The sequence below is a fragment of the Brevundimonas abyssalis TAR-001 genome, assembly GCF_000466985.1.
Lineage (GTDB): Bacteria > Pseudomonadota > Alphaproteobacteria > Caulobacterales > Caulobacteraceae > Brevundimonas > Brevundimonas abyssalis.
The window spans coordinates 1-55,659 of record NZ_BATC01000010.1; the positions used below are offsets into that span (position 1 = coordinate 1).

53 protein-coding genes and 1 pseudogene are annotated in these 55,659 nt (G+C 66.8%); 31 read left to right on the forward strand and 23 right to left on the reverse strand.

Annotated features, from left to right (window positions below):
- The coding region (locus MBEBAB_RS04440; RefSeq protein ID WP_045318862.1) for a helix-turn-helix domain-containing protein at window positions 1-191 on the reverse strand (191 nt) is incomplete at its 3' end.
- Between the two features lie 157 nt (window positions 192-348).
- Between MBEBAB_RS04440 and aceA the strand changes: the two genes are divergently transcribed.
- The 3 genes from aceA to aceB all read left to right on the forward strand — a co-directional run bounded on the left by aceA (window position 349) and on the right by aceB (window position 3,454).
- Window positions 349-1,632, forward strand: a complete 1,284-nt coding sequence (aceA, locus tag MBEBAB_RS04445) for an isocitrate lyase (protein ID WP_021696736.1) — start codon at window positions 349-351, stop codon at window positions 1,630-1,632.
- Between the two features lie 11 nt (window positions 1,633-1,643).
- On the forward strand, window positions 1,644-1,853 hold the full coding sequence (locus MBEBAB_RS04450) for a hypothetical protein (protein WP_021696737.1): 210 nt from the start codon (window positions 1,644-1,646) through the stop codon (window positions 1,851-1,853).
- A gap of 98 nt (window positions 1,854-1,951) precedes the next feature.
- Window positions 1,952-3,454 carry a malate synthase A gene (gene aceB / locus MBEBAB_RS04455; protein WP_021696738.1) on the forward strand — a complete coding sequence of 501 codons (1,503 nt, stop codon included), beginning with the start codon at window positions 1,952-1,954 and terminating at the stop codon, window positions 3,452-3,454.
- Between the two features lie 742 nt (window positions 3,455-4,196).
- On the opposite strand, the gene MBEBAB_RS15585 is transcribed toward aceB, so the two are convergent.
- The 3 genes from MBEBAB_RS15585 to MBEBAB_RS17210 all read right to left on the reverse strand — a co-directional run bounded on the left by MBEBAB_RS15585 (window position 4,197) and on the right by MBEBAB_RS17210 (window position 7,224).
- Complete coding sequence (locus tag MBEBAB_RS15585) at window positions 4,197-4,526, reverse strand: hypothetical protein (RefSeq protein ID WP_081703420.1); 330 nt, start codon at window positions 4,524-4,526, stop codon at window positions 4,197-4,199.
- Between the two features lie 389 nt (window positions 4,527-4,915).
- Entirely contained in the window at window positions 4,916-6,634 is a 1,719-nt protein-coding gene (locus MBEBAB_RS14995; protein ID WP_306301989.1) for an ATP-binding protein, read from the reverse strand.
- Window positions 6,592-7,224, reverse strand: a complete 633-nt coding sequence (locus MBEBAB_RS17210) for an MHYT domain-containing protein (protein WP_045318864.1) — start codon at window positions 7,222-7,224, stop codon at window positions 6,592-6,594. The genes MBEBAB_RS14995 and MBEBAB_RS17210 overlap by 43 nt, the downstream gene beginning before the upstream one ends.
- Window positions 7,225-7,325: 101 nt before the next feature.
- Between MBEBAB_RS17210 and MBEBAB_RS04475 the strand changes: the two genes are divergently transcribed.
- The 7 genes and pseudogenes from MBEBAB_RS04475 to MBEBAB_RS04505 all read left to right on the forward strand — a co-directional run bounded on the left by MBEBAB_RS04475 (window position 7,326) and on the right by MBEBAB_RS04505 (window position 14,217).
- Window positions 7,326-8,699, forward strand: coding sequence for a sensor histidine kinase (locus MBEBAB_RS04475; protein WP_021696740.1), 1,374 nt, complete (start codon window positions 7,326-7,328; stop codon window positions 8,697-8,699).
- A gap of 132 nt (window positions 8,700-8,831) precedes the next feature.
- Window positions 8,832-10,262: a phosphate ABC transporter permease subunit PstC gene (pstC, locus tag MBEBAB_RS04480; protein WP_021696741.1), complete on the forward strand. Its 1,431-nt coding sequence runs from the start codon at window positions 8,832-8,834 to the stop codon at window positions 10,260-10,262.
- Entirely contained in the window at window positions 10,255-11,553 is a 1,299-nt protein-coding gene (gene pstA / locus MBEBAB_RS04485) for a phosphate ABC transporter permease PstA (RefSeq protein ID WP_021696742.1), read from the forward strand. The genes pstC and pstA overlap by 8 nt, the downstream gene beginning before the upstream one ends.
- A 5-nt stretch (window positions 11,554-11,558) precedes the next feature.
- A complete protein-coding gene (gene pstB, locus MBEBAB_RS04490; protein ID WP_021696743.1) occupies window positions 11,559-12,422 on the forward strand; it encodes a phosphate ABC transporter ATP-binding protein PstB in 864 nt (287 codons plus the stop codon).
- A gap of 17 nt (window positions 12,423-12,439) precedes the next feature.
- On the forward strand, window positions 12,440-13,165 hold the full coding sequence (phoU, locus tag MBEBAB_RS04495) for a phosphate signaling complex protein PhoU (protein WP_045318871.1): 726 nt from the start codon (window positions 12,440-12,442) through the stop codon (window positions 13,163-13,165).
- Window positions 13,162-13,853 (forward strand): annotated as a pseudogene (phoB, locus tag MBEBAB_RS04500) (phosphate regulon transcriptional regulator PhoB). The gene phoU and the pseudogene phoB overlap by 4 nt, the downstream one beginning before the upstream one ends.
- Before the next feature lie 4 nt (window positions 13,854-13,857).
- On the forward strand, window positions 13,858-14,217 hold the full coding sequence (locus MBEBAB_RS04505; RefSeq protein WP_021696746.1) for a bleomycin resistance protein: 360 nt from the start codon (window positions 13,858-13,860) through the stop codon (window positions 14,215-14,217).
- Window positions 14,218-14,221: 4 nt separating this feature from the next.
- Here MBEBAB_RS04505 and MBEBAB_RS04510 read toward each other — a convergent pair whose 3' ends face one another.
- Window positions 14,222-14,968, reverse strand: coding sequence for a glutaredoxin family protein (locus tag MBEBAB_RS04510; protein WP_021696747.1), 747 nt, complete (start codon window positions 14,966-14,968; stop codon window positions 14,222-14,224).
- Between the two features lie 68 nt (window positions 14,969-15,036).
- On the opposite strand from MBEBAB_RS04510, the gene MBEBAB_RS04515 reads away from it, so the two are divergent.
- A complete protein-coding gene (locus tag MBEBAB_RS04515; RefSeq protein WP_021696748.1) occupies window positions 15,037-15,444 on the forward strand; it encodes a MerR family transcriptional regulator in 408 nt (135 codons plus the stop codon).
- 26 nt (window positions 15,445-15,470) lie between these two features.
- On the opposite strand, the gene MBEBAB_RS15000 is transcribed toward MBEBAB_RS04515, so the two are convergent.
- The 5 genes from MBEBAB_RS15000 to thiE all read right to left on the reverse strand — a co-directional run bounded on the left by MBEBAB_RS15000 (window position 15,471) and on the right by thiE (window position 21,414).
- Window positions 15,471-15,926, reverse strand: coding sequence for a hypothetical protein (locus MBEBAB_RS15000; protein ID WP_052516739.1), 456 nt, complete (start codon window positions 15,924-15,926; stop codon window positions 15,471-15,473).
- A gap of 536 nt (window positions 15,927-16,462) precedes the next feature.
- Entirely contained in the window at window positions 16,463-17,497 is a 1,035-nt protein-coding gene (cydB, locus tag MBEBAB_RS04525) for a cytochrome d ubiquinol oxidase subunit II (RefSeq protein ID WP_021696751.1), read from the reverse strand.
- The gene (locus MBEBAB_RS04530; protein ID WP_021696752.1) at window positions 17,494-18,927 is read right to left on the reverse strand and encodes a cytochrome ubiquinol oxidase subunit I; all 1,434 of its coding nucleotides are present in this window, start codon (window positions 18,925-18,927) and stop codon (window positions 17,494-17,496) included. The genes cydB and MBEBAB_RS04530 overlap by 4 nt, the downstream gene beginning before the upstream one ends.
- A 98-nt stretch (window positions 18,928-19,025) precedes the next feature.
- Window positions 19,026-20,711, reverse strand: a complete 1,686-nt coding sequence (locus MBEBAB_RS04535; RefSeq protein ID WP_021696753.1) for a sensor histidine kinase — start codon at window positions 20,709-20,711, stop codon at window positions 19,026-19,028.
- A 70-nt stretch (window positions 20,712-20,781) separates the two neighbouring features.
- Window positions 20,782-21,414: a thiamine phosphate synthase gene (gene thiE / locus MBEBAB_RS04540; RefSeq protein ID WP_021696754.1), complete on the reverse strand. Its 633-nt coding sequence runs from the start codon at window positions 21,412-21,414 to the stop codon at window positions 20,782-20,784.
- A 124-nt stretch (window positions 21,415-21,538) separates the two neighbouring features.
- Between thiE and MBEBAB_RS04545 the strand changes: the two genes are divergently transcribed.
- The 3 genes from MBEBAB_RS04545 to MBEBAB_RS04555 all read left to right on the forward strand — a co-directional run bounded on the left by MBEBAB_RS04545 (window position 21,539) and on the right by MBEBAB_RS04555 (window position 23,000).
- The gene (locus MBEBAB_RS04545; protein ID WP_021696755.1) at window positions 21,539-21,724 is read left to right on the forward strand and encodes a (2Fe-2S)-binding protein; all 186 of its coding nucleotides are present in this window, start codon (window positions 21,539-21,541) and stop codon (window positions 21,722-21,724) included.
- A 141-nt stretch (window positions 21,725-21,865) separates the two neighbouring features.
- Entirely contained in the window at window positions 21,866-22,366 is a 501-nt protein-coding gene (gene bfr, locus MBEBAB_RS04550) for a bacterioferritin (protein ID WP_021696756.1), read from the forward strand.
- A gap of 97 nt (window positions 22,367-22,463) precedes the next feature.
- Window positions 22,464-23,000 (forward strand): tryptophan-rich sensory protein, encoded by a 537-nt coding sequence (locus MBEBAB_RS04555; protein WP_021696757.1) that lies wholly within the window; start codon window positions 22,464-22,466, stop codon window positions 22,998-23,000.
- On the opposite strand, the gene MBEBAB_RS04560 is transcribed toward MBEBAB_RS04555, so the two are convergent.
- Complete coding sequence (locus MBEBAB_RS04560; RefSeq protein ID WP_021696758.1) at window positions 23,001-23,456, reverse strand: CxxCxxCC domain-containing protein; 456 nt, start codon at window positions 23,454-23,456, stop codon at window positions 23,001-23,003. It lies immediately after the preceding gene.
- Between the two features lie 351 nt (window positions 23,457-23,807).
- On the opposite strand from MBEBAB_RS04560, the gene MBEBAB_RS04565 reads away from it, so the two are divergent.
- Complete coding sequence (locus MBEBAB_RS04565) at window positions 23,808-24,326, forward strand: hypothetical protein (protein WP_021696759.1); 519 nt, start codon at window positions 23,808-23,810, stop codon at window positions 24,324-24,326.
- On the opposite strand, the gene MBEBAB_RS15010 is transcribed toward MBEBAB_RS04565, so the two are convergent.
- Window positions 24,323-25,975 carry an IS1595 family transposase gene (locus tag MBEBAB_RS15010; protein ID WP_021696760.1) on the reverse strand — a complete coding sequence of 551 codons (1,653 nt, stop codon included), beginning with the start codon at window positions 25,973-25,975 and terminating at the stop codon, window positions 24,323-24,325. The two genes, MBEBAB_RS04565 and MBEBAB_RS15010, sit on opposite strands and share 4 nt — an antisense overlap.
- A gap of 227 nt (window positions 25,976-26,202) precedes the next feature.
- On the opposite strand from MBEBAB_RS15010, the gene MBEBAB_RS16825 reads away from it, so the two are divergent.
- The 8 genes from MBEBAB_RS16825 (at window position 26,203) to MBEBAB_RS17220 (ending at window position 34,277) form a co-directional block, all read left to right on the forward strand.
- Complete coding sequence (locus MBEBAB_RS16825) at window positions 26,203-26,568, forward strand: DUF6471 domain-containing protein (RefSeq protein WP_081703422.1); 366 nt, start codon at window positions 26,203-26,205, stop codon at window positions 26,566-26,568.
- Window positions 26,569-26,832: 264 nt separating this feature from the next.
- Window positions 26,833-26,997 (forward strand): hypothetical protein, encoded by a 165-nt coding sequence (locus tag MBEBAB_RS16450; RefSeq protein ID WP_021696762.1) that lies wholly within the window; start codon window positions 26,833-26,835, stop codon window positions 26,995-26,997.
- A 166-nt stretch (window positions 26,998-27,163) separates the two neighbouring features.
- Window positions 27,164-28,477 carry a TolC family protein gene (locus MBEBAB_RS04580; RefSeq protein ID WP_231378733.1) on the forward strand — a complete coding sequence of 438 codons (1,314 nt, stop codon included), beginning with the start codon at window positions 27,164-27,166 and terminating at the stop codon, window positions 28,475-28,477.
- Entirely contained in the window at window positions 28,474-29,727 is a 1,254-nt protein-coding gene (locus tag MBEBAB_RS04585; protein WP_021696764.1) for an efflux RND transporter periplasmic adaptor subunit, read from the forward strand. The genes MBEBAB_RS04580 and MBEBAB_RS04585 overlap by 4 nt, the downstream gene beginning before the upstream one ends.
- Before the next feature lie 11 nt (window positions 29,728-29,738).
- Complete coding sequence (locus MBEBAB_RS04590) at window positions 29,739-32,882, forward strand: efflux RND transporter permease subunit (RefSeq protein WP_021696765.1); 3,144 nt, start codon at window positions 29,739-29,741, stop codon at window positions 32,880-32,882.
- Window positions 32,883-32,910: 28 nt separating this feature from the next.
- A complete protein-coding gene (locus MBEBAB_RS04595; RefSeq protein WP_021696766.1) occupies window positions 32,911-33,639 on the forward strand; it encodes a HupE/UreJ family protein in 729 nt (242 codons plus the stop codon).
- Window positions 33,640-33,654: 15 nt separating this feature from the next.
- Window positions 33,655-34,026 (forward strand): hypothetical protein, encoded by a 372-nt coding sequence (locus MBEBAB_RS17215; RefSeq protein ID WP_021696767.1) that lies wholly within the window; start codon window positions 33,655-33,657, stop codon window positions 34,024-34,026.
- A complete protein-coding gene (locus MBEBAB_RS17220) occupies window positions 34,026-34,277 on the forward strand; it encodes a hypothetical protein (protein ID WP_242397066.1) in 252 nt (83 codons plus the stop codon). Before MBEBAB_RS17215 ends, MBEBAB_RS17220 begins: the two co-directional genes overlap by 1 nt.
- Before the next feature lie 10 nt (window positions 34,278-34,287).
- On the opposite strand, the gene MBEBAB_RS04605 is transcribed toward MBEBAB_RS17220, so the two are convergent.
- The 6 genes from MBEBAB_RS04605 to uvrB form a co-directional block, all read right to left on the reverse strand.
- A complete protein-coding gene (locus MBEBAB_RS04605) occupies window positions 34,288-35,610 on the reverse strand; it encodes an MFS transporter (protein WP_021696769.1) in 1,323 nt (440 codons plus the stop codon).
- Between the two features lie 395 nt (window positions 35,611-36,005).
- A complete protein-coding gene (locus MBEBAB_RS04610; RefSeq protein ID WP_148291440.1) occupies window positions 36,006-36,350 on the reverse strand; it encodes a hypothetical protein in 345 nt (114 codons plus the stop codon).
- 450 nt (window positions 36,351-36,800) lie between these two features.
- Window positions 36,801-37,049, reverse strand: a complete 249-nt coding sequence (locus MBEBAB_RS04615) for a DpnI domain-containing protein (RefSeq protein ID WP_021696772.1) — start codon at window positions 37,047-37,049, stop codon at window positions 36,801-36,803.
- Between the two features lie 116 nt (window positions 37,050-37,165).
- Complete coding sequence (locus tag MBEBAB_RS16070) at window positions 37,166-38,515, reverse strand: tetratricopeptide repeat protein (RefSeq protein WP_148291441.1); 1,350 nt, start codon at window positions 38,513-38,515, stop codon at window positions 37,166-37,168.
- Window positions 38,516-38,690: 175 nt separating this feature from the next.
- Window positions 38,691-39,794 carry a protein kinase domain-containing protein gene (locus MBEBAB_RS15590; protein ID WP_158332117.1) on the reverse strand — a complete coding sequence of 368 codons (1,104 nt, stop codon included), beginning with the start codon at window positions 39,792-39,794 and terminating at the stop codon, window positions 38,691-38,693.
- A gap of 110 nt (window positions 39,795-39,904) precedes the next feature.
- Window positions 39,905-42,235, reverse strand: coding sequence for an excinuclease ABC subunit UvrB (gene uvrB, locus MBEBAB_RS04620; RefSeq protein WP_045318877.1), 2,331 nt, complete (start codon window positions 42,233-42,235; stop codon window positions 39,905-39,907).
- Window positions 42,236-42,311: 76 nt separating this feature from the next.
- On the opposite strand from uvrB, the gene MBEBAB_RS04625 reads away from it, so the two are divergent.
- Window positions 42,312-43,046, forward strand: a complete 735-nt coding sequence (locus MBEBAB_RS04625; protein ID WP_021696776.1) for an extensin family protein — start codon at window positions 42,312-42,314, stop codon at window positions 43,044-43,046.
- A gap of 697 nt (window positions 43,047-43,743) precedes the next feature.
- Here the strand turns inward: MBEBAB_RS04625 and MBEBAB_RS04630 are convergent.
- Genes MBEBAB_RS04630 through MBEBAB_RS17225 form a run of 4 tightly spaced genes read right to left on the reverse strand, consistent with a single transcriptional unit; the run spans window position 43,744 to window position 47,863 of the window.
- On the reverse strand, window positions 43,744-44,613 hold the full coding sequence (locus tag MBEBAB_RS04630; protein ID WP_021696777.1) for a restriction endonuclease: 870 nt from the start codon (window positions 44,611-44,613) through the stop codon (window positions 43,744-43,746).
- Window positions 44,614-45,042, reverse strand: a complete 429-nt coding sequence (locus MBEBAB_RS04635) for a hypothetical protein (protein ID WP_148291442.1) — start codon at window positions 45,040-45,042, stop codon at window positions 44,614-44,616. It lies immediately after the preceding gene.
- The gene (locus tag MBEBAB_RS04640; protein ID WP_242397069.1) at window positions 45,042-47,018 is read right to left on the reverse strand and encodes a class I SAM-dependent DNA methyltransferase; all 1,977 of its coding nucleotides are present in this window, start codon (window positions 47,016-47,018) and stop codon (window positions 45,042-45,044) included. The genes MBEBAB_RS04635 and MBEBAB_RS04640 overlap by 1 nt, the downstream gene beginning before the upstream one ends.
- Window positions 46,910-47,863, reverse strand: a complete 954-nt coding sequence (locus MBEBAB_RS17225) for a type IIL restriction-modification enzyme MmeI (RefSeq protein WP_021696780.1) — start codon at window positions 47,861-47,863, stop codon at window positions 46,910-46,912. The genes MBEBAB_RS04640 and MBEBAB_RS17225 overlap by 109 nt, the downstream gene beginning before the upstream one ends.
- Before the next feature lie 313 nt (window positions 47,864-48,176).
- Here MBEBAB_RS17225 and MBEBAB_RS04645 point away from each other — a divergent pair, with 313 nt between their 5' ends.
- The 7 genes from MBEBAB_RS04645 (at window position 48,177) to MBEBAB_RS04675 (ending at window position 54,854) form a co-directional block, all read left to right on the forward strand.
- Window positions 48,177-48,476 (forward strand): PadR family transcriptional regulator, encoded by a 300-nt coding sequence (locus MBEBAB_RS04645; RefSeq protein WP_045318879.1) that lies wholly within the window; start codon window positions 48,177-48,179, stop codon window positions 48,474-48,476.
- A 53-nt stretch (window positions 48,477-48,529) separates the two neighbouring features.
- Window positions 48,530-49,642 carry an HAAS signaling domain-containing protein gene (locus MBEBAB_RS04650; RefSeq protein WP_045318867.1) on the forward strand — a complete coding sequence of 371 codons (1,113 nt, stop codon included), beginning with the start codon at window positions 48,530-48,532 and terminating at the stop codon, window positions 49,640-49,642.
- A gap of 66 nt (window positions 49,643-49,708) precedes the next feature.
- Window positions 49,709-50,113, forward strand: a complete 405-nt coding sequence (locus MBEBAB_RS04655) for an SPFH domain-containing protein (RefSeq protein WP_021696782.1) — start codon at window positions 49,709-49,711, stop codon at window positions 50,111-50,113.
- A 40-nt stretch (window positions 50,114-50,153) separates the two neighbouring features.
- Window positions 50,154-51,296: a StlD/DarB family beta-ketosynthase gene (locus tag MBEBAB_RS04660; protein ID WP_021696783.1), complete on the forward strand. Its 1,143-nt coding sequence runs from the start codon at window positions 50,154-50,156 to the stop codon at window positions 51,294-51,296.
- Window positions 51,296-51,976, forward strand: a complete 681-nt coding sequence (locus tag MBEBAB_RS04665; RefSeq protein WP_021696784.1) for an iron-containing redox enzyme family protein — start codon at window positions 51,296-51,298, stop codon at window positions 51,974-51,976. Before MBEBAB_RS04660 ends, MBEBAB_RS04665 begins: the two co-directional genes overlap by 1 nt.
- Window positions 51,973-52,923 (forward strand): DUF6999 family protein, encoded by a 951-nt coding sequence (locus MBEBAB_RS04670; protein WP_021696785.1) that lies wholly within the window; start codon window positions 51,973-51,975, stop codon window positions 52,921-52,923. The genes MBEBAB_RS04665 and MBEBAB_RS04670 overlap by 4 nt, the downstream gene beginning before the upstream one ends.
- A gap of 80 nt (window positions 52,924-53,003) precedes the next feature.
- Complete coding sequence (locus MBEBAB_RS04675) at window positions 53,004-54,854, forward strand: ATP-binding protein (RefSeq protein WP_021696786.1); 1,851 nt, start codon at window positions 53,004-53,006, stop codon at window positions 54,852-54,854.
- A gap of 30 nt (window positions 54,855-54,884) precedes the next feature.
- On the opposite strand, the gene MBEBAB_RS04680 is transcribed toward MBEBAB_RS04675, so the two are convergent.
- Window positions 54,885-55,574 carry a VIT1/CCC1 transporter family protein gene (locus MBEBAB_RS04680; protein ID WP_045318882.1) on the reverse strand — a complete coding sequence of 230 codons (690 nt, stop codon included), beginning with the start codon at window positions 55,572-55,574 and terminating at the stop codon, window positions 54,885-54,887.
- Window positions 55,575-55,659 lie beyond the last annotated feature (85 nt).

Genomic DNA, 55,659 nt, shown 5'->3' on the forward strand with positions numbered 1-55,659 from the left:
ACGTCATAGGTCTCGGCCAGCCGCAGCAGCAGCTGGGCCGAGACGGGGCGCTGGTTGCGCTCGATATGGTTCAGATAGCTGGGCGAGACGCCCAGATCCGCGGCCATGGCGGTCTGGGACAGGGCGAGCTCGCGCCGCAGCCGCTTGAGGCGTCCGCCCAGAAACAGTTTGCGGTCGGCGTCGTCGCTCATTCAGTCATGATGTCATGAAGTGACTGACAAAAGATAGTCACGATGTGACCAATAAGCGCGAAAGACGGGCGTGCAGCCGTTACAATCCGGGCGCTCGCATGTTTTCTGAGCAGCGACGCGGCGACGAGGCCGCAAGATCTGTTGTCGGAGACACATCATGACCACTTTCGCGGAACTGGTTCCGGGCGCCCCCGCGGGGCGGTTCGACGGGATCGAGCGTCCCTATGGCCCCGAGGAGGTGGAGCGCCTGCGCGGCTCGTTCCCCATCCAGCACACCCTGGCCGAGCGGGGCGCCAACCGCCTGTGGGAGTTGCTGCACACCGAGCCCTTCATCAACGCCCTGGGCGCCGTGACCGGCAATCAGGCCATGCAGATGGTCCGCGCGGGCCTGAAGGCCATCTATCTGTCCGGCTGGCAGGTGGCGGCGGACGCCAATACGGCCTCGGCCATGTATCCGGACCAGTCGCTGTATCCGGCCAATGCGGCGCCGGAGCTGTGCCGCCGCATCAACCGCACCCTGCAGCGCGCCGACCAGATCGAGCACGGCGAGGGCGGGGCGAAGCGCGACTGGTTCGCCCCCATCGTGGCGGACGCCGAGGCCGGCTTCGGCGGGCCGCTGAACAGCTTCGAGATCATGAAGGCCTTCATCGAGGCGGGCGCCGCGGGCGTGCACTTCGAAGACCAGCTGGCCTCGGAGAAGAAGTGCGGCCATCTGGGCGGCAAGGTGCTGATCCCCACCCAGGCCCATGAGCGCAACCTGATCGCCGCGCGGCTGGCCGCCGACGTCATGGGGGTTCCGACCCTGACCGTGGCGCGCACCGATGCGGAGAGCGCCCAGCTGATCACGTCCGATGTGGACGAGCGGGACCACCCGTTCATCGACCGCGAGAACCGCACGCCGGAGGGCTTCTATCGCCTGAAGGCCGGCACGGGTCTGGACCACTGCATCGCGCGCGGTCTGGCCTATGCGAAATACGCCGACCTGCTGTGGTGGGAGACCTCGCACCCGGATCTGGACGATGCGCGCCGGTTCGCCGAGGCGATCCAGAAGGAACACCCCGGCAAGCTGATGGCCTACAACTGCTCGCCCTCGTTCAACTGGGAAGCCAAGCTGGACAAGGCGACCATTGCGAAGTTCCAGCGCGAGCTGGGGGCCATGGGCTACAAGTTCCAGTTCGTGACCCTGGCCGGGTTCCACAGCCTGAACAACGGCATGTTCGAGCTGGCCCAGGGCTACCGCGACCGGGGCATGGCGGCCTATTCCGAGCTGCAGCAGCGCGAGTTCGCCAACGAGGCCTCGGGCTACACCGCCACCCGGCACCAGCGTGAGGTGGGCACCGGCTATTTCGACCAGGTGGCCATGACCATCTCGTCGGGCGCCTCGTCCACCACCGCCTTGAAGGATTCCACCGAGACCGCCCAGTTCGTGGCGGCGGAATAAGGAGCACCATCATGACCGAGATCAGAAGCGCCGACGCCATCATCGACTTCTGCCTGGCCCCGCTGGGGCTGGACGGGGGCGGGGCGGCCGAGCGGGAGGTGCGCCACCGCATGGCCCATGTCATCAAGACCTATCAGGCGCGCATCCCCCAGCCGGTGGCCGTGGACTTCAACGCCATGCCGCCGCTGGTCATCAATGAAGCCGCGCACGGGTATGAGTAGGCCATGCCCCTGGACACCCTGACCGACACCGCCATCCGCGTCACCGGCCCCGTGGAGGGCCGTGCGGGCGAGATCCTGCGCCCGAGGCGCTGGCCTTCGTGGCCGATCTGCACCGGCGTTTTGACGCCCGGCGGCTGGCGCTGCTGGCCGAGCGCACCAAGCGGCAGGCGCGGTTCGACGCGGGCGAGACGCCGGACTTCCGGGCCGACACGGCCCACATCCGGGACGGCGACTGGCGCGTCGGATCGATCCCCGCCGAGCTGCAGGACCGCCGCGTGGAGATCACCGGCCCGGTGGACCGCAAGATGGTCATCAACGCCCTGAACTCCGGGGCGAAGGTGTTCATGGCCGACTTCGAGGACGCCACCAGCCCCACCTGGACCAACCAGGTGGAGGGGCAGGTCAATCTGAAGGACCTGTGGGCGGGGACCCTGTCGTTCGATGATCCGAAAAGCGGCAAGGCCTATCGCCTGAAGGACCGGCGCGCCGTGCTGAAGGTGCGTCCGCGCGGCTGGCACCTGCCCGAGAACCACCTGACCGTGGACGGCAAGCCGGTGTCGGGAGCCCTGTTCGACTTCGGCCTGTACGCCTTCCACAACGCCCGGGCGGCGACAGAGGCCGGGTCGGGCCTGTGGTTCTACCTGCCCAAGCTGGAGACCATGGAGGAGGCGGCCCTGTGGGACGAGGTGTTCCGCCGCGCCCAGGACGCGCTGGGCCTGCCGGCGGGCAGCTTCAAGGCCACCATCCTGATCGAGACCATCACCGCCGCCTTCGAGATGGACGAGATCCTGCACGCCCTGAAGGACCACATCGTCGGCCTGAACTGCGGGCGGTGGGACTACATCTTCTCGACCATCAAGCGGCTGGGCGGAAACCCGGACTTCCTGACGCCGGACCGGTCGGCGATGGTCATGGGCGACGCGTTCCTGAACGCCTATTCCCTCAAGCTGATCGATGCGTGCCACCGGCGCGGGGCGTTCGCCATGGGTGGGATGGCCGCGCAGATTCCCGTCAAGAACGACGAGGCCGCCAACGCCGCCGCCTTCGCCAAGGTCCGGGCGGACAAGGAGCGCGAGGCGTCCAACGGCCACGACGGCACCTGGGTGGCGCACCCGGATCTGGTGCCCGTGGCCATGGAGGTGTTCGACCGCCTGATGCCCGGCCCGAACCAGCTGGACCGGCCCCTGTCGGGTCAGGACATCGGCCGTGAGCGCCTGCTGGAGATCCATCAGGGTCCGCGCACCGAGGCGGGCCTGCGCGAGAACATCCGCGTGGGCATTCTCTATACGGAAGCATGGCTGGGCGGCCGCGGGGCCGTGCCCCTGTTCAACCTGATGGAGGACGCCGCCACCGCCGAGATCAGCCGCACCCAGGTGTGGCAGTGGCGCGCGCTGTCGGCCCATCTGGACGACGGCCGGGTGGTGGATGAGGCGCTGGTGCGGGCCCTGATCGAGGACGAGATCCGGCGCATGCCGAAGGAACTGCCGCATCTGGAGGAGGCGGTGCGCCTGTTCACCGACCTGTGCCTGGCCGAGACCTGCGAGGAATTCCTGACCCTGCCGGCCTATGCGCGGCTGGAGGCCCAGGGCGTGTCATCATGAAATCGCGGGTCCGCTTTCAGGCGGCAGGCTAAGGGCTGCTCCCGACCCGGAGCGGGCCTTGGCGGGCATGACCGATATGGCTTCGGCTGCTATCGTCAGTTCATGCGCTTGATGAGGTCTGTAATCTCACTTGTGGCCTTGACGTCCGGCTCCACGGCCAGCGCCGAGGCTGCGCTCATGCGCAGCGACAGGCTGGTCACGATCACAGTCGCCGAAGACCGTCACTACACACTCGCCCACGAGATCGTCATCGAACCCGACGAACCGTTTGCTGTGCGAACCGAAGCGCAGCTGGAGGGCCGGCTCTGGCGGGCCACACGCACATCAGAACGGGGGGTTGAGGAGGTCCGGTCCGATATGTGCCCTGCGCTGCGGCGTCTCGCCTTGTCCTTCGCCGACCTGCCCGACATACCGGTCAGTCCGAGGCCGTCCCGCGTTCATGCCGAGCTGAACCAATCCCGCCTACCCGCAAGGACGGCTTCCAGACCCGCTTGAGGTTTGCGACGCGGACGGATGACGGTTCCTACGCAACAGTCGAGATCGCAGGCGGCAATGCTTACGCCCAATGGGGGCACGACGCCGTTTCGGCCTTGATCGGCTGCTGGGGACCGCTGACACCCTGACGCAGAGTGGTCGCGATCAATGTCCGCTTCCGACCCCCTGCTGACGTTTCTCGCGTCGGCTCTTAAGGGGTCGCCGGAGGTCCGCTTCCCGGCGTCTGGCGTTTGACCGCTCCCGGCCCCTAGCGGACCTTGAGTGGTCCCGCTGGAAGATCGGCGAGATAGTGAGCAATCGCGGCAACCGTCGCTTCAGCCCGAGTGCGCGTCGTGGCGAGTCGACCGCCGCCCATGTGAACCATTTCGATTTTTTCCAGATAGGCGACAATGTTTCCGCGTGCCTCACCGCGCCGCAGTCGTCCCGCCACCTGAAGCAGGTAGCTGTCATATTCGTCGGCGCACGGGCCGCCGTCTTTCCAGTCATCGCTCCCCATCTGACTAAGACCGATAGGGTCCCACTCGGACCACCCAATCTCGCGAAGGCGTGAGAGCTTTATCTTCGGCTGCTCGACCATTTCGGCAGACTGCCTCCCTGCGCGTCCGTTATCCACCCATCTTCGACGGTCGGCTCACGCCCCATAGCGGACGCCGGGTGGCGCGATTAGGCTATCGGTCGATAAAAGGTGCCCCATGCGATTTGAGCCCAGCGACGACCCTTCGGTTGGCTATCTTTACCTGTCGAACCATCCCGGCCCCGGAGCGGTAGGATGCGTGAAGGGCATGGTGCGAGTCAGCGCGCTCATTCCCAACTACGTTGGTCCGGAGATACAACTCGATCTAAACGAGGCAGGCGAGATTATTGGGATCGAAGTGATGGAGTAGATGTCCACTCCCCACCCGTTGCCCCGCTTCGGGACGTCGGGTGTTCGGCAGGTCGACCTCGGTTGCTTATGAGGACATGACCTCAGGCCGCCGCTTCTTCCATCCTGGCGGGCGAGCGGCCGAGGGTGGTGACCAGGTCGATCAGGGCTTCGGCGCCGAAGGGCTTGGACAGGTGATGGTCCGCGCCCGCCTCCCGGGTGGCGGTCACGTGTTCGGGCAGGGCGTTGGCGGTCAGCATGACCACCGGGGTGCGGGCGGCGCCCATGGCCGCCTCATGCAGCCGGATCTCGCGGGTGGCCGTCAGACCGTCCATGACCGGCATCTGCATGTCCATCAGCACCACGTCGAAGGCGCCGTCGCGGAAGGCGGCCAGGGCCTGGGCGCCGTCCTCGGTGATGACCAGGTCCACATCGATCTGGGACAGGATCAGCTCCACCACCTTGCGGTTGGTGGGGTGGTCGTCGGCCAGCAGAACCCGCAAGGGGCGATCCTTGGCGGTTTCGTCGCTCACCGCGACCGCCGCTGTCTGCTGAACCGGGGCGGCGACCTCGCGCAGCGGGACGGTCAGGATGAAGGTGGAGCCGCCGTCGGGCTCGCTTTCGCAGTCCAGACCGCCATCCATCATGGCGGCCAGCTCGCGGCAGATGGCCAGCCCCAGACCGGTGCCGCCGAAGCGGCGCGTGATGGCGCCGTCCGCTTGTTCGAACCGGCTGAACAGACGCGCCCGGGCGGCGGAGTCGAAGCCGATGCCGGTGTCCTCGACCATGAACCGGAACACCGGCCCGCCGTCCGCGTCCTGCCCGCGCGAGATGGACAGGCTGACGAAGCCCTGGCTGGTGAACTTGACCGCGTTGGAGACCAGATTGGTCAGAATCTGCTTGAGGCGCACCACGTCGCCGTCGATCCACACGTGGGTGTCTTCGGGCGCGTCGACGAAAAAGCGCAGCCCCTTCTCTTCGGCCTGGGCGGAATAGAGCTGGGCCGCTTCATTGACGGCCTTGAGCAGGTCGAAGGGTTCGGGCCGCAGCTCCAGCCGTCCCGATTCCACCCGGGCCAGGTCCAGGATGTCGGACAGCAGATGCTGCAGCGTCACGCCTGAGGAGCGGATCAGCTCCAGCATCTCCTGCTGCCGGTCATTCATCGGCGTGCCGGACAGGGCCTGGGCCACGCCGATGACGCCGTTCAGGGGCGTGCGGATCTCGTGGCTCATGTTGGCCAGGAATTCCGACTTGGCGCGGTTGGCCGCCTCGGCCGCATCGCGGGCGGCCGCCAGGGTCTCGGCGTCGCGCTTCAGGTCGGTGATGTCGTTGACCAGGGTGACCACGCCGCCGTCGGCGGTGCGGCGGTCCTGGACCTTCAGCCAGCGGTCGTCCGAGGTCTTCTGCTCCATGGCGCAGGACAGGCGTGCGCGCGCCGTCAGTCGTTCCTCCAGCCACTCGGCTTCCCGGCCCTCGGCCTCGGGATAGTGCCCCTTGTCGATCCCGATCTGGACGATCTCGCGGAAGGTGGCGCCCTGCTTCAGGATCTCGGAGATCTCGGGATTGATTTCGGCGTAGCGGGCGTTCCAGATCACCAGCCGGTCATGGGAGTCATAAAAGGCCAGGCCGTCGGGCATGGCGTCGATGGCCTCGCGCAGCTGGGTCAGCATGCTCGCCCGCGACCAGAAGCTCAGCGCCTCCACCACCGCGGCGGCGGTCACCAGAAAGGCGGCGAGGGCGGCCGCGCTGACGGCCATGCGGGCGCCCGCGCCCGCCTCGATCACCGGCAGGGTGGGGTCGAAGGTGATCTCCGCCGCGGCCATGCCGCTGAAATGCAGACTGCAGATGCCCAGCACCGCCAGCAGGGTCGCCGCCGACGTGCGTCGCCAGCCGCCCTGATCGAGCACCACCAGGCGGCCGCCCAGAGTACGCTCGAAACGATCACCCCGCCGATCACCAGACTCGTCTCCCAGGCGATGACTCCCTGGAGCTTCACGGCCGCCATGCCGGTGTAGTGCATGGCCGAGACCGTGGCGCCGACCAGAACCCCGCCCAGCACGCGCCCGGCTGTGGAGCGCAGATGGCTGGCGATCAGCAGGCCCGCCGCAACGCCGGAGGCGGCGATGATGAGCGAGCCCAGGGTGGCGAACAGGTCGTAGTCAAACCGCGTGACCGGCTGGAAGGCCATCATGGCGATGAAGTGGGTGGTCCAGACCGCCACGCCGCCCACGAGGCCCGCGACGAGAAGCATCAGATCCCGGTCGCTGCGCTTGCGGTTATGGGACTGGTTGAACAGGCGCATGCACGTGACCGTGCCCAGCACGCACACGAAGACGGCTGCAATCAGCAGCCGCCAGTCATGTTCTGTCGCCAGACAAGTGAGCGTTTCGAGCACGGTGCCCCCGGATTTCACGCTCTTCCTACGGCCAAGGTGTGAAAAAGGGCTGAAACCGTCACGCGAAGCCGTCAGACTGTCGGGCAGGGCCAACAGGATGGCGCCCCTCTGGAAGACATATGACCGACACTCGCGCCGCAGCCCGCATCGATCTGGACCCTCTGAGGCGCTGGGTGGTCATCCTGCCGGCCCTGGCGGCGATGGGGCTGGCCGCCGTTCTCCAGCCCGGCGTCGCCCCGGTCCTGGCCGCGGGCGCAGTCGTGACCGTGATGGCCCTGGTTCTGCTGAGGCGGCCGTCACTCGCGCTCCCGATTTCCGAACAGGACGAGCCGGACGTGTCCGCCGCCGGCGCCGCGCTCGCCGCCGAGGCGCTGGAGGCGTTGCCCGATCCTCTTCTGGTCATCGCGGGCGATGACGCCGAGGACGTGGGCGACCGGGCCATCGTGCGCGCGAACGCCGCCGCCGCCGCGCTGCTGCGCCTGCCGTCCGGCGGGCAGGATCACCCGCTGCACGCCGCGATTCGGGATCCGAACCTGCTCGAGGCCATCGACGAGGCCCTGTTCGGCAGGCGCACCCAGTCCATCGACTATGAGCCGGGCGGCGCCCAGGACCGGCACTGGAGCGCCTGGGTCGCGCCCTTGCCCGGCCACGGCGAGGCGGAGGGCCGTCTGGCCGTTCTGCGCCTTCGCGACGAGACCGATTCCAAGCGGGCCGAAATGATGCGGGTCGATTTCCTGGCCAACGCCAGCCACGAACTTCGCACGCCCCTGGCGTCATTGTCGGGGTTCATCGAGACCCTGCGCGGTCACGCGCGCGACGACCCGGCGGCGCGGGAGAAATTCCTCAGCATCATGGCGGTGCAGGCCGAGCGCATGACGCGGTTGGTGGCCGACCTGCTGTCGCTCAGCCGCATCGAGCTGAACGAACATATTCCCCCGTCGGGCAAGGTGGATCTGGCCGGCGCCGTCTCCGATGTGGTGGACGCCACCGGCCCCCTGGCCGCGCGGCGCGGCATCAGGCTGAAGGTCACACGAGAGGGTGAGGGCTCCGCCAGTGTGACCGGTGACCGCGATCAGCTGATCCAGGTGATCCAGAACCTGACCGACAACGCCATCAAATACTCGCCCGACGACACGGAGGTCGAGATCGACCTCAGGGTGGGGGTCGGCGCCGACGACGCCGCCCGGGTGCGCACGCCGAACGCGGCGGGCCTGCCGCTGCTGACGCCGGACCGGGATTCCCAGGCCCGCTATGTCCTGATCACGGTCCGCGATCACGGCCCGGGGCTGGCCCGCGAGACCATGCCGCGCCTGACCGAGCGCTTCTACAGGGTCGAGGGCCAGAAGAGCGGCGAGCGGCTGGGCACCGGCCTGGGCCTCGCCATCGTCAAGCATATCGTCAACCGCCATCGGGGCGGCATGACGGTCGAGAGCATCGTGGGCGAGGGCGCCGCCTTCGGCGTCTACCTCCCCCTGAGGGTCGCCGCTCCGTGACAATCCGTCCGGGATCGGACGATGTTATAAAACTGTCACGGAACCGTCGTAATGCGGCGGCGGGTCGTGGGCATACGGGCCCGGCGAACGGTCATCCGAGCCGATTCGTCCCCTCGTGCGTGCGGACGGTGAATGCTTCTTATTTATCTTCTGGTTCTGGCCGTGTTCTCGACGGCGGTGTTCGTCCTGGCCCGGCGCGCCGCCCGCCGTCGTGCGACCGTCGTCAAGGCGCATAGCGCCGCCGGTTATCACGGCGCCTGGGCGCTGATCTGGGCCGCGGTCCCCGCCCTGATCATCCTGATTCTCGCCTCGACCTTCGACGCCCGCATCGAGCGGACGGTGCTCATCGCCTCGGCGCCCGAGGCCGTGCAGGCCCTGGACGCACCGCGCCGCGCCGCCTTCATCGAGGACGCCCGCATCGTCGGCGCCGGCGGCATGCCGCGCCAGATCTGGACCGGCGACCTGTCGACGGCGCTGCAGGAAGAGGCCGCACGCGCGTCCCGCGTCGACGGCGCCCTGGCCTGGGGCGGTCTGATCGCCGCGATTCTCGCCGCCCTGATCGGCGCGGGCCTGGCCTGGCGTCAGACCCGGCCTGAGTTCCGGGCGCGCAACCGGGTCGAGGCCTTCGTCAGCGTGGCCCTGTTCGCCTGTTCGGCCGTGGCCATCCTGACCACCATCGGCATCGTCGCCTCGCTGGTGTTCGAGAGCCTGCGCTTCTTCCAGACGGTTCCCATCACCGAGTTCCTGTTCGGGACCCAGTGGTCGCCCCAGATCGCCATCCGCGCCGACCAGGTGGGGTCCACCGGGGCCTTCGGCGCGGTGCCGCTGTTCGTGGGCACCTTCCTGATCATGGTCATCGCCATGCTGGTGGCGGGGCCCATCGGCCTGTTCTCGGCCATCTATCTGGCGGAGTACGCCGGGCCCAAGCGCCGCGCCGTGATCAAGCCGGTGCTGGAGATTCTCGCCGGTGTGCCCACGGTGGTCTACGGCTTCTTCGCCGCCCTGACGGTGGGGCCGTCGTTCCGCGCCTTCTTCAACTGGATCGGCGCCCAACTGGTCGGCGGTCCGCTGGACGGCCTCGGCCAGCACCTGCTGCTGGTGCAGAACCAGATGGCGCTGGTGGCCGGCGCCGTCATGGGGATCATGCTGATCCCCTTCGTCTCGTCCCTGTCGGACGACATCATCAACGCGGTGCCCCAGAGCCTGCGCGACGGCTCCTACGCCATGGGCGCCACCAGGTCCGAGACCATCAAGCGTGTGGTGCTGCCCGCCGCCCTGCCGGGCATCGCCGGCGCCTTCCTGCTGGCCGTGTCCCGCGCCATCGGCGAGACCATGATCGTGACCATGGCCGCGGGCCTGGCCGCGCGCACCACCCTCAACCCGCTCGACACCGTCACCACGGTCACGGTCCAGATCGTCACCCTTCTCACCGGCGACCAGGAATTCGACAGCGCCAAGACCCTGGCCGCCTTCGGCCTGGGCCTGACCCTGTTCGTGGTGACCCTGATCCTGAACTTCGCGGCCCAGCGCATCGTCCAGACCTACCGGGAACAATATGACTGACGCGACCCTGACCCGCGCCGGCGCCTCCGGTCGCAGCACCGCCCAGCTGAGGAAGAGCCTCAAGCGCCGGCACGCGCGTGAGCGGCGGTTCAAGCTCTACGGCGTGCTGGCCATCGCCATCGCCATCGGCTTCCTGGCCCTGCTGCTGGGCCGGATCATCGAACAGGGCCACACCGCCTTCTGGACCCACACGGTGCAGACCGAGGTCTATCTGGACCCCGCCCGCATCGACCCGGCCTATCCCGAAGGGACCAATTTCGACCAGCTGGTCGCCGAACAGCAGCTGGCCCGCCTGGGCGTCCAGGACGACGAGGCCATGAGCGCGTCGCGCGACATGCGTCAGCTGATGTCGGCGGGCGTGGCCTTCGAGATGCAGCGTCTGGTGCGCGAGAACCCTGAGGTCATCGGCGACCGCATCACCGTGACCCTGCCCATCGGCGCGGACGCGGACCTCTATTACAAGGGCGAGCTGGACGGGGAAGGCGAGGAGCAATTCCGCCGCCTGAACGACCGTCAGATCCTCTGGCTGGACCAGATGCGCGATCAGGGCCGCATCCAGGGCCAGTTCAACACCGGCCTGTTCACCCGTTCCGATTCCACCCAGCCGGAGCTGGCGGGGGTGCTGGGCGCGGTGGTGGGTTCGGCCCTGATGCTGCTGGTCACCGCCTCCCTGGCCCTGCCCATCGGCGTGGGCGCGGCCATCTATCTTGAGGAGTTCGCGCCCAAGGGCCGGATCACCGACATCATCGAGGTCAACATCAACAACCTGGCCGCGGTGCCCTCCATCGTCTACGGCCTGCTGGGTCTGGCGGTGTTCATCAACTGGATGCACCTGCCCCGATCCTCGCCGCTGGTGGGCGGTCTTGTGCTGGCCCTGATGGCCCTGCCCACGGTGATCATCGCCACCCGCAGCGCGCTCAAGGCCGTGCCCCCCTCCATCCGCGAGGCCGCCCTGGCCATGGGCGCCTCCAGAACCCAGGCCGTGTTCCACCACGTCCTGCCCCTGGCCATGCCCGGCGTCATGACCGGGTCGATCATCGCCATGGCCCACGCCCTGGGCGAGACCGCGCCGCTGCTGCTGATCGGCATGGTCAGCTTCGTGCCGGGCGTGCCCGAGGCCGTCACCTCGCCCTCCAGCGCCCTGCCGGTGCTGGTCTTCATCTGGGAGAACGCCTCCGAGCGTGCGTTCCATGAACGCACGGCCGCGGCCATCATGGTTCTCCTCGTCTTCATGATCATCATGAACGCCGCCGCCATCTATCTGCGGCGCCGCTTCGAACGTCGGTGGTAGTCCCCATGCGCTTCAATCTTTTCCGACAGCTGGACGGCGCCGAGAGCGGCGGGACCGCGGCGACCTCGCCCCTGCTGGCCCCGCCCCACGCCGCGCACCAGGAGCCCACCGGCCCCATCAAGATCCAGACCCGCGACGTCTCGGTCTTCTATGGCGACAAACAGGCCCTGTTCGACGTCAGCGTCGACATTCCCGACAAGGCCGTGACCGCCTTCATCGGCCCGTCGGGCTGCGGCAAGTCCAGCTTCCTGCGCTGCCTGAACCGGATGAACGACACCATCCCCATCGCGCGGGTGAAGGGCTCCATCCGCATGGACGGCGAGGACATCTATGACAAGGCGCTGGATCCGGTGCTGCTGCGTGCCCGGGTCGGCATGGTGTTCCAGAAGCCGAACCCCTTCCCCAAGTCGATCTTCGAGAACGTGGCCTACGGCCCGCGCATCCACGGCCTGACCGAGAACAAGACCGAGCTGGCCGACCGGGTCGAGCAGTCGCTGAAGCGCGCCGGGCTCTGGGCCGAGGTGGCCGATCGTCTGGACGCGGCCGCCACGGGCCTGTCGGGCGGCCAGCAGCAGCGCCTGGTCATCGCCCGCGCCATCGCGGTGGAGCCCGAGGTGATCCTGATGGACGAGCCCTGCTCGGCCCTGGACCCCATCGCCACGGCGAAGATCGAGGAGCTGATGGACGAGCTGCGCGAGGAATACTGCCTCGTCATCGTCACCCACTCCATGGCCCAGGCCGCGCGGGTCAGCCAGCGCACCGCCTTCTTCCACATGGGCGAGCTGGTGGAATTCGACGACACCGAGACCATCTTCCAGAACCCGCGCGACAAGCGCACCCTCGACTACATCACCGGCCGCTTCGGCTGAGGACCATCACAATGGCCATGAACGAACACACCGTCCGCGCCTATGGCGAAGAACTGAACGCCCTCACCGCCGAGGTGACACGCATGGGCGGTCAGGCCGAGGCCCAGATCAACGACGCCGTGGCCTCGGTGGTGCGTCGCGACGTGGCCCTGGCCAGGCAGGTCATCGAGCGTGACGCCAAGCTGGACGCCATGCACAACGAGATCGACCGCAAGGCCATCCGCATGATCGCCCTGCGCCAGCCCATGGCCTCGGACCTGCGCAAGTCGCTGGCGGCCATGAAGCTGGCCATGGATCTGGAGCGCACCGGCGACTTGGCCAAGAACATAGCCAAGCGCGGCCTGAGCCTGGCCGAGACCGAGCCCATGGCGCCCCTGACCCGCTCCATCGAGCGCATGGGCCGGCTGGTGTCCCAGCGGCTCAAACAGGTGCTGGACGCCTACACCACCGGCGATGTGGATCAGGCCGTCGCCGTCTGGTCCACCGACGACGAGGTGGACGAGCACTACAACGCCCTGTTCCGCGAACTGCTGACCTACATGATGGGCGACGCGCGCACGATCACGGCCTGCACCCACCTGCTGTTCATGGCCAAGAACCTGGAGCGCATCGGCGACCACGCCACCAACATCGCCGAGACCATCCATTACGAAATGACCGGCGACGAACTGACCGGCGAACGCCCCCGCGCCACCGCCACGCCCAGTCCCAGTGAAATCGGCACGCCGGAGCAGAACGGATGACGCCGCACATCCTGGTATTCGAGGACGAGGACGCCCTGGCCACCCTGCTCCAGTACAATCTGGAAAAGGAGGGCTACAAGGTCAGCGTCGCCTCCGACGGCGAGGAAGGCCTGATGCAGGCCGAGGAGGAGACTCCCGATCTGGTCCTGCTGGACTGGATGCTGCCCAAGGTGTCGGGCATCGAGGTCTGCCGCCGCCTGCGGGGCCGCCCGGAAACCCGCAACGTGCCCATCATCATGCTGACCGCGCGCGGCGAGGAATCCGACCGGGTCCGCGGCCTGGACACGGGCGCCGACGACTATCTGACCAAGCCGGTCTCCATGGTCGAGCTCACGCCCGCATCCGCGCCGTGCTGCGCCGCATCCGTCCGGGCCTGGCCGACGACCGGGTCAGCCACGGCGACATCATCATCGACCGGGTCGCCCACCGGGTGAAGCGCGACGGCAAGGAGGTCCATCTGGGCCCCACCGAGTTCCGCCTGCTGGACTATCTGATGCAGCATCCCGGCCGGGTGTTCAGCCGCGAGCAGCTGCTTGACGCCGTCTGGGGCTCGGACGTCTATGTGGAGGTCCGCACCGTGGACGTCCACGTGGGCCGCCTGCGCAAGGCCCTGACCGTCACCGACGGCCTGCGCGATCCCATCCGCACGGTCCGCTCGGCGGGCTATGCGCTGGATCTTGAGGGATAAGGCCATGACCGATCACGCGACGCCGAACCTGCCCTCGCGTGATTTCGCCGCCACCTCGACCTTCTATGGCGCGCTCGGTTTTGAGGAGGACTGGCGCGACGGCGGCTGGATGATCCTGTCGCGCGGCGAGCTGACGCTGGAATTCTTCCCCTATCCCGACCTGGACCCCTTGCAGAGTTCCTTCGGCTGCTGCCTGCGGCTGGACGACCTCGACGCTTTCTACGCCGTCTGCAAGGCTGCGGGTCTGCCGGAGACCAACGTCGGCCAGCCCCGCCTCCATCCACCCCGGCTCGAGCCCTGGGGCGGCCGGGTGGGCTTCATGATCGACCCGGACGGCACATTGCTGCGCCTGATCCAGAACTGACGCCCTACATCCGCGCCAGCATCCACACCGCCATCCCGATCATCATCAGGTTCTCGGTCAGGGACACGAAGCCCAGCGGCACGTTGGAGTCCCCGCCCACGCAGGCGCATTTCAGTTCGCGCTTGTCGATATAGACGGCCTTGAACACGGAAACCGCGCCGATGCCGCCGATGACCAGGGCCACGGGCGCCGCCAGCCAGGTCAGGGCGCCGGCGATCATCATCACCCCGGCGAACAGTTCGGCGAAGGGATAGACCTTGCCATAGGGGACCCAGCGCCGGGCCAGCAGGTCGTAGTTCAGGAACATGGTGGCGAAGCCCTCCACGTCCCGCAGCTTCATCAGCGCCAGCAGACACATGGCGAAGGCGATGAACCACTCCACCGCGTGGATCGTCAGCACCGTGCCCATCATGGCCCATGTGGCCGCCAGGGCCATCAGGGCGGCGACACCGAAGATGGCGATCACCGGCGCATAGGTGGTCGCCTCCGGGTCCTTCACCTTCATCCCGAAATGCCGCCGCAGGTCGTCGTAGCCGCCGATGCGCACCCCGTCGATGAAGGTCTGGGGCGTGGTCTTCACCCCGTGTTCGGCCTTGAAGGCGTCGGTCTGCTCCCGACTGGTCAGCAGGCGGTCGTCCACCGCATAGCCGCGCGTCTTCAGCAGATGCTTCGACTTCAGCCCCCACGGGCAGACATGGTGGTCCATCACCATGCGGTGCAGGACGGCGGTTTTCTTCGGGTGGTCGGTCATGGGAACTCCTCTTGCCTGAAACCGGACCCGCCCCATGTAGGTTCCGTACCATGGTACGGAGTCAAGGCATGGAAACGGACACCATCGGCGGCCTCGCCCGCGCGGGCGGCGTCGGCGTGGAGACGGTGCGCTATTACCAGCGTCGAGGCCTTCTGCGCACGCCGGCGCGTGACGGCGGGGTGCGGCGCTACGGGCCGGATGACGCACGGCGCCTGCGCTTCATCCGCATGGTCCAGGCGGCGGGCTTCACCCTGGAACAGATCGCTGAACTGCTGGCGCTGGATTCCGGCCGCGATCATGCCCGGGCGCGAGAACTGGCTCGAGGCCGGATCCATGACCTGGACGTCCGCATCGCCGAACTGAGCGCCGCCCGCGCCGCCCTGTCCCGTCTGGCCGCCGCCTGCGACCATGCGGAGGGGCCTTGCCCGATCATCGCGGCGTTTGAAGGTGGCGAGAGACCCCCCGGTCCAGGCTGAACAGGTCAGGGTGGGAGTCGCTTCCGCTACCTCGGGTCCACCGTCTGGGCGATGCGTTCGGCCAGGGCGCGGTCATCGCCCGTGACGCTGTGCAGCCAGACGTGGATCTGCCGACCATCGCTTTCGCGCACGAACAGGTGCTCCACCGCCCGGTTGGCGCCGTTCTCGTTGATGAGGATGGAGAAGCGGCCCGCCGCCTCGGTCTGGCGGCCGTCATAGATGGGGAAGGGCGAACAGCAGCCCACATAGATGCCCACGAACGCCGTGTCGCCGCGCGACACCTGATAGACGTCGAAGTCGGGGCCGGAGGGGCGCTCCACCAGATCGAACGACTCCGGCACGTCCACGCGGAAGGGCAGGCCCGCCTGGGAGCTCAGGATTTCCAGCACCGGCGGTGGCGCCGGCTCGAGGACGGGGTCGGGCGCGGCTTCGACCTGGGCTTCAACCTCGGGCGCGGCTTCGGCTTCGGGTTCGCGCTCCATCCCGGCGGGCTCAGGGTCAGAAGGAGTCTCGGGGGCGGCTTCGACGACCGGCTCCGGCTCCGGCGGCGCGGGCTCCGGGTCGGGCGCGGGCGCGACAGGTTCAGGCTCGGGCGCGGCGTGGGCCCGGGCGCGGGCTGGGTCGTCCGGCCCGGCATCCGGTTCAGGCGCGAGGTGATGTCCTCCACCGGCGGGGCTGTGGGATCCGGCGTCGGCTCGGCCTCTACCGTCGGCTCGGGCTCAGGCGCGGGCTGGGCCGCCTGGCTCGGCAGACGGTTCAGGCGCGCGGTGAAATCCTCGGCCTCCTGCGCGGCGGCGGGGAGGGCGGGGGCGGCCAGGGCCGTCAGGGCGGCGGCGATCAGCGTTTTGCGGAACATCATGGGGCGACTGTCGCGCCTCATCCCATGAACGGCAAGGCCCGAAGCGTGTAGGCCACCGCCGCCACCACGGCGAGCCCGGCGATCGACAGCAGGGCGAACCACATCAGCCGCTTCCACAGGGGCGGCAGCGGATCGTCGGGGCCGGGCGGGGGGACGGGTCTAATGATAGCCGGTCTCCGGGGTCATCTTGCCGCGGAACACCCAGTAGACCCAGGCTGTGTAGGCCAGGATGGTCGGCAGGATGAAGGCCGTGCCCCACAGCATGAGACCCAGCGCATTGTCCGGCGCCGCGCCCTGGCGGAAGTTCACCGCATAGGGCACCACATAGGGCGCGAAGCTGATCGCCAGCCCCAGATATCCAGACAGGAACACCGTCAGCGCCCCCACAAAGGGCCAGCCGTGCGATCCCTTGCGCGACCCCAGGAAAACCATCGCCAGACCCGCCACGCCGATCAGGGGGATCAGCGCGCGCGGCGCGAACACCGCCCAGTCGATCCCGCCCATGAGTCCGTCCGGCCAGCCCCAGCGCTCGCCGATCACCGGATGGGCCACCAGGGTCGCCAGGCTGACCGCGGCCAGCAGGACGGCGGTGGCCACGGCGCTGATCCCGGTCCATTTGCGGGCGTCGCCGTGCAGATCATCGGTGGTCTTGAGCATCAGCCAGGTCGCACCCAGCAGGGCGTAGCCGGCCACCAGCCCGCAGGCCACCAGCAGGGTGTAGGGGGTGAACCAGTCGAACGGCCCGCCCGCGAACCGGTCGTCCACCACCTGCACGCCCTGGATGAAGCCGCCCAGGATCAACCCTTGCGCAAAAGCCGCCAGGATCGAGCCGAAGGCGAACATCTGGGTCCAGAACCGCCGTCCGCGATCTCGCGCCCGGAAGCGGAACTCGAACGCCACGCCGCGCAGGATCAGTCCCGCCAGCATCATCAGCACCGGCAGATACAGCGCCGGCATCAGGATCGAATAGGCCAGCGGGAAGGCCGCCAGCAGTCCGCCGCCGCCCAGCACCAGCCAGGTCTCGTTGCCGTCCCACACCGGGGCGACGGTGTTCATCATCACGTCCCGGTCACGCGGCGAGCGGGCGAAGGGGAACAGGATGCCCAGGCCCAGGTCGAACCCGTCCAGCACCACATAGAGCAGCACCGCCACGGCGATCAGTCCGGCCCAGATCAGGGCGAGGTCGAGGCTCATGACGGATCTCCCGGAACGTCGCCGTCCACATCCTCGGGCGCCTTGGCCAGGGCCGAGCCGGGGGCGCGGCGCTCCTCGGCGGCGCGGGCGGTGACCACGGCCTTGGGCCCCTCGGCCATCAGGCGCAGGATGAACAGGGCCCCGGCAGTGAAGACGATGGCGTAGACGGTGATGTAGACGAGCAGCGAGGTGAGCACCTCTCCGCTGGTGACCGGCGACACGGCGTCGGCGGTGCGCAGGACGCCATAGACCACCCACGGCTGGCGGCCGATCTCGGTCACCATCCAGCCGGCCAGCACGGCGATGAAGCCGGACGGCCCCATCACCACGGCGAAGCGCAGGAACCAGCGGCTGTCGAAGAGTGTCTTGCGCCAGAGCAGGTACGCACCCCACAGGCCCAGACCGATCATCAGCATCCCCAGTCCCACCATGACGCGGAAGCTCCAGAACACCATGAACACCGGCGGCTGATCCTCGGGCGCCAGCTGGTCCAGGCCTTGGATCACCTCGTCGCGCGGCAGGTTCTGCACCATGTTGCCGACGCCGGGGATCGACACCTCGAAGTGGTTGGATTGCGTGCTGCGGTCGGGGATGGCGAACAGGTGCAGCGGCTGGTCGGCGCGGGTCTCCCAGTAGCCCTCGATGGCCGCCAGCTTGGACGGTTGGTAATGGTGCGCCACCTCGCCGGACCAGTGCCCGGCCAGCAGCTGCAGCGGCGCGGTCACGGCGATCATGCCCACGGCCATGACCAGGGCCACGCGGCTGGCGGTCCAGCCCGTGGGCGCCTCGCCCGACTTGCGGGTCTTCAGCACCTGGAAGGCCGAGGCCGCGCCCACCACCAGCGCCGTGGTCAGGAAGGCGGCCAGCAGCATGTGCGTCAGCCGCGACGGGAAGCTGGGATTGAACACCACCTCCCAGAAATTGGTCGCCTGAAACACGCCGTTGGCCAGGATCTCGTAGCCCTGGGGCGTCTGCATCCAGCTGTTGGCCGACAGGATCCAGAACGCCGAGACGCTGGTGCCGATGGCCACCAGCACCGTGGCCAGGAAGTGCAGTTTCGGCCCGACCTTCTTCCAGCCGAACAGCATGACGCCGAGGAACGAGGCCTCCAGGAAGAAGGCCGTCAGCACCTCATAGGCCAGCAACGGCCCGATCACCCCGCCCGTCAGGCGGATGAACTCGGACCAGTTGGTGCCGAACTGGTAGCTCAGCACCACCCCGGACACGACGCCCATGCCGAAGCTGAGGGCGAAGATCTTCACCCAGAACAGGTACAGGGTCTGGAACACGTCCCGCTTGGTCCACAGCCACAGCCCCTCCAGCACCGCCAGAAACGCCGCCAGGCCGATGGTGAAGGCGGGGAACAGGATGTGGAACGCCACCGTGAAGGCGAACTGCATCCGGGACAGCAAGAGTGCGTCGAAATCCACGATCCGTTCCTTGAACAGCCTTGGGTGGTGTCAAACGGTGCGCTTGTCGACCGTCGATGTCCACCCGCCGTCCTGTCGCGCGGTCGTCGGTCGCAGGGTCAGGCCGCCGGCAGCTCGATCCAGAACGTCGCACCTTCGCCCGGCGCGCTGATCACGCCGATCTCGCCGTTCTGCAGCTCGGTCAGGCGCTTGGCCAGGGTCAGGCCGATGCCGTGGCCCTCGATGGTGGACCGCTCCAGGCCCAGCCGGTTGAAGGGCTCGAACAGCTGGGCCTGTTTGTCGGGCGACAGGCCCGGGCCCCTGTCGATGACCTCGACACGGATATTGCGGCCCACGCGGCGGGTGCGGAGGGTCACCACTTTGCCGGAGGCGCCGTACTTGACGGCATTGGTCACCAGATTGCCCACCACCTGGCTCAGGCGGATGGAGTCCGCCAGGGCGACCAGATCCTCATCGCCCCGCTCGGCGGTCAGGGTCAGGCCTTCAGCGTCCTTCTGCAGGGCGACGGTGCGGCGCACGTCCTCCACCACGCCGGCCACATCCACCGGGCGCAGGTCCATCTGCACGGCGCCGGATTCGGCCCGCGCCACATCCAGCAGGTCATGGGTCAGGGTCTCGATCTGGCGGGCGGTCTTCACCAGCATGGCCGCCATCTCGCCCTGGGTCGGGGTGACCGGCCCCAGCTGGCCCGAGGACCACAGGTCGCCGATGCCGATGACCCCGCCGATGGGGCTCTTGATCTCGTGCGCCACATTGGCCAGCAGGCGGGACTTGCCCGCGCTGGCCTTCTCCGCCCTCTGCTTGTCGGCGGCGGCGCGGGCGGCGAACAGGTCGCGCTCCTCCAGCATGGCCGCCACCAGCAGCATGGGCAGGCCCGTGGCGGCGGTGAACAGCTGGGCCAGCATCACCCGCTCGGTCAGGTCGGCGCCGGTCAGCGCGGTCATCGGTCCCTGGCCGTGGAGGGTGGCGCTGATGGAGATGACGGCGGTGATCAGGATGGCGGCGGTGACGCCCACGATGCGCAGCCGCACCGCGATCACCAGCAGCAGCGGCATGATGATGAATTGAATGGGCGCGACCACCTGGGTGAACAACACCGTCACCAGCGCCGCCAGCGCCCCCAGCAGGACCACGGCCTCGACCACATGCCAGGGCCGGGCCAGGCGGGCGAAATGACGCTTGGTCACCGCCAGGCCGAAGGGCGCGAACACGGCGATGCCCAGGGCGTGGCCGAACCACCAGGTCTGGAGCGTGCTCAGGAAATCCTGGCCGTTCATCAGGTACAGCATGCCCGAGGCGAACAAGGCTGCGGGCAGGGGCGGGATCACCGCGGCGAGGATCAGGAATTTGGCGGCGCCCGGCACGGTGGCGATGTTCAGGTCCGGCAGGTAGCGACGGATCAGCACCACGGCCAGCACCACCTCGATCATGTTGCCGATGGTGAACATGAAGGCCAGGTCCGGCGAATTGCCCGCCAGCAGATTGCCGCCCGCGAAACCCGTGGCGATCAGGGCCGCATAGGCCGCGTCATAGGCCTTGCCCTTGCCCGCGCGCAGCCACGCGGTGACGGCCACGCCGCCGGCCGCCCACAGCGCGGCCACCAGGCCCGCCGAGCGGCTGGTGGTGACCGCCAGAACCACCAGGAAAGCGAGGATCACGGCCAGGAAGATCGGCGCGTGAGGCTGGCTCATCACGTCGTGCCCACGCCGCCACGAGCCGGCGCGCGCCTCTGCGGCGGCGACGGCGGGATGCTCCAGGTCGGCGAGCGCGCGGCTCAGGATCATGACAAAGGCTTCTGCAGGCTGGAATACTGAACGCCCAGTCAACCACGCCTTTGCTAAATATCCCTTGCGATCAACCCATCAGGGCGTTGAAGCGCCGCACGGCTTCGGCTGGACCGTCCGGGTGGCGCCACACCCCCGCGCTCACCGCCAGGAAGTCCGCGCCCGCCTCGATCAGGGGCCGGGCGTTGTCCACGGTGATCCCGCCGATGGCCACGCAGGGAATGGCCATGGTCTCCTGCCAGATGGTCAGGATCTCCGGCTCGGGCCGGGCGGTGGTGTCCTTGGTCTCGGTGGGGAAGAAGGCGCCGAAGGCCACATAGTCCGCGCCCGCCTCCGCCGCCTCCATGGCCGCGTGGCGGCTGTCCCGGCAGGTGGCGCCGATCATGGCGTCCGGCCCCAGAATGCGCCGCGCGGCGTCCACCGCCGGGTCCTCGTCGCCCACGTGAACGCCGTCACAGCCCAGCTCGGCGGCCAGATCCGGCCGGTCGTTGAGGATCACCGCCACACCGTGGGCATGGGCGACGGGCAGGAGCCGCCGCACCGCCGCGCGCACCTGATCATCCCCGGCGGGCTTCAGCCGGATCTGCAGCGCCCCTACGTCCCCCGCGCCCAGCGCGGCCTCCAGATCGGCGGCGAACGCGTCCAGGTCGGGCAGGGCCGGCGGGGTGATGAGATACAGGCGGCAAGGGGCTTTTGAGGTCATGGCCGGGGGGTGCGCCGTCTTGCCTCACCGGTCAAGCATCGGGTGCGCATGCGAACGATTTGCACGGCGCGAAAGTCCTGCTATGGAGAGTCGTTCTCAACGTATCGGGTCGGGCGACCACACCGTGTACATCTGCAACTGCAACGGCATTCGCGAACGGGACGTGGCCCGCGCCATCGAGGCGGGGGCCCAGCGGCCGCGCGACGTCTTCACCCACAACGGCTGTCAGGCCCAGTGCGCCAAATGCGTCTGCGAGATGCGCGAGATGATCCAGGAATCGCGCCAGGCCTTCGCTCTCGCCGCCGAGTAATCATGCGGGCGAGATTTACTCGCAATTACAATAAGCTGATAAGTAGTCGCAGGTGAACAATCGCTTGCGAAGCGTGTTATGCATCATGCATGGGACGCGGCCGTCGTGTGAGCCGGTCCTGGAACGAAAAGGCTTGAGATCATGAAGGGCGATCCCGCGATCATCCGGACGCTGAACGGCGTCCTCACCAACGAACTGACCGCGGTGAACCAGTATTTCCTGCATGCCCGCATGTTCGAAAGCTGGGGCCTCAGCCACCTGGGCAAGGTGATCTACGACGAATCCATCGGCGAGATGAAACACGCCGACAAGCTGATCAAGCGCATCCTGTTCCTGGACGGCCTGCCCAACCTGCAGGACCTGCACAAGCTCAAGATCGGCGAGACCGCGCCGGAATGCATGGGCGCCGACCTTCAGCTGGAGCTGGACGGCCGCCGCGACCAGATCGAGGCCATCAAGCAGTGCGAGGCCGCCGCCGACTTCATCAGCCGCCAGATCCTGACGGAAATCCTGTCGGACACCGAGGAGCACATCGACTTCCTCGAGAACCAGCTGAACCTGATCAAGCTGCTGGGCGAGCAGAACTGGCTGCAGAGCGCCATGAAGGACATCGAGCCCGACGGCGCCGCCACCGGCAACTGATCCTCTCCATCGGAGGAGGGCCGGGGCCGACGCCCCGGAACCCCATCCCGCCTGACCTGTTCCGTTCCCTGACTCATCCAACAGGGAGACCACCGCCATGCCTCGCCCCCGCCCCGTCGACCGGTTCCTCAACAGCAAGGGCCGCAGCGGGCGGCATGTGGCGACGGGACTGGCGGTCACCGCCGGAGTCGGCCTCGTGGCCTCGGCCCTGGTGGCCCTGACCGCCGACCCCCGCGAGACCTCGCCCGAGCATGACGGCCGCCCCATCGTCCAGAAGCCGCGCACCGGCTACAGCATTCTCCTGCCCGCCCTGATGTCGGCCGCCACCCTGGCCGGCCTGCGCGTCTGGAACGCGCCCTCGGGGCCGGACCGCAACAGCGCCCTGCGTCTGTGGAGCGTGTCCCAGGCGGTCAGCGCCTTCTGGATGGCCTCGCGCCCGCGCAGCATGGCCGGCCAGATGATCGCCGCCATGATGAGCGCCGGCATGGCCGCCGCCTTCGCCCATCAGGCCCGCAAGATCGATCCCCGGGCCGGCTTCATGGCGTCACCCATGGGCTCCGCCGTCCGCTGGGGCAACATGATCGGCGACAAGCTGCACGGCCGCGATCAGACCCGGAACGTCACGGTCCACTGATCAGGCTGAAGCGCGCGTGACCGGTCGTTCTCCGCCGTCCGGCAGCAACCGGACGCCCCGGTCGCCCACGAACACCATCACCTCCAGCCCCTGGGCCGCCCCGGCCCGCGCCCACTCGCGCAGGGTGGTCTGATAGGGCTCTCGCCGCCACGCCTGCGGGTCCGCCCCGTCAGCCTCGACGATCAGGCGCTGGCCGCCGTTCTCGGAATGCATCACGAACCCGGCCCGGTCCGGCCGCCAGTCCTCGCCCAGGTTCGGCGCCAGCAGCCAGGTGCAGTTGAACGCGCCGCAGGCTGAGGGCCGCTCCGCATAGATCGAACAGCCGCGCCCCTTGCGGAAATGGCCGCACCATTTGCGCGGCGGCTTGGCGATGGCCTCCACCCCCATGATCTTGCAGCACAGGCCGCAGTCGCCGCAGACGCGGGGCGGAGCAGGGGCGGCGGAGGGCGCGATCATGGCGCAACGCTACAGGGCCGCGAGGCCCACGTCAGGAGGCTTGCCAGACTCACTATTGCGATGCATTCTCAATATCGCATCCACGGAGTCCGGCCCATGATCGTGCTCGCCACCGGCGCCCAAAGCCTCGCCCGCCTGATGCAGGCGGACCGGCACAGGCCGCGTCCCGAAACACCCCCCAAGCCGCCCCGCACGGCTGGCCGGGCGTGATCACCAATCCTCCCCCATCGGGGGTGGAGGAGGAGCGGCGGAGCCGATCCGACGACGGGACCATGCGCCGGCATTGGGTAGTTGTCACACCTCGCCTCGATCAAGCGTTGAGGCCTGCCGATAGGCGGGCTATCGGGCGTCATGAACGAAGAAGAAAAGCTGGGTATCCGCTTGGCGAAAATCCATGGGCAGATGCTTGGCGAACTTGAGCGGCTGGACAAGCCACCCAAACGCCTGTTGCGCCTGATCACGGATCGCGAGGCCTACGAGGCGGCGGCGCCGGCACGCGAAGAACGCCGCGCGGCAATCTTGGAGGCCCTTCCTCACCTTGCCTACGTGGTGAAGATGCTGAACCCCGACTGGGATCATGCGGCCGCCAAGCCCATCCGACCCAGGGAACCCAACCGGGGCATCCCGCCGCAGGGCGTGGCGGGAACCGCGATGGACATCATTAAGGAGACGACCCAGCCGCTGACGATCGCGGAGATCGTCGATCTGCTCGGCGAACGGTTTGGCTACGATCTATCTACGGTCGCGGAGCGCCAGAGGTATCATACGGCCGTCAACAACGGCTTGATGAACACCTATCGACAGGACCTCGTCGAACACCCCGGCTCCCCCACAAGGTGGTCTTGGCGGGTGGATGACGAGGAAGACTAGCGGCGCACTCGCGGGTGCGGTTGGCCTTCAGGCTTGGCCCAGCCGCTGACGACGTCGTCCCGGAAACGCCTGCGCAGGTCCTGGAGTGCATCGGCATAGGCCGACGGATTGCTCCGCCTCAGGTTGAACGGGCTGGCCGTCGCGTCGAGGATCGCCGTCTCGACGTCCTTGACGTAGCTGCACGAGCGGTAGCCCACTAGGATGTTGGCCTTCATCCACTCAGTCAGGGCCCGTTCGGCCTGAATGCGGCCGGCCTCGACGTCAGGCCCGTCCGGGAGGGCTCCGCCACCCCATTGCAGCGCCATCAGGGTCTCGCGCAGGTTGGAGACCAAGATGTCGCCCGCGAGGTGACTGAGGATGCGCGTCCGAAGGCCATAGGTTTCACCGGTGTAGGCGTGATCCGCGTCATCGTGCCGCCAGACGGGACGCTGGGGGACATCCTGGTAACCGGTGGCCCCAAAGATGGCTTGCCCACCCCGGACGAACACCGCGTAGACACCGCCGTGGTCGGGGACCAGCGAAGGGGCGGCCAGGAACTGCTCGGCGGACAGGAAGGTAAAACCCTCGCGCCACGTCTTCGCCAGCGGTCGGCGCGGCTTGTATTCGATCGGTTCCGCGTCCTTATCGATGAACGTCACCGTCCCCTTGCGCGGCTTCGGCTTCCAGTCCTCGATCGTGCCGTCCACCTTGCACAGCGGAAGCGAGCGCTTGCGCCCCTGAAAATAACCAGCGAGCGGCGAACGACCCTGACGGCTCATCCACGCCATCAGGTTGGTGAAGTCCTCACCCTCGGCGCGCTTACCCTTCTGGAGGGTCCAGGCCGCCTCAGCGGCATAGAGGTCCAGGTAGTTCTGCGAGATGTGACGATGAACGCGTTCCATCACGCGCATCAGAGCCCACAGCGTCTCGGCCTGATTGGTGCAGGCTTCAGGCGTGCAGTAGGCGCGCTTGTGGTTGATCCGAAACAGCTTGAACTTGCCCCGCAGCTTACCCCAATGCGGTGCCATATCCGTGAAAACCACGCTGTTGCGTTGAACGGCATCCTTCACGAAAGGTCGGGTATCGATCTCGTTCTTGCCCACCCAGGTCCGGATCGGACCATCACCCCGCTGCCGCGCGACGACCACGCACAGCGCCCGATCGTTAGCGCGATAGGGAATTTTGCGGAGGTCCTTGCGGGTTTTGGCCTGGTTCTTCGGGCGAACATAACCGCCAAAATACGCGCCATCGACCTCGACTTCTCCTGACAGCAGCGGGGTAGCCGTGGCGGCGCGATTGGCGATCTCAGCGCGCAGTTTGTGAAGCCAGAGCAGCACAGTCTTATACTGCACCCTGATGTGTCGGCAGATCGCCCGCGCTGTCTGAGCCTGCACGTTGTCGACAAAGCAGGCGATCAAATACATCAGCTTGCGGAACTTGATTTTTCGCTTCTGCCAGGGCGTCCCGGACGTTGCCGAGAACTGGCTTCCGCATCCCTTACACTTGTAGATCGGCCGGCACTTGTAGTGGCTCACAGCCACGCAGCCACACTTCCCACAGAACGGTTCCCCGCCGTTTTCGGCGAAGCGGAACTTTACGAACTGGGCGCGCGCCTCCGCCTCGGTCCATCCACCGATATCGAAAGGCGTCACGGCCGTGGCCGGGCCCATATCGCAGTTCGATGGCGACAAGGACAAATCCGGATACAAATGTATCGAATTTGGCGATATACGCGCGCTTCTTGGCCGTCAAGATAAAAGTAACATTTTTGGATATATTCGCGTGCTTATCGATGCGCACGGTGACGTTGTTGCCCCGCCGCGCGATACAAACCTCACGATATATGAGACGGCCGCCTTGCGATGGGGCGGGCCTCCGCCTACCCTCCGACTCGACGATGGAGGCGACGGTGGAAAACCTAAAAGAGTTGGCCGAGGAGGAGCTCCGGGATTGGTCCGGAGAGGCGAAGGGGCTGCTGAAGGCCGAGCTGAAGCGCAGGAATATGACTTACGCCCACCTGGTGCAGGCGCTCGGCAGGATCGGCATAAAGGAGACGGAAGCCAACCTTCGCAACAAGATCAGCCGGGGAAATTTTTCGGCGGCCTTCCTGCTTCAGGTCCTCGACGCCATCGGTTGCACCTTCCTACAACTCTCCAGCAGCCAGGTGCAGACCTACACGTTCACGAGGAAGTTTCCGGCCGCGACCCGGGCCCTCGTTGCGAAACGGACGGCCGAAATCGAGGGCGGGGAGGAGGAGAGCTAACCTCCTCCATCATTAAGCGGCCTCCTCTATTCAGTAGTTTGCGCTCGGTTCGGCGCAGAGGCGGCCCGCGTTTTCGACCATGGCATTGCCAACGGACCCGCAGGAAGCTACACGGGCGACAGGAGCCTTAAATCTTGCCGCACGCCCTTCGCCACCTCTGCATCGGTCTGTGCGTCGCCATCTTGGCGGCCATGAACCTGCAGTATGTGTCGCAGTCGCAGCATGACTTCGCCCACGCAGCGGACTGGCCCGCTGTCGCGCTGATTGCATCAGATCACGATCATCATGCGGCGCATGTCCATGTGGCTCCGGAAGAAGTTCCCGATACCGGGACGGATCGGTCAGGTGACGGGTCAATCCCTGTCGGGCATCACCATCATGGCGGCGGCGACGGTCAGCCCGCCATGCCGTCCTCAGGCCGGGTTCTGACGGACACGTCGTCCGTTACGTCCGCGCTCCGGCGACCGGGGCCTGATCCTGCTCTGTCGAGCCATACCGGCGACGGGCCGGAATATCCTCCAAAACGGATTCGCACGGTCGTCTGAACCGACGCGGCCCCTTTCGGCTGCGCGCAACCCGTTTCCCGGAGATACCCTTGAAGACCCCGATTGCCGGCTCTGCCGGATCGTGGGCGCGTCTGGCGGCCGTTTCGGCGCTGGCGCTCTCACTGGCGGCATGGCCGTCTAACACCGCCGTGGCACAGGAGCCGACAGGCTCGGCCGCCAGTGCGTCGAGTCTGTCCCTTGACCGGGCGCTCGCACGCGCCGCCGAGGTGGACCCTGGACTTCCGGGCTTGGAGGCGCGTTCGCGGGCGGGTTACGCCGCCGTGCGCCAGGCCGACGTCCGGCCCAATCCGACCCTGGGTCTGATGGTTGAGAATCTGCCCACGCTGGGCGGCGGCAACATCATCGATCGCACCGAGACGACCCTGTCCTACGAGCAGCGGTTCGAGCGAGGTGGTGATCGACCGGCCCGGGTGGCTCTGGCCCGGGGCGAAGCCGCCCTGGTGCAGGCCGAGGCCGCGATCCGGCGGCTGGATCGGCTGGAGCAGGTGCAGCGCGCCTGGGCCGATGCCCTCGGTGCCCAAGCCGACCTTGAAATCGCGCGCGAACGTCTCGCCCTGGCCGAACGCTTTCAGACGGACGTGCAGCGTCGGGTTGATATGGCGCGCGACCCGCTGTTCGCCGGCGCCCGCGCCGAGGCCGAACTGGCCCAGGCCCAAATTGACTTCGACCAGGCCGAGACACAGGCCCGACTGGCCCGCGCCACGCTAGGCCGGTTCTGGATCGGGGCGTCGGACTTTTCCCTCGATCCGGCCGATTTCGAAGACACCAGCGCCGCCCGCGAAGTCGCCGGCGAGGCCAACGAAATCGACCTCGCGGTTCTGGCCGCGCAACGGGATATCGCCCAAGCCAGAGTTCGCGTCGAACAGGCGCGGGCCACGCCCGACGCGACCGTCAGCGTCGGCGTCCGTCATTTCTGGGAAGGTCAAGACCTTGGTCTGGTGGTCGGCGGGTCGATTCCGCTGGGACGCTATGACCGGAACGAAGGGGCCATCGAACGGGCGAGATTCGAGGGCGTGGCGGCCCAAGCCGACATGGCGGCCCTCCGCCAGGAGCGAGAGCGCGAGATCGCCCGCCTCCAGGTGCAGTTGATGGCGCAAGCCAGCCAGGCGCGTCGCATCGCGGAAGAGGCCTTGCCACAAGCCGAACGCGCGGTCGACCTCGTGCGCGATGGATTCAACCGAGGCGGCTTCACCTACAACGACGTCATTGCCGCCCAGACCGCGCTTCTCGCTACGAGAGAACGGCGGGTCGCAGTTCTCAAACAATTTCACATGGACCGCGCCCGCCTTGACCGGCTGACCGGCGCGCACGCCGACCTGCTCGGCCTGGAGACCCGCCCATGATCCGCTCCATTTCCTGCCGGCGCATCATCGCCGTGGCGTTGTTGGCGCTCGCCGTCGGCGTTTCGGCTTGCGGCCAGGGCGCTCCCGAGACGGCCGAGGGCGAGGTCGCCGCCGGCGATTACGAGCGTGGCCCGCATCGCGGACGCATGCTGCGCGACGGCGATTTTGCACTGGAGGTGACGATTTACGAGGACGGGCCTGAGCCGCTGTTCCGCCTCTATCCCTATCTGAATGATCGGCCCATCGATCCGCGTCAGGTGCAGGCGACCATCACCCTGGAGCGGACGGGACCAAAGACGGATCGCTTCACCTTCGCGCCCGAGAACGACTACCTGACCGGGCCAGGCGTGGTGTCGGAGCCGCACTCGTTCGATGTGGCGGTGAGCGCAAGCCATGCCGGCAACCAGCACCGCTGGACCTACGCTTCATACGAAGGCCGCACGACCATTACCGCCGACGCGGCACGAGCCGGAGGGGTCACCGTCGAACGGGTCGGCCCCGCGACCTTGGGCGAGAGCCTGTCGCTGACCGGACGGGTCGAGATCACGCCTGAGGGTCAGGCTGAAGTCCACGCGCGCTATCCGGGGCGCGTCATGGCGCTGAACGTCGAACTGGGAACCCGTGTTTCTCGCGGCCAGGTCATCGCCCGTGTGGAGTCCAGCGAGAGCCTCCAGACCTACGCGATCACCGCCCCGATCTCCGGCATGATCGTGGCCAAGAACGTCAACGTCGGCTCCATCACCGGCGGCGGCGAGCCGATGCTGATGATCGGCGATCCCACCCGGCTGCACGCCGAGTTTCTGCTCTATCCGCGCGATGCCGAACGGGTGCGGGCGGGCCAGCCGGTCGTCGTGAAGAGTCTGGCGGGGGACTACACCTTCAACGGTCGGATCGAGGCGGTGCTACCTTCGGCCGATCTGACCAGTCAGGTCCTAATAGCCCATGTTGACCTGCCCTATCAGGGTGGCGTCTGGCGGCCGGGCCTTGGCGTGTCCGGCGAGGTGCAGGTTGGGGCGGGTCAGGTGCCGCTGGCGGTGCGGACCCGCGCGCTCCAGCCGTTCCGCGACTTCACCGTCGTCTATGCCCGCTTCGGCACGACCTATGAGGTGCGGATGCTCGAACTGGGCCGCCGCACGCCCGAGTGGACCGAGGTCCTCAGCGGCATCGATCCCGGCACCGAATATGTGGTGGACGGTGCCTTCCTCATTCGCGCGGACGTCGAGAAGTCCGGCGCGAGCCACGATCACTAGGGGCGCGGAAAATGCTTGAACGCATCATCGCGCTGTCGATCCGGTTCCGCTGGCTCGTCATGGCGCTCGTGGTCCTGGCCTGTGCGGTCGGCGTCTGGAGTTTCCAGCGTCTGCCCATCGACGCCACGCCCGACATCACCAACGTCCAGGTCCAGATCAACACCGAGGCCCCCGGCTTCTCGCCGCTGGAGTCCGAACAGCGGATCACCTTCCCGGTCGAGACCGCCATCGCCGGGGTGCCGGGGCTGCAATACACCCGCTCGGTCTCCCGCTATGGCCTCAGCCAGGTGACCGTCGTCTTCGAGGACGGCACCGACATCTATTTTGCGCGCCAGTTGGTCAATGAACGGCTTCAGGCCGCGAGGGGGCAGCTGCCTGAAGGCCTGACCCCCGAACTCGGCCCCATCGCCACCGGGCTCGGCGAAATCTTCATGTATACGATCGAGGCCGAACAGGGCGCGCGCCGCCCCGACGGCGAGCTCTATACGCCCGAAGACCTGCGGACGCTCCAGGACTGGGTCATCCGTCCGCAACTGCGCAACACGCCGGGCGTCACCGACGTCAACACCATCGGTGGGTTCGAGCGTCAGTATCACGTCACCCCCTGGCCCGACCGCCTGGTCGCCTATGGCGTGACGATGGCTGAAGTCGTCGAGGCCCTGAACCGCAACAACGCAAACGTTGGTGCCGGCTATGTCGAACGCTATGGCGAACAGTATCTGGTCCGTGTTCCGGGCCAGGCCGAGAGCCTTGCAGACCTCGGCGCGATCATCGTCTCCAATCGCAACGGCGTGCCCGTCCGGGTCGCTGACGTCGCCGATCTGGTCATGGGCGAGGAACTTCGCACCGGCGCCGCAACCGAAGACGGCCGCGAGGTCGTCCTAGGCACCGTCTTCATGCTGGTCGGCGAGAACAGCCGCACCGTCGCCCAGGCCGTCGCCGCCCGACTGGAGACGGCGGCCGAAGCCCTGCCGACGGGCGTCCGCGCCGTGCCGGTCTATGACCGCACCGATCTGGTGGATCGCGCCATCCATACGGTCGAGAAGAACCTGGTCGAGGGCGCGCTGCTGGTCATCGTGGTGCTGTTCCTGCTGCTCGGGAACATCCGCGCCGCCCTGATCACCGCCGCCGTCATTCCCATCACCATGCTGATGACCATCACCGGCATGGTGCGCACCGGGGTCTCGGGCAATCTGATGAGCCTGGGCGCGCTGGACTTCGGCCTGATCGTCGATGGGGCCGTCATCATCGTCGAGAACTGCCTACGCCGCTTCGGCCAGGCCCAGCATCAGCACGGTCGTCTGCTGACCCGTGACGAACGCTTCGCCCTGGCCGCCTCGGCCTCCAGCGAAGTGATCCGGCCGTCCCTGTTCGGCGTCCTGATCATCACCCTGGTCTATGTGCCGATCTTCGCCCTGACCGGGGTCGAGGGGAAGATGTTCCATCCGATGGCGATCACGGTCGTCATTGCCCTGACCTGCGCGCTGGTCCTGTCGCTGGTGTTCGTGCCCGCCGCCGTCGCCATGTTCGTCACCGGCAAGGTCGAGGAGAAGGACAGCTTCGTCATGCGCGGCGCCCGCCGGTTCTACCAGCCGGCGCTGGAGATGGCCCTGCGGCTGCGCGTGGCCTTCGTCGCCGTGGCGGTCGCCCTGGTCGCCATCGCGACCCTGGGCGCCAGCCGGATGGGGTCGGAGTTCATCCCCAACCTGGACGAAGGCGACATCGCCCTGCACGCCCTGCGCATCCCCGGCACGTCTTTAAGCCAGGCTGTTGAGATGCAGACGGCGCTGGAGCGACGCATCGCCCAGTTCCCGGAGGTGGAGCGGGTCGTGGCCAAAATCGGCACGGCCGAGATTGCGACCGATCCCATGCCACCGTCGGTCGCCGACACCTTCATCATGCTGAAGGACCGCGCGGACTGGCCCGACCCGAGGAAACCTCGCGCCGAACTGCTGGCCGAGATGCAGGCGGCCGTGGCCGAAATCCCCGGGAACAACTACGAGTTCACCCAGCCCATCCAGATGCGGTTCAACGAACTGCTCTCCGGGGTGCGGGCGGATGTGGCCATCAAGGTGTTCGGCGACGATCTCGACCAGTTGCTGGAGGTCGGCAACGCCGTCGAGGGCGTGATCAGCGGCATCGAAGGCGCCGAGGACATTTCGGTGGAGCAGGTCACCGGCCTGCCCGTGCTCCAGATCAGACCCGACCGCGCGGCTCTGTCACGACTCGGCATCAGCATGGACGATGTCCAGCAAGTGGTGTCGGCGTCCATCGGCGGCGTCGTGGCGGGTCAGGTGTTCGAGGGCGACCGCCGCTTCGACGTGGTGGTCCGTCTGCCCGAAACCCTGCGTCAGGACACCGACGCCATCGGCCGGCTGCGCATTCCCGTGCCCAGCTCCGGAGGAACCGCCTTCGTGCCCCTGGAGGAGATCGCCACCATTGCCGTGGAGACAGGACCGAACCAAATTAGCCGCGAGGACGGCAAGCGCCGGGTCGTCGTCACCGCCAATGTTCGGGGCCGCGACCTCGGCTCGTTCATTTCCGAAGTGCAGGAAGAGGTCGGCACCGAGGTCGAGGTTCCTGCCGGCTACTGGATCAGCTACGGCGGCACGTTCGAGCAACTGATCTCGGCCGCCAAGCGGCTGCAACTGGTGGTGCCGGTGGTGCTGCTGCTGATCTTCGGCCTGCTGTTCGCCCTGTTCCGGTCGGTGAAGGACTCGGCCATCGTCTTCTCCGGCGTGCCCCTGGCGCTGACGGGCGGAGTGGCCGCCTTGGCGATGCGGGGGCTGCCCTTGTCGATCTCGGCGGCGGTGGGCTTCATCGCCCTGTCCGGCGTCGCCGTGCTCAACGGCGTCGTCATGGTCAGCTTCATCCGAAGCCTGATCGCCGATGGCAAGCCGCTCGGCGAGGCGATCCGCGAGGGCGCCCTGACCCGGCTGCGGCCGGTATTGATGACCGCCCTCGTCGCCAGCCTCGGCTTCGTGCCGATGGCGCTGAACGTGGGAGCCGGGGCAGAGGTTCAGCGCCCCCTGGCCACGGTCGTGATCGGCGGAATCATCTCCTCGACGATCCTGACCCTGCTGGTCCTGCCCGCCCTATACAGCCTCGTCCATGGCCGCCCGCCACGCCCTGCGGGCGCGCGGCGTCGTGGCTGAACCGTCTTCCCTTCAACCGGAGTAATGCATGACCGCCGCGACCCATCGATGGGCCGCCTGGCTGAGGACGCCCGCCGGCGTCCTTCTGCTCGGGCTGCTCGTCTTGTTCCTCAACGGCCTGCTGACGGCCGCCTTCGCCCACGGCGTCGCCGACGGCGACAAGGGCTACATCCAGGAGACCTCGGGCTTCCTGTTCTGGCCGTTCCTGTATCTGGGGGCCAAGCACATGGTCACGGGCTACGACCACCTGCTGTTCCTGCTGGGTGTGATCTTCTTCCTCTACCGAATGAAGGACATCTCGATCTATGTGACCCTGTTCGCCATCGGTCACTCCTCCACCTTGTTGCTGGGCGTGCTGACCGACATCAGCGTGTCCAGCTATCTGGTCGACGCCATCATCGGCCTGTCGGTGGTCTACAAGGCCCTCGACAACATGGGGGCCTACCAGCGCTGGTTCGGCTTCCAGCCCAACACCAAGGTCGCGACCCTGGTGTTCGGCCTGTTCCACGGCTTCGGCCTGGCGACCAAGCTCCAGGACTTCAACATGTCGCCCGACGGCCTGATCGGGAATCTGCTGGCGTTCAACGTCGGCGTCGAGATTGGCCAGCTTCTGGCGCTCGGCGCCATCCTGATCGTCATGGGTTTCTGGCGGCAGTCATCCAGCTTCTGGCGCCACGCCTACACCACCAATGTGGTCGTCATGACCCTCGGCTTCATCCTGGCGGGCTATCAGCTCGTCGGCTTCTTCGTCACCTGACCGGAGACTTGACCCATGTATAATGCCAACAAGCCCGACGCCTCCGAACTGCCCTCGACTGGCAAGCTGTTGAAGTCGACCGGCATCGCGGTCGTGATCGCCTCTGCTCTGCTCGTCACCGTGGTCCTGCCCGCCGAATACGGCGTAGATCCGACCCGGGTCGGATCGCTTCTGGGGCTGACGGAGATGGGCCGCATCAAGATGCAACTCGCCGCCGAAGCCGAGGCCGAAGAGGCGGGCCTGGCTGTGACGGCGTCCGCCCCCGCCGCTGTCACCACCACCTCCCCAGCCACTCCGGCCGGAGCGACTTCTGTCCCGAACGGCCAACGCTCGGACGAAACCGTCATCACCCTCGCACCCGATCAGGCGCCGAGATCAAGCTGGTGATGGAGGAAGGCTCCCGGGTGGACTTCACCTGGACGAGCAGCGGCGGCGCGGTCAACTTCGACACCCACGCCGACCGTCCCGGAACGCCCTACCACGGCTACGGCAAGGGCTCGGAGCAACGGGTTGAGGGCGAACTCGTCGCCGCCTTCACCGGCAGCCACGGCTGGTTCTGGCGCAACCGCACCGGGGAGCCGGTGACCATCACGCTCCAGACCACCGGCGCCTACACCGAGGTCAGGCGGGTGGTCTGACCCGGTGTCGCTACTCCTTCGTCGTCGGCCAGCGTCTGTGCCGCTCATCGATGACGAAGGGGTGGGCGTGGACGCCAGCCGCCCCGTGTCCCTCCGCGAGGTGAGGGTCGTCCGCCCCGAGGTCATCATGCCGATGCGGCAGGTTCTCCGGATCGTGCGCGGGCCAGATCACGAGGGCGAGCACCGTGCCCGTCGCGCACAGGCCGGCGAGCACGAGGAAGGCCGCGCCGGGATCGACTTCGGCGCTGACCATGCCCGCCACCGGATAGGCGATCAGCCAGCAGGCGTGGGACAGGGCGAACTGGGCCGCGAACAGGGCGGGTCTGTCAGCGGCGTTCGATGATCGCCGCAAGGCCCGGCCCGCCGGGGTGATGGTCAGGGAATAGCCGAAGCCCATGACGACCCACAGCATCAGCAGCGCGGGATAGCTGACCGCGACCCAGGGACCGGACAGCAGCACCAGCGTCATGACGCCCGCGCCCAGAGCCATCGCCGTTCGGTCCGACACCCGCACCAGCAGGCGAGGCAGAACCACCGCCGCCGTCATCGATCCCCCGCCGAACGCCGCCAGCGCCCAGGCCGTCGCCTGTTCCGACATGGCGAAACGCGACTGCACCAGGACCACGGTGTTGACGAACACCATCGCCCCGCCCGCCGCCGTCGCCAGACTGATCGCCAGCAGGCCGCGCAGACGCGGCGTCAAGGCGAACAGCCGGAGCCCGCCCGTCAGGCGTTGCAGGAACGGACGGGGCCGTGCCGTGCTGAGCGCCGGGAGGACGGCGCTGACGACGAACAGGGCCGATACGACGAACCCGACTGCCGTGCCCGCGAACAGATTGCTGTAACTCATCACCGCCAGCAGCAGCGCCGCCAGAACCGGGCTGGCTACGCTCTCCAGATCGGCCGCCAGCCGCGAGAGCGACAGAGCCTTGGTGTATTCCGTCTCATCCGGCAGCAGATCGGGGATCATGGCCTGGAAGGCCGGGGTGAAGGCGGCTGAGGCGACGTAGAGAACCGTCATCAGCGCATAGACCTGCCACGGCTCGGCGACGAAGGGCAGGGACGCGGCGACGCCCGCCCGGACGAGGTCGAGCGACACCAGGAGGGTCTTCCTCGGCAACCGCGCTGCGAGCGCGCTCGCGAACGGGGCGACGCCAATGTAGGCGACCATCTTGATCGCCAAGGCCGCGCCGAGGATTTGCCCCGCGCTCGCGCCCGCCAAATCATGGGCCAGCAGGCCGAGCGCAACGGTCGCCATGCCCGTTCCGAGCAGGGCCGCAACCTGGGCGGTGAAAAGGTGACGGTAGGCGCCGTGGCGGAGGGGGGAGAACATCGGACCAGACTAGCAGAAGCAATGCCGCCTTTGGCCCACGAAGGGCTCCGACGTTCTGGATTGCACGATGGGGGTTTCGGCCAGCTTTGCGCTAAGCCCCCCAGATCACGGCCCTCGACCAGAGGATTCAGGCCACGCAGCGCACCCCAAAGACTTATCACTGGACCAACGGCCACCCGCCGACACCCTACGATGGTGGAGACTATCGAGCAGGAGAAGCGACCGTCATAAGCCGGTGATGAGAAGTCGCGCGACCTGCGAGGCTTCCGGGGCTCGCGCAAGGACCCGCCCGTCCCGCAGTCCGATGAAGCCCGTTTCGCCTTCGGTATAGGCCTTGGCGATGTGGAAGACATGCCCGCCACGGATGAACCGCAGTGGCTCCTTGCGACCCGCCCTCATTCGGCGATCTCCCAGCCCTGGGTCCTGTCGGCGAAGGCGACCGGCTGGACCATTCCCCGCATCCGCTGGGCGCGCAGGCACGCACGGACCCGCTTCAGCATGACGTCGAACAGTTCGCGGTCGGCGCCGTTGAGGCATCGGACTTCCATCAGCCGTTCGGTGATCGCGCGGGGCGTCACCGGGTCGTCCGCCTCGCGAAGTGTGTCGATTACGATCCTGGCGATCTCCCCCTTGTGGGCCGGGTCGCGCAATGGAACGGTCTTGGCCCTGATCGCACCGATGTCGATGGCAGGATTAAAGATGCGGATCGTCGCGTCGATGTGCTCCAGTTCGACCGCCAATTGGCGAAGGACCAGTCGGGCGTGGCCGATCTTTCCGCTGATCTCGGCGTGCTTGCGGGTCAGAGCGTGAAGGACATTCGGTTGGTCCGCTCCAGTCGGGACAACACAGTTGGGCATTTCCATTCTCGCAGCAGTGGGTCCGTGCGAGCCGATTTGGCAGCGCTTGGAAAAAGCTACGAAAATCAGAGGTGAAGCGGAACGATGTCTAGGTGTGATAACTACCCAATGCCGCCATGCGCAGCATGGTGGAGGGGGTCTTTCCGCGCGCACCACGTCCCCTCTCCCGGTGGGAGAGGGCTGCGCGCAGCGGGACGCGGAGCGGCCCGCTTCTTCGCGCGCAGGGTGAGGGCCCGGTGGCAGCCTTGACTCACCCGCCCCTCAACCCCCGCGCCAGGACCGTCGCGCTATGCGCTCCGGTGCGCGGGTCCCCCTTCTCCCATCGGGAGAAGGTCAGGAGCCCCCCAGCTTTCCCTGTTTGGCCTTGAGCTCATACTCCTCACCGCAGTCGCCACAGCGGAAGTCGGCGACGGGCGCGTTGTTCGGCAGCTGCGGCAGGCGGTCGGCGGCGCAGGCGGGACAGAAGCCGTGTAGCGCCATCCACGCCTCGGTGACGGATCGGGCGGTCTGGGTCGGCCCCTTGAAGGCGACGGCCGGTTCGGCGAAGCCCAGCTCACACCAGTGATTGTCGTCCTGCCCCATCCTCCCACCGTAGCGGGCGGCAGGTCAGGGGTCAGCCCTTGCCGCAGCGGGTCTCTTCGATTTCGTCGCCGTTCCCTGCCTTGTGCAGGGGGCCCCGACGCGCGGAAACTTGATGGTCAAAGTCTTTCTAGGACACCTCGAAGGTCCGCAACTGGCGCTTCGACATCCCCAAGAATTATATATTGCCGAGCGTATATATTAAATATCTCGGCTGTTTCTCTATCAATGCGTTTCGATTCTAAGAAGTATTTACTGACACGCTCAATGTCGCTCTTGCTTAAATAGCGACCATTTCTCCCTTCTTCATAAATCCAATGAATAATTCCTCTTTGGGCCAAGGCGGTGTATTTTCCGTCAAAGGCCATTTCAACAGCCCGCTGGTAGTGCGCCGCTCCGGCAGAAGCATCTCCGCTCCGGTATGAGATGCATCCTTTTGTTGCGATAATGCAAATCGCGTCTGTATCATCTAGGGAACGGACGGCAGACGCGGAATTTATGTCTTCTACCGCACCGATCAGATCACCTAAGCATGCTCGAGCGTAGGCTCTATTATTAAGAAGGACGGGGTCGTGAGCGTTTGCCACAAGACCAGATGTCGCGACACGCTCGGAGACTGTGAAATCCTGCAATATTTCTGCGGCGACAAAAGCGCCAGTAGCAGCAGCACGCGTGGAAAACGGCTCATCACCTAGCCAAGTCGATGCGTTATCGACAGCATCAACCCACTTTCCTTCCTCCACAGCTTGCCCAGTACGGGCTTCGAACGTAAGCGCGTTTTCAAGAAGGTTTTTGTTGAAGGGAACGCCACAGGTTTCGTGGGCCCAGCGAACTTGAGCGATAGTATTATCGGTTGGACTTTCGCACCCTATCTTGAAGAGTTTCTTTGCAAGTTTATCTGACCCGTTCTCCATCTCAAGTGTGGCTAAAGCAGCGGCTAGTTCCGTAACCTGGGCCGGCCTCCCTCTATCGATAATTTCTCTGAGCTTACGGCTGCTCTCTATAGGCTTCGCAGTCAAATCAGCGATTGCGACTCGTGAGGCAAGGAGCCAAGTATCCTCTGAAGGCGCATTTTTCAAAATTGACCAAGCTCGATCAACATCTTGATCCAGGACATAAAATCTCACCGCGGATCGAAGTACGTATCGATTGGAAGGAGCGATCGCTAAGGCAATGCGAAACGAATGCCGTGCTTTATCTATTTGCCCTAAAGATACGTAAGCTCTTGCGAGCTCGACATGTAAAACCGCATTGCGGGGATATAGCGAAAGCTCCCCCTTCATCTCGGCAATCTGTCTGTATTTTATCTCTCGCGTAATCAAAACTCCATGAGGAGCCGCAGGAGTAAATCCGTCGTCAAAATATGAGAGAATTAGTTGCTTCGTGCCAGGAGATAAATCGGCAATATGTGCCTTTAGAAATTCAGCGGCCGCATCAGTTTCGGAAGATCTACCGTCTACGATGGCCATCGATATCATATCAGATGCCGACCATATTGTCGGATCAGTCGCCCACTCTTCAGAAGTTATTATATTGGAACCATGAGGCGACCGCTTTAATGATCTCCCCTTAGAGCTCACAAGTTCTTGTTTGGGCGTCAGACGAAGAGATCTCCAACGTGGGATCATCTTCCTGCCTATTTTGTTAGATGGAAGCTGCATCTATTTTCATTCGGATTTCCGAAACCTTTACAAATCTATCAAATGCAGAGATAAATCTCGTCATCTCGTAGGGGTTCCCATGCTTCCGCCGGCGACTTGCGGGGTGACCCCTGAGCTGCGGATCGGGTTCCGAAAGATACGTCGCCAACTCAAAAATCTCTGCGGCCAGTTTGGGGTCATGGTTGGTCAGTGACGCTTCGATACTGTCTTTCAACTGGCCTAGTGCATCAGCAAGTGCAGCGCGGAAATAGGGCAGGACGTCCTCATATGTTCCTTCCCAACCGCCCCCATTCTCCGAAAGCGACTGAGGTTTATGTTCTGGCCGCATGAACGAAATGACGGTGGGTGTCAGCATCGCGCCCGTGAAGAAATAATATAGCATGCTGCCAAAAAGATATAATTCTGACGCGGCCCTGCATCGTGCCTGATCTGGCATTAGAAAGTGATACAAAAACTCCGGGGAAGCATAGTAAGGTTGTCCGGCCAAAGCCATCATTTCATGAGGAGATGCGATTGTTCGACAATGAGATCTTCCGAGATCGGCAAGTTTTGAAGTTGCTCCCCCAGAAAACGTTAAGACATTGGACGGCTTCAGGTCTTGATGAAATATACCTTGGGCGTGAAGCTGATTTAATCCCGTAGCGATTTGATGCAATGCGTTTAAAGACCAGTACGCATCGATTTCATTTTTGAGGACGGCGTGCTTTCTTACGTCGCCATCCGCAAGCTCAAATATGAGATAGCTCACTGTGCCAAATGGAGCGTCTGGAACCGCAATGGAACCATCAGCAATTGCTACAACAACGCGGTCTAGATTTGCGCCCCGGCAAAGTGCAAGGACGTCTCTTTCAAAGTTATATGTGCGTGTCATATCTTCCAGCGCACGCACTTGATCTTCAGCTTCTTGGGCTCTGCTGAAATCAAGTGCTTTTAGGAAGCCCACGCGAGAGGGGTTTTCTTCATGCTGAACCAAGTAGCCAACCGAGAAGCAGCCCCCTGTCTGGTATGCCTGCTTCTTAACTAGTTCTCCGATCACCCAGCCATCACTGGTGCGGAGCCCTGACAACTGTTCTATGGGCTTGGCCAAAGTGAACCTCATTTAGCTTAGCCTTACACCTTACACCTGTTTGTGGACCCGTCTACGAGATGAGGCCTTAGTGGCACGGTGGTCTCCGTCCACCGCCGCCATTGAACCCCCTACAACCGCCCTTTCCTGAACGCCTCCGCCGACGCCGCTCTCGCCGCCGCGCGGTCCCGCTTCGGCGCCTCCTTGTCCACGGCCTCGCCCGCCCCCGTCAGGGCCTCGTTGGCGAATTCCAGGTCCATGAGCTTCATGTGCTTGATCTCGTCGCGCAGCCTGGCGGCCTGTTCGAACTCCAGGTTGGCGGCGGCCTCGCGCATGCGGGATTCCAGGTCCTTGAGGGCGGCCTGGAAATTGGTGCCGACGAAGGGTTTTGAGTCCTCCTTGACGCCGGGGGCGGTGAGCCGGTCCAGGGCGCGGGACTCATAGGGGCTCTCGATGATGTCCTTAATGTTGGACTTGACGCTTTCGGGCGTGATGCCGTGTTCGGCGTTCCAGGCCTGCTGCTTCTCGCGGCGGCGGTCGGTCTCGGCCATGGCCCGCTCCATGGAGCCGGTGATGCGGTCGGCGTAGAGGATGACGCGGCCGTCCACGTTGCGGGCGGCGCGGCCGATGGTCTGGATCAGGGAGGTTTCCGAGCGCAGGAAGCCTTCCTTGTCGGCGTCGAGGATGGCGACCAGGCCGCACTCCGGAATGTCGAGGCCCTCGCGCAGCAGGTTGATGCCCACCAGCACGTCGAACGAGCCAAGCCGCAGGTCGCGCAGGATCTCGATGCGCTCGATGGTGTCCACGTCGCTGTGCATGTAGCGCACGCGCACGCCCTGTTCGTGCATGTATTCGGTCAGGTCCTCGGCCATCTTCTTGGTCAGGACGGTGACGAGGGAGCGGTAGCCGGCGCGGGCCACGTCCTTCACCTCGGCGATGACGTCGTCCACCTGGGAGAAGCCGTCCTTGGACACCGGGCGCACGTCCACCGGCGGGTCGATCAGGCCGGTGGGGCGGATGACCTGTTCGGTGAAGACGCCGCCGGTGCGGTCCAGCTCCCACGGGCCGGGGGTGGCGGAGACGTGGACGGTCTGGGGCCGCATGGCGTCCCATTCCTCGAACTTGAGCGGGCGGTTGTCGATGCAGGAGGGCAGGCGGAAACCGTATTCGGCCAGGGTCGCCTTGCGCCGGTAGTCGCCCCGGAACATGGCGTTGATCTGGCCGATGGTGACGTGGCTCTCGTCCACGAACAGCAGGGCGTTGTCGGGGATGTATTCGAAGAAGGTGGGCGGGGGCTCGCCGGGACTGCGGCCGGTCAGCCAGCGGGAGTAGTTCTCGATGCCGGCGCAGGAGCCGGTGGCCTCCATCATCTCCAGGTCGAAGCGGGTGCGCTGTTCGAGGCGCTGGGCCTCGAGCAGCTTGCCGTTCTCGACCATCCAGTCGAGGGTCTCCTTCAGCTCGGCCTTGATGCCGGTGATAGCCTGGTTGAGCGTGGGGCGCGGGGTCACATAGTGGCTGGCCGCATAGACGGTGACCTCCTCGAGGTCGGCGGTCTTCTTGCCGGTGAGGGGGTCGAACTCGGCGATGGACTCGATCTCGTCGCCGAACAGGCTGACGCGCCAGGCGCGGTCCTCCTGGTGGACCGGGAAGATCTCGATGGTGTCGCCGCGCTTGCGGAACATGCCCCGGTCGAAGGCGGCGTCGTTGCGCTTGTACTGCAGCGCGATCAGGTCGGCCCGCAGCTTGGACTCGTCGATGGTCTGGCCCACCTTCAGGTCGAAGGTCATGGCCGTATAGGTCTCCACCGACCCGATGCCGTAGATGCAGCTCACCGACGCCACCACGATCACATCGTCCCGCTCCAGAATCGACCGCGTCGCCGAGTGCCGCATCCTGTCGATCTGCTCGTTTATACTTGAGTCCTTCTCAATATAGGTGTCTGTTCTCGGAACATATGCTTCTGGTTGATAATAATCATAATACGATACAAAGTATTCGACGGCATTATCAGGAAAGAAGCTTCTGAACTCTGAGTATAGCTGGGCGGCGAGGGTCTTGTTGGGGGCGAGGATCAGGGCGGGGCGCTGGGTCGCCTCGATGACCTTGGCCATGGTGAAGGTCTTGCCCGAGCCGGTGACGCCCAGCAGCACCTGATCGCGCTCGCCGGATTCGGCGGTGGCCACCAATTCGGCGATGGCGGCGGGCTGGTCGCCCGCGGGCTCGAACTGCGAGGCCAGACGAAACGGGGTCTTCAGGCGCGCGGCGGGGCGGGAGGGGCGGTGCGGGGTCCAGTCGGCGTCGACGCTCGGGGCCTCCTCGGGCGTCAGGCGCGGGCCGGTGATCGGCGCAAACATGGGGTCCTTGCCCCGCGTCCTCGGCGCGTCGTGCACGAAGGTCCCCGACATGTCGGACACGCCCGGGGTGTGGACGGGCTTTGCGGATTTCGAAGGGGAACGGGCCATGAACGCCAAGGTAGTGACGCGGGAGGCGGACGGCTAGGGGGATGGTAAGCTGGGGGCCGACTCACCCGGAGGCCCCATGCGCGTCTGTGCCCCCCTGTTGCTGATCCTGCTGCTGGCCGGGTGCGGGCGGATGCTGCCCGACCCGCAGCCGGGGCCCTACCAGCCCGGGCCGACCCCGTCGGGGGCGCCGCCGGCGTCCATCGGCGAGGTGCTGATCGACCGGCCGCTGGACGGGGGCACGCAGGGGGCGGTGCTGGCCGAGGGCGGCCATCTGGGCCGCTGCCTGGCCCAGCTGTCGGCGGCCAATGTGCGCTTCAGCCCCCGGCCGGACGAGGCGCGGGGCGGCGCCTGCGGCCTCTATGACGCCGGGACCCTGGGGCCCGACATGGGCACGGTGGCGCGCATGACGCCGGGCGACCCGACCGTGACCTGCCAGACGGCCCTGGCCATCAGCATCTGGCGGCGCCAGTCCGTGGAGCCCGCCGCCCGCGAGATATTCGGACAAGACGTTGTTTCCGTTGACCATTTCGGCACATACGCCTGCCGCCCGGTCAACAATATGGCCGGCAACCGCCCCAGCGCCCACGGCCTGGCCGCCGCCCTGGACTTCTCGGGCGTGCGCCTGAGGGACGGCCGCCGCATCACCGTGGCCGGCGACTGGAGCGGGAACGGCCCGGAAGCCCGCTTCCTGCGCCGCATCCGCGACGACGCCTGCCGCATCTTCGGCACCGTCCTGAGCCCCGATTACAACGCCTTCCACGACGACCACCTGCACCTGGAGGCCACGGGTGGGCGGGCGTTCTGCCGGTAGTCCGCCCCGAAGCGGAGCGCCCGGGGGCGGGGGCAGGTCTCAAGCGTCGGCGGATGGGGTTGGCCCCCTCCACCACTTCGTGGTCCCCCTCCCCCGACGGGGGAGGAAAAACAGGGTCCGAATAGTGCGAATTGTCCGAAACCGGTGAGACTCCCGGCGCGAAAAACAGTGCAACGGGAGTCTCATGTTTCGGCTCAAGGGACTGATTTCGCGGGGCGTCCGATGCGAGCGTGAGACTCCGGATGCGAAAAACAGTGCAACGGCGTGCAACGACGCCTTGTCATCCCGGAAGCGCCGCAGGCGCTGTCCGGGACGGAGCGCCGCCCTCTTGCCCGGGCCCGGACGGGATCCGGGCCGAGGGTCGCCGGCGCCGGTCGCCCGGCCCAGCCTCGCGGCTGTCAGGGCGGAGCGTCGAGACGGTCGCCGGTCCCGGCGCTCCGCTGCGCGTCGGTCGGGATGACAAGGGCCGTGAGACTCCGACCGCGAAAAACAGTGCAATGGGCGTGCAACGGCCCCTCTCCCACCGGGAGAAGGAAATCAGTCCGATGAAGTCTCGTCTCATGCGCCTCCTGTGCGGCCGGGGATGACCGGACAGGATAAGGGCGCGCCGGAGGGGTGGGTGGAAAAAGCCGGGAGAAATCGGCGGGGCCTTGCGGGGCAAGGGATTTGGCGTGGGAGATGGGGGGATTGGGGGAGTCTAGAACTCGGCGAAGGCGGCCTCGTTCACGGTGACTTCCTCGACCATGCGGACGGTCACGCCCAGGCCCCGGTCCTTGAGCAGGTCGCACAGGGCGTCCCCGTCCACCAGATCGATGGCGGGGGCGCCGTCGCGGGTGGCCTCGCGCCGGGCGTCGGCGGTGAAGGTGCCGGTGGTGATGATGAGGCCCTTGTCGGTGCGGCCGACCATGGCGCCCCGGAAGTCGCGCACTGCGCCCGCGCCCACCGAGCCGGAGTAGCGCTTGCACTGGAACAGGACATGGAAGGACAGCAGGTTCACCCGCAGCACCCCGGTGCCGTCGATGCCGCCGTCGCCCGACTTGCCGGTCACCTCGACCTTGATGAAGCCGTACTCGCGCAGAAGGCGCTGGCTGAGCCGTTCGAAGGCGGAGGGGTCCAGCTTGAGCAGGACCGCCATCAACTGGTCCTTCCAGTCGCCTTCGGTGTCGGCGTCATCCTCGAGAACAGCGACGTCAGGCGTTGAGCCGACTTCGCGGGCCTTGGCGCGAACCCGCGCCATGTACTCCTGCTGGTAGGCCTTCGGGATCCCGGCCACATCTTCGGGCGTCATGGCAGCCCCGGCGGGGGTGAGCGTCCACACGCCCCGCGCGCTGTTTTCGACCGCGCCGCCGTTCTTCAGATAGCTGCGGGCGAAGCCCAGCCGCTGTTCCACCGCCAGTTCGTTCCACTTCCCATGACGCACCGCGCGGACGTCTTCCGGCAGACCCATGTAGGTCGAGATATCGTCCGCCATTTCCTGATTGGTCATCGACCGACCGTGCGCCTTCAGGCGTTCAATGATCGGCCACATGAAGGCTTCGAAGCTGGGAACGTCGTTGATCGTGGCCATCTAGTATTCGTCCTCCGGCAGCCGCCAGTTTTTCAGAAACCCGGGAAACCGCTTTTCCGACGCGATCAGATCCTCGCCCGAAGCCGGTCGTAGGCGGCCATCCGGCTCTTCGATGTAAACACGTCCCTCGAAAGACGAGACGTCCCCACCCGCGCACCTTGCGCGTTCGATCAGCACCGTGGTGGGAGAGTTTGCGAGGGTGGTGGACAGGTTTTCGATCGCCAGCCGGAGCAGTGGATGATCGGGCTGAATTCGGAGCGCCTGTCGTAGGGCCCCCAAGAGGGCGCCGGGGTCGCCATCCTGCTCGGCCATGCTGATTGCGAACGCGCCAGCTGGGGAGAGCGGTTCCGCCTGGAGTTGATCGATTATCTCTTCAACGATCGCGTTTTCTGCTTCCGTTAGCGTGGTTTGATTGTCACCGCCGCTCACTAGGCCTTCCTCCGCCGCTTCGCCTTGCCCGGCGCCGCCAAGAGGCCCGCGGTCATTTTCTCATAGAGGGTGAACAGGTGCTCGACGCGCTCGCGGTCGCTGTCGAAGGGCGCCTTGCGGTAAAGGCGGTCCACGGCCTGATCCAGCGCTCGGTGCGCGCGGCGCAGATCGGCGGGCATGACGTCGGGATCGTAGAGGTCGGCAAGGGTTGCCCCCGGGTGGGCGGCGCGGGCGTTCAGCACCGCCTGGGCAAGTCCGTCGAGGTAGGCTTTGTCGGCCTCGGTCAGGGTGGGCCAAGGGAATGGGTTGTAGACGAGGCCGATCGAATAGCGGTAGTCGCTCTTCAGCCGCCCCCCGATGTGGCGCAGCCACGACATGTGCGTGGCGCTGGTGAGAACTCCGAACTCAGCCAATGAGGCACCCGGCATGAATAGGCAGCTATCATGCGCGATTTCCCCATCCCGATAAAACCCGAAGGGGACGTATCGACGGCGCTCTGAGGAGTGGCGAGGGATAAGGATAAACGCTCCGGCGCCTTGCCTGATTTCACCAAAGAGAGACGGTGTTTCCGCCAAGCGCTGTGTCGCCGGGCGAGAGCTTGCGGAGCGATAGGCACGCACGGCGGCCAGCCTATCCTTCAGGAGGGAGTTTGCACGCATCAACCCTAGGGGAGCACCCTGAAGCCAAAGGCAAAAGCGCGCCTCACCGTTGAGGGAGTCTTGGGCTCCCACCAGTTGGCGGACGTACGGACCGATGGCGGGATCAGCTTGGATCGCATTGGCGGCTTCGGCTTCCGACAAGATCAAATGCCCACCGTCGTTCGGCATATTGCCGAACAGCATCAGCGGTCGGCTCGAGAGAGCCGTAGTGGTTTCCCTCACTACCAGATGGCGATCTGCCAGTTGTGAAGCGTCAAACAAGTACGGCGACAGCGCCGAATGCCGGGTTTCATCCGGATCGCCGTTGATGTCCTCGTAGTTGAAGAGGCGCTTCTCCGCCGGTTCGTGGTCCCGCCGCGTCAGTCCTATGATCACGACATGAACATGGGCCTTGCCGCGTGCGTCTGAGCCCCAGCCGAAGGTTCGATGCGCGAAGGCGATTTCCAAGCCGTAACGTTGGAACAGCAGCGGCCACAGCTGTGCGACCTGCTCTCCTTGGGTGATGGAGTTGGTCGAGACGAAGCCGATGCGGGCCGGTCGCGACCCCTCTACGGTTTCGCCGGCCCCGTCCCCAGTGCGTGGGGAGGAGACGTATTCGCCAGCCTTAATGAACCACGCAGCGACGAAATCGAGGGTGCCACCGGACTTGCCGAGCGCGGCAATGCGTCGGACCTGCGCCCTCTGGGTCTCGCTCTGCACCTTGGCGCCCAGAAACGGCGGATTGCCGAACACATAGCTGCACTGCTCCGGCGGCAGCACGTCGGCCCAGTCGGTTTCCAGCGCGTCGCCATGAACGATGTGTGGCGCGGCCTTGAGCGGGATGCGGGCGAAGACCTGGCCGAACTCGAGGCTCAGCCGGTTGTTCATGATGTGGTCCATCATCCACATGGCCGTTTCGGCGATGCGGGCGGGGAACTCGTCGATCTCGATGCCGTAGAATTGGTCGACATCGACCTTGGACAGGGCGGCGGCCTCCAGCTCGCGCTGGCCCGTGGGGTAGAGGGCCTGCAGCAACTCGATCTCGAGCAAGCGCAGTTCGCGGTAGGCGATGATCAGGAAGTTGCCGCAGCCGCAGGCCGGGTCGAACAGGTTGAGGCCGGCGAGCTTGTCCTGAAAGGCGCGCAGGGCCGCGTCACGTCCTCGCTTCAGCCCCTTGATGCGGGACAGTTCGGCGCGCAGGTCGTCGAGGAACAGGGGCTCGATGACCTTCAGGATGTTCTTTTCGGTGGTGTAGTGGGCGCCTTGGCGCGGCGCTCCTTGGCGTTCATCACCGACTGGAACAGAGCGCCGAAGATGGCCGGGCTGATCTTCTCCCAGAAGAAGCCGCACGCCTCCAGGAGCCGCTCGCGCATGGCGGTGTTGAAGTTGGCGATCGGCAGGGTTTCGGCGAACAGGTCGCCGTTGATGTAGGGGAATTTGGCCAGATCCTCGTCCAGCCCGTCGCGCCAGGCGGCGTCCTCGGGCGTGTTCAGGGTCTGGAAGATCAGGTTCAGCTTGGCGCCGAGGTCGTGGCCGTCGGTGGCTGTGCGGTCGCGCAGATAGGTTTCCAGCATGCCCCGTTCGGGGAAGATGCCGGTGTCGTCGGCGAACAGGCAGAACAGCAGCCGCACCAGCAGCCGTTCCAGCGGGGCACCGTCATAGGTGGGTTTCAGCGCATCATGCAGCTTGCCCATGATTTCGGCGGCGATGATGTTGACCGGGTCCTGGTCGTTGAAGACCCGCTTCTCGACCCCGACCACGAAGCCGAACGCCTCTACATGGGCGGGCAGGTCGGCGAGGGGGAAGTGCGTCTCCTCGCGCGTGTCCAGATCGATCAGCTCGAACGACTGGAAGTCGCACAGCAGGACGTAGCGCGGGAGTTCGTGGTCCTTGAGGCCGGGGAAGTAGTCGAGCGCCTGTTGGCGGGCGCGGGTCAGGTTGCGGCCTGCGCTCTTCTGTTCGACCAGCAGGACGCCCTTCCAGAACAGGTCGATGAAGCCGCGCTTCTCGCCCAGAAGGCGCACGGGCTCTTCGAAGGCGGCGACCTTGCGGCGGCGCACCCCGAACGCCTCGAAAAACTCATTGTAGAAGGTCTGGGTGTCGCCCTTCTCGTAGTGGGCGTCGGCCCATTCGCGAGCGAACTCTGCGGCCCGCACCCTGATCTCGTTCCAGCTTAGGCGCATCCGTACCCCCCGCGCCGGACATTCGCCCGCTTCGCGCCAGCGTTGCAAGCGGGGAGTGGGGGAGGCCCCTCATCCCCCGCGCAAGAACCTCCGCTGCGCTCCGGTGCGCGGGGCCCCCTTCTCCCGACGGGAGAAGGGGCATTTACGTCGCCCTATCGCTCTTTCATTCTTAGTCGCCCTACCGCTCGGCCCGCGGGGCCTCGCTGCTTGAGGGCGCTTGACTCCCTCACACAGTATGCCGCATACACTGTATGTCACACACTATATGACGTCTGGAGAGTGATGCGTGGGCGAGGGTGAGCTGTTTGAGGCGATGCGGCTGGAGCTGCGGCGGGGGTCGCTGGTGCTGGCGGTTCTGGCGCGGCTGAGGACCGAGCAATACGGCTATTCGCTGCGCGTGGCGCTGGGCCAGGACGGGATCGAGATGGAGGAGAGCACCCTCTATCCGCTGCTGCGGCGGCTGGAGACCCAGGGCCTGCTGACCAGCGAATGGCGCGAGGAGGACCGGCGCAGGAAGCGGTTCTACCGGCTGTCCCCGCTGGGCGAGACCATGCTGGCGCGGCTGGCGGAGGAATGGCGGGGCATCTCGGCCTCGCTGGAGCGAATGCTGTGACCGGCGCGAATTTCAATCAATCGGGCAATCAATCTGGAAGTGGAGGGCGGGGCATGACCCTGACGGAGAAATATCTGAAGGCGGTGGCGGCGCAGTTGCCGGCGGCCGGGCGGGAGGACGTGATCGCCGAGCTGCGTGACGCCCTGATGAGCCGCATGGAGGACCGGGAGGCCGAACTGGGCCGACCCCTGACCGAGGCGGAGGAGGAGGCGGTGCTGCGCGAGATGGGGCACCCGCTGGCGGTGGCCGCGCGCTTCGGCGCCGGGCCGCACCATGTGGTGGGGCCGGAGCTGTATCCGTGGTGGCTGTTCGGGGTGAAGACGGCGCTGACGGTGCTGGCGATCATCACGGTGATCGGGGCGGTGGTGCGGGTGCTGGTGGGCGACGTGGACGGGGCCCAGGCGTTCGGCCAGGCGATCCACGGCCTGTTGTGGAGCGGCATGATGATCGTGGGCTTCGCCACCGTGGCGGGCTTCATCATCGAGCGCATGAAGGACAAGCCCGCCTTCCTGACCGAATGGCGGGCGCGGGACCTGGGCCTGTTCGAGATGGGGCTGTTCTCCACCGCCTGGGTGGGCAAGGCCGCCGACATGGTGGGCGGCGAGCGGGCCGACGGGACCAGGGATCCTGTGGCGTCATGGGGGCAGCCGGCCGGCATGTCGCCGACGGCGCGGGCGGTGGCGTCGGGCGTCGCGTGGGGCGTGTTCGTGCTGTGGTGGACCGGGGTGATCGGGCAGGAGATCCGGCCGGGCGTGATCGGCGGCGAGCTGATGGTGGACGGGGCCGACTGGGGCCTGCTGCTGAACGAGACCATCGCGTGGATCTGGTGGCCGATGCTGGCCTTCGGCGCGGCGCGGGCGGCGTTCCACCTGATGCGGGCGGCCATGGGCTCGCCGGTGCGGCTCACGGCGTTCGGGGATGTGGCGTTCAGCGCGGCGAGCCTGGGCTTCATCGGCTGGTTCTGGCTGTACTCGCCCATGGCGTCGGCGTTCGCGGTGGACACGGTGCAGGGGTTCACGGACCGGGTGCGGATCACCTTCGAGACCGGCGACATGGCGGCGCCGAGCATCCTGATGCTGATGACGGCGTTCGTGTTCCTCGCCGAGGTGTTCACCCTGTTGGGGGCGGCCGGGCGGCTGGTGACGGGGGCGGACCGGCGGCGGTGATGCCTTGCCACCGGCGGCGCGGCGGGGCATCACCGACGTCTGTTCAGTGACGGGGAGACACAGACCATGCGCAGCGACGTGGCGGCGACCTTCATCATCATCGGGGTGATCGTGGCGATGATCGTGGCCTTCCTGGTGGGATGGCCGCAGTACAATGTCTATCGCAAGCAGATGCAGGGCCGCGCCGCCTATGAGCAGGCGGTGCAGGACCGGCGCATCCGGGTGCTGGAGGCGCAGGCGGCGCTGGATTCGGCGCAGCTGACGGCCCAGGCCGAAATCGCCCGGGCGCGGGGCACCAACGAGGCCAACCGCATCATGGCCGAGAGCCTGGGCGGGCCGGAGAACTATCTGCGCTGGTCCTACATCCACATGCTGGAGGAGACCGCCGGAAGCGGCGACCGCCAGATCATCTACATCCCCACCGAGGCGGGCATGCCGATCCTCGAGGCCGGGCAGCGGCCCGCACGGTAGAGCCTTGCTCCCGCCGCGATCCGGCGGTCAGACTGGCGCCATGAACAGCGACGCCCTGCGCGAGGTCTTCATCACCGGGACGGGATCGGTCCTGCCCGGGGCGCGGGTCGGCAACGACCGTATGGAGGACTTCATCGGCCGGGTCGGCGGGCGGCCGTCGGCGGTGGGGCGCCGGGCGCTGCGCTGGAACGGGATCGAGGGGCGGCACTACGCCCTGACGCCGGACGGCGCGCCGTTGCATTCCAACGCCTCCATGTGCGCCGGCGCGGTGCAGGCCGCGCTGGACGACGCCGGGCTGGGGGTTTCCGACCTGCAGCATCTGGGCGCGGCGACGACGCAGGGGGATTATCTGGTGCCCGGCCACGCCGGCGCGGTGCAGGCCGAACTGGGTGCGGCGGCGCTGGAGGCGGTCAGCTATCAGTCGGTGTGCGCCAGCGCCCTGATGGCGGCCAAGGGCGCCTGGCTGAGCGTGCGGGCGGGGGAGGCGGACGTGGCCGCCGCCTGCGCCGGGGAGTTCTCATCGCGCTGGTTCCGGCCGGCGTTCTATGAGGGCACGGCCCTGACCGACCGGCGCGGGCGGGTGCGGATAGAGGCGGATTTCCTGCGCTTCACCCTGTCGGACGGGGCGGGCGCGGTGGTGATGGAGCCCCGGCCGCGGCCGGGCGGGCGCAGCCTGAAGGTGCGCTGGATCGACATGACCTCGCTGGCCGGACGGTTCGACCCGTGCATGTGGGCGGGGTCGACCTTCGCCGACCGGGCGGACCTGAAGAGCGCCTGGAGCCACGGGGGGCCGGCGACGGCCCATGCCGCCGGGGCCATGGCGTTGCTGCAGGACTTCGACCTGCTGAAAATCGTGATCCGGGCGTGGATCGGGGTGTGGCTGGGGAAGGTGGACGCGGGGCGGATCGCGCCGGATCAGGTGGACCACCTGCTATGCCACTATTCCGCGCGGTCGTTGCGGGCCGAGATCGTGGGGCTGCTGGAAAATACGGCGGCCATGATCCCGGAGGAGAAATGGTTCACCACCCTGCCCGAGAGCGGCAATGTGGGCTCGGCGTCGATCTGGGTGATGCTGGACGCCTTTCTGAAATCGGGGCGCGGCAAGCCGGGCGAGACGGTGCTGTGCATCGTGCCGGAGAGCGGGCGGGCGATGATCGGATTCATGATGCTGGAGATCGTGTGATGGCGGACGGCGCGATGCAGGACCAGATCCAGGACACCCTGCGCAAGCTGGCGGTGGTGTTCGCCGATTTCGAGCAGCGGCTGGAGGCGACGCCGCTGATCCGCAAGCTGACGCGGGGGCGGTTCGAGACGGCGGACTATCACGCCTTCCTCATCAACCTGCGCCAGCAGGTGAAGGACGGGTCGCTGTGGATGAGCCGGGCGGCGTCCAGCATCGACGAGGCGCATCTGGAACTGCGCTCATCCCTGATGAAGCACGCGGTGACCGAGCACCGGGATTTCCGCCTGCTGGAGCAGGACTTCGTGGCGGCGGGCGGGTCGCTGGAGGCCATTCAGGGGGCGTCCAAGAATGTGGGGTCCGAGGCCCTGTCGGCCTGGATGTTCCATGAGGCGTCGAAGCCCAATCCCTTCGGCCTGCTGGGGGCCATGTTCATCATCGAAGGGCTGGGGTCGATCAAGGCGGCGCCGTGGGGCCGGATGGTCAAGGAGCGGCTGGACCTGCCCGAGGACGCGGTGCGGTTCCTGCTGTATCACGGGGAGAACGACGCCGAGCACATGGAGGAGTTCCGCGAGATGCTGGAGATGGTGCTGCCGGACGTCGAGGTCGCCGAACGCATCGTCATGTGCGCGCGGGTGACGGCGCGGCTGTACGCGCTGCAGATCGAGGAGATCGCGGCGTGAGCCTGTCGGACGGCATCGCCCAAGCGCGCGGACGGGCGAGGCCCGACCCGTTCGATCCGGCCGGCTTCGACCCGAAGGATCCGGACCCGTGGATGGCGCTGTATCTGGACCAGAGCCTGCCTATCGACGACGGGGCCAAGCGGGCGCTGTTGCTGGGGGCGCGGTCGTGGTCGCGGCGCTGGCTGTTCCCGGTGAGCCGGCCGCTGGTGCTGCTGTTCTTCTGCGTGGTGAAGGTGCTGCGGGCCATATCGCCGCGCTTTCCGAACCTGAACGGCCTGCTGCACCGAACAATACATTGGGGCTTGCGGGTGTTCGGGACGCCGGAGACCAACACCCTGATCCTGAGGCATTTCCACATCGGCACGGAGCTGCTGGCCTTCATGCGGGCCAATGCAGGGCCGGTGACGGTGTCGAGCCATCCGCTGCGGCCAACGCGCCTGAAGGACATCGAGGATAATCTGTTCCTCCAGCACGACCTGAACGTGTTCAATTTCATCATCGAACTGAACGCAGGGCTGAGGGAACAGGGCCGCGAGCTGACGCCGCCGGAGCGGGTGGATTTCTCCATGATCTCGGACGAATTCCCGGCTTTCGAGGCGTTTCCGAAGGGGCCGCTGAATTTCGTGGACGTGCAGACCGCGGTGGAGTTCTACACGCCGCTGTATGCGCTGATGCTGCCGCGCCGGGACTTCGTGCGGGCGGCCCATTCGCTGCAACTGGACGAGACCGTGGCCATCTATATCGCCCGCATCCTGGGCACGGACTATCACCTGGCCTTCATCAAGAACGGCCACCCGATGGTGTCCCTGTCGACCCTGCAGGCGGGATTCCGGCTGATGATGCACGGGCTGGACTGCGAGGCGCTGCACGGCTGGCTGCGGCTGCTGAAGGCGCGTCAGGCGGCGGGCCTGCCGCTGGACCCGCGCAACCCGACGGCGGCCAGCTGAGCGCGGGGTCGACGGCTTAAACATTGGGCAATGGCGGTGTGGCACGAGGGAGGCGAGGGCTTTCCTGAGGGTTTGCACGCGTGACCGACGCCATGGCGAAGACGATGCCGCCCGAGGCCGTGGGCTGGGACGCCCTGAGCCGGGCGGTGTGGCTGTTCGACCCGGTCAGCTGCCGGGGGCTGTACGCCAATCCCTATGCCCTGGAGCTTTGGGGCGCCCAGAGCCGCGACGAACTGCTGGCGCGGGACTTCTCGCAGTTGTCGCCGGCGGTGCGGGCGCGGACCGACCGCCTGGCCCAGGCCACGGCCGGGGGCGCGGTGGTCACCGAGCGCTGGACCTTCTACCCCCACGGCGAGCCCCTGACGGTGCAGGCGGCCATCTCGACCTTCCGGATGCCGGACGGGCGGGCGGTGCTGCTGTTCGAGGCGGCCCCGGAAGAGACCAATGAGGGCGAACGCCGGGCCGTCGAGGCGCTGCGGCACACCTCCAGCATCATCACCCTGTTTGATCGCGAAGGCCGGGCGGTGTTCAGCAATCCGGCCGCCTTCCGCACCTATGGTCCCGGGGAGCTCGGGTTCGGCGAGCGGTTCGCGGAGGCCGAAGCGGGCGCGCGGATGCTGGCCCAGGCGACCGCGGGCGAGGCCTGCGCCGACCTGCGCCGGGTCAACACGCCCGAGGGCGAGCGCTGGCACTATCTGGACGCCCGGCCGGTGACCGATCCGGCGACGGGGGCGCCGGGGGTGCTGCTGAACGAACAGGACGTGACCGCCCAGATCGAGGCCGAGCGTGCGGCGCGGACAGCCGAGCAGCGGGCCGGACTGGCCGAGGCCCGGCAGCGTTTCCTGGCCAATATGAGCCATGAGCTGCGCACGCCGCTGAACGCCATCCTGGGCTTTTCCGCCGTGCTGGAGGCGCGGGTCGGCGACGACGACCTGCGGGGGCAGGCGCGGGGTATCGGGGCGGCGGGCCAGACCCTGCTGGGCGCCGTCAACGACATGATCCTGCTGGCTGCGCTGGACGCGGGGGAGGTGAGCCTGAAGGCCGAGCCGTTCGAGCCCGGGGCCGTAACGCGGGGGGCGGCGGACCGGTTCGCGGGCGAGGCGGCGGACAAGGGGCTGTCGCTGACGGTGGAGGCCGACGGGGTCGCCGCCGTGGAGGGGGATGCCGAGCGGCTGGGGCTGATCCTCGACCATTTCGTGGGCAATGCGGTGAAGTTCACCGAGACGGGCGGGATCGTGATCCGGCTGGAGGGCGCGGCGCGGGAGGGCCAGGCGGACCTGACGATGTCGGTGACCGACACCGGGCCGGGCATCGACGAGAGCCGCATCGCGGCTCTGTTCGACCGCTTCGTGCAGGCGGACGACGGCGCGACCCGGCGCAAGAGCGGCGGGGGTCTGGGTCTGGCGGTCTGCAAGGAGCTGGCCGAGCTGATGGGCGGCGCGGTGTGCGCTTCGGCGACCCCGGACGGCGGCGCCCGGTTCGAGCTGAGGCTTTCGCTGCCGCTGGCCGGGGGCGCGGGCGGACAGGCTGATGAGACGGGCGAGGGCGGCCCGCTGCGGGTGCTGTACGCCGATGACAACGCCAGCAACCGGGCGGTGGTGGTCGCCATGCTGGCCAGCCAGGGCCACCGCTGCGACACGGCCGAGGACGGAGCCCAGGCGGTCAAGGCGTTCCTGGGCGGGACCTATGACCTGGTGCTGATGGACATCCAGATGCCGGTGATGGACGGGGTCGAGGCGGCGCGGACGATCCGGGCCCTTGGCGGGGCCGGGGCGTCGACGCCGATCGTGGCGCTGACCGCCAATACGCTGGACTCGCAGGTGCGGTCCTATCTGGAGGCCGGCATGCAGGACTGCATCGCCAAGCCGGTGATGATGCCCGAGCTGCTGGCCAAGACCGCCGCCTGGGGCGCGCGGGGGCGCGGGTCCTGACAGCGCCGGGCGGCGCCGAGCCCGTAGAGATCAGACGGCGACGCCGAACAGGCGGCCGATGCCCGCGGTGACGGCCATGGCCAGGGCGCCCCAGAAGACGACCCGGACGACGGATCGCCCGACGGGCGCGCCGCCGGCCCGGGCGCCCAGCGCCCCGAGGACGGCAAGGCCCGCAAGCGCGGAGCCGGCCACCCACAGCGCCAGTCCGGTCATGGGCGCCAGAGCGGCCACGATCAGGGGCAGGGCGGCGCCGACGGAGAACGTCAGGGCCGAGGTCACCGCCGCCTGGATGGGCCGCGCCGTGGTGATCTCGGATATGCCCAGCTCATCCCGGGCGTGGGCGCCGAGGGCGTCGTGGGCGGTCATCTGACGGGCCACCTCGGCCGCGAGATCGGGCGTCACGCCCCGCGCCACATAGATTCCGGCCAGTTCGCGCAGTTCCGCCTCCGGCTGGCCGGACAGTTCGGTCGCCTCGCGGGCCAGATCCGCCTTTTCGGTGTCGGACTGGGAGCTGACCGAGACGTACTCCCCGGCCGCCATGGACATGGCGCCCGCGACCAGCCCGGCGACGCCCGCTATCAGGATGCTTCCGTGACTGGCGGCCGCAGCCGCCACGCCCACCACCAGGCTTGCGGTGGAGACCAGGCCGTCATTGGCGCCCAGCACCGCCGCGCGAAGCCAGCCGATGCGGTCCACCCGATGAGATTCCCTGTGCGGCATGGCGACGACTCCTGACGATTGCTGACGCTCGGCGAACGTCGATTCGGCATTCATATTCGGTTCATTCGGCCTGAGACCATCTTCA

What these genes read in the sequence shown, in the direction of transcription:
- aceA (WP_021696736.1), top strand. Translation starts at nt 349, where the DNA reads ATGACCACTTTCGCGGAACTGGTTCCGGGCGCCCCCGCGGGGCGGTTC.
- MBEBAB_RS04450 (WP_021696737.1), top strand. Translation starts at nt 1,644, where the DNA reads ATGACCGAGATCAGAAGCGCCGACGCCATCATCGACTTCTGCCTGGCC.
- MBEBAB_RS15585 (WP_081703420.1), bottom strand. Translation starts at nt 4,526, where the DNA reads ATGGTCGAGCAGCCGAAGATAAAGCTCTCACGCCTTCGCGAGATTGGG.
- MBEBAB_RS14995 (WP_306301989.1), bottom strand. Translation starts at nt 6,634, where the DNA reads ATGGCCGCGGCGGAGATCACCTTCGACCCCACCCTGCCGGTGATCGAG.
- MBEBAB_RS04475 (WP_021696740.1), top strand. Translation starts at nt 7,326, where the DNA reads ATGACCGACACTCGCGCCGCAGCCCGCATCGATCTGGACCCTCTGAGG.
- pstC (WP_021696741.1), top strand. Translation starts at nt 8,832, where the DNA reads ATGCTTCTTATTTATCTTCTGGTTCTGGCCGTGTTCTCGACGGCGGTG.
- pstA (WP_021696742.1), top strand. Translation starts at nt 10,255, where the DNA reads ATGACTGACGCGACCCTGACCCGCGCCGGCGCCTCCGGTCGCAGCACC.
- pstB (WP_021696743.1), top strand. Translation starts at nt 11,559, where the DNA reads ATGCGCTTCAATCTTTTCCGACAGCTGGACGGCGCCGAGAGCGGCGGG.
- phoU (WP_045318871.1), top strand. Translation starts at nt 12,440, where the DNA reads ATGAACGAACACACCGTCCGCGCCTATGGCGAAGAACTGAACGCCCTC.
- MBEBAB_RS04505 (WP_021696746.1), top strand. Translation starts at nt 13,858, where the DNA reads ATGACCGATCACGCGACGCCGAACCTGCCCTCGCGTGATTTCGCCGCC.
- MBEBAB_RS04510 (WP_021696747.1), bottom strand. Translation starts at nt 14,968, where the DNA reads ATGACCGACCACCCGAAGAAAACCGCCGTCCTGCACCGCATGGTGATG.
- MBEBAB_RS04515 (WP_021696748.1), top strand. Translation starts at nt 15,037, where the DNA reads ATGGAAACGGACACCATCGGCGGCCTCGCCCGCGCGGGCGGCGTCGGC.
- MBEBAB_RS15000 (WP_052516739.1), bottom strand. Translation starts at nt 15,926, where the DNA reads ATGGAGCGCGAACCCGAAGCCGAAGCCGCGCCCGAGGTTGAAGCCCAG.
- cydB (WP_021696751.1), bottom strand. Translation starts at nt 17,497, where the DNA reads ATGAGCCTCGACCTCGCCCTGATCTGGGCCGGACTGATCGCCGTGGCG.
- MBEBAB_RS04535 (WP_021696753.1), bottom strand. Translation starts at nt 20,711, where the DNA reads ATGATCCTGAGCCGCGCGCTCGCCGACCTGGAGCATCCCGCCGTCGCC.
- thiE (WP_021696754.1), bottom strand. Translation starts at nt 21,414, where the DNA reads ATGACCTCAAAAGCCCCTTGCCGCCTGTATCTCATCACCCCGCCGGCC.
- bfr (WP_021696756.1), top strand. Translation starts at nt 21,866, where the DNA reads ATGAAGGGCGATCCCGCGATCATCCGGACGCTGAACGGCGTCCTCACC.
- MBEBAB_RS04555 (WP_021696757.1), top strand. Translation starts at nt 22,464, where the DNA reads ATGCCTCGCCCCCGCCCCGTCGACCGGTTCCTCAACAGCAAGGGCCGC.
- MBEBAB_RS04560 (WP_021696758.1), bottom strand. Translation starts at nt 23,456, where the DNA reads ATGATCGCGCCCTCCGCCGCCCCTGCTCCGCCCCGCGTCTGCGGCGAC.
- MBEBAB_RS04565 (WP_021696759.1), top strand. Translation starts at nt 23,808, where the DNA reads ATGAACGAAGAAGAAAAGCTGGGTATCCGCTTGGCGAAAATCCATGGG.
- MBEBAB_RS15010 (WP_021696760.1), bottom strand. Translation starts at nt 25,975, where the DNA reads ATGGGCCCGGCCACGGCCGTGACGCCTTTCGATATCGGTGGATGGACC.
- MBEBAB_RS16825 (WP_081703422.1), top strand. Translation starts at nt 26,203, where the DNA reads ATGGAGGCGACGGTGGAAAACCTAAAAGAGTTGGCCGAGGAGGAGCTC.
- MBEBAB_RS04585 (WP_021696764.1), top strand. Translation starts at nt 28,474, where the DNA reads ATGATCCGCTCCATTTCCTGCCGGCGCATCATCGCCGTGGCGTTGTTG.
- MBEBAB_RS04590 (WP_021696765.1), top strand. Translation starts at nt 29,739, where the DNA reads ATGCTTGAACGCATCATCGCGCTGTCGATCCGGTTCCGCTGGCTCGTC.
- MBEBAB_RS04595 (WP_021696766.1), top strand. Translation starts at nt 32,911, where the DNA reads ATGACCGCCGCGACCCATCGATGGGCCGCCTGGCTGAGGACGCCCGCC.
- MBEBAB_RS17215 (WP_021696767.1), top strand. Translation starts at nt 33,655, where the DNA reads ATGTATAATGCCAACAAGCCCGACGCCTCCGAACTGCCCTCGACTGGC.
- MBEBAB_RS17220 (WP_242397066.1), top strand. Translation starts at nt 34,026, where the DNA reads ATGGAGGAAGGCTCCCGGGTGGACTTCACCTGGACGAGCAGCGGCGGC.
- MBEBAB_RS04605 (WP_021696769.1), bottom strand. Translation starts at nt 35,610, where the DNA reads ATGTTCTCCCCCCTCCGCCACGGCGCCTACCGTCACCTTTTCACCGCC.
- MBEBAB_RS04615 (WP_021696772.1), bottom strand. Translation starts at nt 37,049, where the DNA reads ATGGGGCAGGACGACAATCACTGGTGTGAGCTGGGCTTCGCCGAACCG.
- MBEBAB_RS16070 (WP_148291441.1), bottom strand. Translation starts at nt 38,515, where the DNA reads ATGGCCATCGTAGACGGTAGATCTTCCGAAACTGATGCGGCCGCTGAA.
- uvrB (WP_045318877.1), bottom strand. Translation starts at nt 42,235, where the DNA reads ATGGCCCGTTCCCCTTCGAAATCCGCAAAGCCCGTCCACACCCCGGGC.
- MBEBAB_RS04625 (WP_021696776.1), top strand. Translation starts at nt 42,312, where the DNA reads ATGCGCGTCTGTGCCCCCCTGTTGCTGATCCTGCTGCTGGCCGGGTGC.
- MBEBAB_RS04630 (WP_021696777.1), bottom strand. Translation starts at nt 44,613, where the DNA reads ATGGCCACGATCAACGACGTTCCCAGCTTCGAAGCCTTCATGTGGCCG.
- MBEBAB_RS17225 (WP_021696780.1), bottom strand. Translation starts at nt 47,863, where the DNA reads ATGCGCCTAAGCTGGAACGAGATCAGGGTGCGGGCCGCAGAGTTCGCT.
- MBEBAB_RS04645 (WP_045318879.1), top strand. Translation starts at nt 48,177, where the DNA reads ATGCGGCTGGAGCTGCGGCGGGGGTCGCTGGTGCTGGCGGTTCTGGCG.
- MBEBAB_RS04650 (WP_045318867.1), top strand. Translation starts at nt 48,530, where the DNA reads ATGACCCTGACGGAGAAATATCTGAAGGCGGTGGCGGCGCAGTTGCCG.
- MBEBAB_RS04655 (WP_021696782.1), top strand. Translation starts at nt 49,709, where the DNA reads ATGCGCAGCGACGTGGCGGCGACCTTCATCATCATCGGGGTGATCGTG.
- MBEBAB_RS04660 (WP_021696783.1), top strand. Translation starts at nt 50,154, where the DNA reads ATGAACAGCGACGCCCTGCGCGAGGTCTTCATCACCGGGACGGGATCG.
- MBEBAB_RS04665 (WP_021696784.1), top strand. Translation starts at nt 51,296, where the DNA reads ATGGCGGACGGCGCGATGCAGGACCAGATCCAGGACACCCTGCGCAAG.
- MBEBAB_RS04680 (WP_045318882.1), bottom strand. Translation starts at nt 55,574, where the DNA reads ATGCCGCACAGGGAATCTCATCGGGTGGACCGCATCGGCTGGCTTCGC.